General features: G+C 43.2%; 49 protein-coding genes and 1 tRNA gene (2 of these 50 cut by a window edge). 25 read left to right on the top strand and 25 right to left on the bottom strand.

The features are described 5' to 3' along the window. On the bottom strand, positions 1–1878 hold the 5' portion of the coding sequence (locus tag FLA_RS30695) for a mechanosensitive ion channel family protein (protein ID WP_076379649.1). 492 nt of this gene lie to the left of the window's left edge; 1878 of the gene's 2370 nt are visible here — the first part of the coding sequence; it begins with the start codon at positions 1876–1878; its stop codon lies off the left edge, out of view. A 147-nt stretch (positions 1879–2025) separates the two neighbouring features. Beyond that, entirely contained in the window at positions 2026–3231 is a 1206-nt protein-coding gene (locus tag FLA_RS30690; protein WP_197705842.1) for a PepSY-associated TM helix domain-containing protein, read from the bottom strand. 287 nt (positions 3232–3518) lie between these two features. On the opposite strand from FLA_RS30690, the gene FLA_RS30685 reads away from it, so the two are divergent. The 5 genes from FLA_RS30685 (at position 3519) to yiaA (ending at position 7697) form a co-directional block, all read left to right on the top strand. Then, a complete protein-coding gene (locus tag FLA_RS30685; RefSeq protein ID WP_076379651.1) occupies positions 3519–4208 on the top strand; it encodes a TIGR02117 family protein in 690 nt (229 codons plus the stop codon). Positions 4209–4237: 29 nt separating this feature from the next. After that, entirely contained in the window at positions 4238–4552 is a 315-nt protein-coding gene (locus FLA_RS30680; protein WP_076379652.1) for a hypothetical protein, read from the top strand. Between the two features lie 321 nt (positions 4553–4873). Beyond that, entirely contained in the window at positions 4874–6544 is a 1671-nt protein-coding gene (locus FLA_RS30675; protein WP_076379653.1) for a hypothetical protein, read from the top strand. 30 nt (positions 6545–6574) lie between these two features. Continuing rightward, the gene (locus FLA_RS30670) at positions 6575–7138 is read left to right on the top strand and encodes a Crp/Fnr family transcriptional regulator (protein ID WP_076379654.1); all 564 of its coding nucleotides are present in this window, start codon (positions 6575–6577) and stop codon (positions 7136–7138) included. Positions 7139–7220: 82 nt separating this feature from the next. Beyond that, a complete protein-coding gene (yiaA, locus tag FLA_RS30665) occupies positions 7221–7697 on the top strand; it encodes an inner membrane protein YiaA (protein ID WP_076379655.1) in 477 nt (158 codons plus the stop codon). A gap of 171 nt (positions 7698–7868) precedes the next feature. Here the strand turns inward: yiaA and FLA_RS30660 are convergent. The 6 genes from FLA_RS30660 to FLA_RS30635 form a co-directional block, all read right to left on the bottom strand. Further along, a tRNA-Ser gene (locus FLA_RS30660) sits at positions 7869–7955 on the bottom strand. A 38-nt stretch (positions 7956–7993) separates the two neighbouring features. Further along, positions 7994–8761, bottom strand: a complete 768-nt coding sequence (locus tag FLA_RS30655; RefSeq protein WP_076379656.1) for a TatD family hydrolase — start codon at positions 8759–8761, stop codon at positions 7994–7996. 175 nt (positions 8762–8936) lie between these two features. After that, complete coding sequence (gene rimM, locus FLA_RS30650; protein WP_076379657.1) at positions 8937–9449, bottom strand: ribosome maturation factor RimM; 513 nt, start codon at positions 9447–9449, stop codon at positions 8937–8939. Between the two features lie 99 nt (positions 9450–9548). After that, entirely contained in the window at positions 9549–9995 is a 447-nt protein-coding gene (gene rpsP / locus FLA_RS32000; protein WP_317043526.1) for a 30S ribosomal protein S16, read from the bottom strand. Positions 9996–10156: 161 nt separating this feature from the next. Further along, entirely contained in the window at positions 10157–11482 is a 1326-nt protein-coding gene (gene ffh / locus FLA_RS30640; protein WP_076379659.1) for a signal recognition particle protein, read from the bottom strand. 62 nt (positions 11483–11544) lie between these two features. Continuing rightward, positions 11545–12417, bottom strand: a complete 873-nt coding sequence (locus FLA_RS30635; protein ID WP_231940368.1) for a sigma-70 family RNA polymerase sigma factor — start codon at positions 12415–12417, stop codon at positions 11545–11547. Positions 12418–12630: 213 nt separating this feature from the next. Here FLA_RS30635 and FLA_RS30630 point away from each other — a divergent pair, with 213 nt between their 5' ends. The 8 genes from FLA_RS30630 (at position 12631) to ade (ending at position 21012) form a co-directional block, all read left to right on the top strand. Continuing rightward, entirely contained in the window at positions 12631–13014 is a 384-nt protein-coding gene (locus FLA_RS30630; RefSeq protein WP_076379660.1) for an START-like domain-containing protein, read from the top strand. Between the two features lie 65 nt (positions 13015–13079). Further along, on the top strand, positions 13080–14522 hold the full coding sequence (locus tag FLA_RS30625) for an LptF/LptG family permease (RefSeq protein WP_084206267.1): 1443 nt from the start codon (positions 13080–13082) through the stop codon (positions 14520–14522). A gap of 48 nt (positions 14523–14570) precedes the next feature. Further along, complete coding sequence (locus tag FLA_RS30620; protein ID WP_076379661.1) at positions 14571–15584, top strand: cation diffusion facilitator family transporter; 1014 nt, start codon at positions 14571–14573, stop codon at positions 15582–15584. Between the two features lie 48 nt (positions 15585–15632). Then, positions 15633–17003, top strand: coding sequence for a dipeptidase (locus FLA_RS30615; RefSeq protein ID WP_076379662.1), 1371 nt, complete (start codon positions 15633–15635; stop codon positions 17001–17003). 106 nt (positions 17004–17109) lie between these two features. After that, a complete protein-coding gene (locus FLA_RS30610) occupies positions 17110–17532 on the top strand; it encodes an RNA-binding S4 domain-containing protein (protein ID WP_076379663.1) in 423 nt (140 codons plus the stop codon). A gap of 31 nt (positions 17533–17563) precedes the next feature. Next, complete coding sequence (locus FLA_RS30605) at positions 17564–18229, top strand: porin family protein (protein WP_076379664.1); 666 nt, start codon at positions 17564–17566, stop codon at positions 18227–18229. 21 nt (positions 18230–18250) lie between these two features. Further along, positions 18251–18931, top strand: coding sequence for a tRNA (guanosine(37)-N1)-methyltransferase TrmD (gene trmD, locus FLA_RS30600; RefSeq protein WP_076379665.1), 681 nt, complete (start codon positions 18251–18253; stop codon positions 18929–18931). A 443-nt stretch (positions 18932–19374) separates the two neighbouring features. Continuing rightward, positions 19375–21012, top strand: coding sequence for an adenine deaminase (gene ade, locus FLA_RS30595; protein WP_076379666.1), 1638 nt, complete (start codon positions 19375–19377; stop codon positions 21010–21012). Here ade and FLA_RS30590 read toward each other — a convergent pair. After that, positions 21009–22106, bottom strand: coding sequence for an anhydro-N-acetylmuramic acid kinase (locus FLA_RS30590; protein ID WP_076379667.1), 1098 nt, complete (start codon positions 22104–22106; stop codon positions 21009–21011). The genes ade and FLA_RS30590 overlap by 4 nt on opposite strands. A 52-nt stretch (positions 22107–22158) precedes the next feature. Between FLA_RS30590 and upp the strand changes: the two genes are divergently transcribed. Then, the gene (upp, locus tag FLA_RS30585; RefSeq protein ID WP_076379668.1) at positions 22159–22812 is read left to right on the top strand and encodes a uracil phosphoribosyltransferase; all 654 of its coding nucleotides are present in this window, start codon (positions 22159–22161) and stop codon (positions 22810–22812) included. A gap of 89 nt (positions 22813–22901) precedes the next feature. Next, on the top strand, positions 22902–23921 hold the full coding sequence (locus tag FLA_RS30580; protein WP_076379669.1) for a PorP/SprF family type IX secretion system membrane protein: 1020 nt from the start codon (positions 22902–22904) through the stop codon (positions 23919–23921). Positions 23922–23927: 6 nt separating this feature from the next. Here FLA_RS30580 and FLA_RS30575 read toward each other — a convergent pair whose 3' ends face one another. Continuing rightward, positions 23928–24584 (bottom strand): DNA-3-methyladenine glycosylase, encoded by a 657-nt coding sequence (locus tag FLA_RS30575; protein WP_231940367.1) that lies wholly within the window; start codon positions 24582–24584, stop codon positions 23928–23930. Between the two features lie 33 nt (positions 24585–24617). Between FLA_RS30575 and FLA_RS30570 the strand changes: the two genes are divergently transcribed. The 3 genes from FLA_RS30570 to bshA all read left to right on the top strand — a co-directional run bounded on the left by FLA_RS30570 (position 24618) and on the right by bshA (position 27384). After that, positions 24618–25400 (top strand): EI24 domain-containing protein, encoded by a 783-nt coding sequence (locus FLA_RS30570; RefSeq protein ID WP_076379670.1) that lies wholly within the window; start codon positions 24618–24620, stop codon positions 25398–25400. Between the two features lie 3 nt (positions 25401–25403). Then, complete coding sequence (locus tag FLA_RS30565) at positions 25404–26111, top strand: SAM-dependent methyltransferase (protein ID WP_076379671.1); 708 nt, start codon at positions 25404–25406, stop codon at positions 26109–26111. A 136-nt stretch (positions 26112–26247) separates the two neighbouring features. Continuing rightward, the gene (bshA, locus tag FLA_RS30560) at positions 26248–27384 is read left to right on the top strand and encodes an N-acetyl-alpha-D-glucosaminyl L-malate synthase BshA (RefSeq protein ID WP_076379672.1); all 1137 of its coding nucleotides are present in this window, start codon (positions 26248–26250) and stop codon (positions 27382–27384) included. Between the two features lie 9 nt (positions 27385–27393). On the opposite strand, the gene FLA_RS30555 is transcribed toward bshA, so the two are convergent. From FLA_RS30555 to porV, 5 genes are all read right to left on the bottom strand, one after another. Continuing rightward, on the bottom strand, positions 27394–28857 hold the full coding sequence (locus FLA_RS30555; protein ID WP_076379673.1) for a peptidoglycan DD-metalloendopeptidase family protein: 1464 nt from the start codon (positions 28855–28857) through the stop codon (positions 27394–27396). Positions 28858–28923: 66 nt separating this feature from the next. Continuing rightward, positions 28924–29745 carry a DUF4292 domain-containing protein gene (locus FLA_RS30550; RefSeq protein ID WP_076379674.1) on the bottom strand — a complete coding sequence of 274 codons (822 nt, stop codon included), beginning with the start codon at positions 29743–29745 and terminating at the stop codon, positions 28924–28926. Positions 29746–29755: 10 nt separating this feature from the next. Next, on the bottom strand, positions 29756–30199 hold the full coding sequence (gene dut / locus FLA_RS30545; protein WP_076379675.1) for a dUTP diphosphatase: 444 nt from the start codon (positions 30197–30199) through the stop codon (positions 29756–29758). Positions 30200–30229: 30 nt separating this feature from the next. Next, the gene (gene ispF / locus FLA_RS30540) at positions 30230–30715 is read right to left on the bottom strand and encodes a 2-C-methyl-D-erythritol 2,4-cyclodiphosphate synthase (RefSeq protein ID WP_076379839.1); all 486 of its coding nucleotides are present in this window, start codon (positions 30713–30715) and stop codon (positions 30230–30232) included. Positions 30716–30796: 81 nt separating this feature from the next. Further along, positions 30797–31930: a type IX secretion system outer membrane channel protein PorV gene (gene porV / locus FLA_RS30535; RefSeq protein WP_084206270.1), complete on the bottom strand. Its 1134-nt coding sequence runs from the start codon at positions 31928–31930 to the stop codon at positions 30797–30799. Between the two features lie 325 nt (positions 31931–32255). Here porV and FLA_RS30530 point away from each other — a divergent pair, with 325 nt between their 5' ends. The 3 genes from FLA_RS30530 (at position 32256) to FLA_RS30520 (ending at position 35698) form a co-directional block, all read left to right on the top strand. Further along, a complete protein-coding gene (locus tag FLA_RS30530; protein ID WP_076379676.1) occupies positions 32256–33797 on the top strand; it encodes an SUMF1/EgtB/PvdO family nonheme iron enzyme in 1542 nt (513 codons plus the stop codon). A 97-nt stretch (positions 33798–33894) separates the two neighbouring features. Further along, complete coding sequence (locus FLA_RS30525) at positions 33895–35178, top strand: UDP-N-acetylmuramoyl-tripeptide--D-alanyl-D-alanine ligase (protein ID WP_076379841.1); 1284 nt, start codon at positions 33895–33897, stop codon at positions 35176–35178. Positions 35179–35365: 187 nt separating this feature from the next. Continuing rightward, positions 35366–35698, top strand: coding sequence for a DUF983 domain-containing protein (locus FLA_RS30520; protein WP_317043527.1), 333 nt, complete (start codon positions 35366–35368; stop codon positions 35696–35698). A gap of 73 nt (positions 35699–35771) precedes the next feature. Here the strand turns inward: FLA_RS30520 and FLA_RS30515 are convergent, their stop codons facing one another. The 5 genes from FLA_RS30515 to FLA_RS30495 all read right to left on the bottom strand — a co-directional run bounded on the left by FLA_RS30515 (position 35772) and on the right by FLA_RS30495 (position 47072). Further along, complete coding sequence (locus FLA_RS30515) at positions 35772–37502, bottom strand: DUF885 family protein (RefSeq protein WP_076379677.1); 1731 nt, start codon at positions 37500–37502, stop codon at positions 35772–35774. Between the two features lie 9 nt (positions 37503–37511). Then, on the bottom strand, positions 37512–40073 hold the full coding sequence (locus FLA_RS30510; RefSeq protein ID WP_076379678.1) for an alpha-L-arabinofuranosidase C-terminal domain-containing protein: 2562 nt from the start codon (positions 40071–40073) through the stop codon (positions 37512–37514). Between the two features lie 11 nt (positions 40074–40084). Further along, positions 40085–42499, bottom strand: a complete 2415-nt coding sequence (locus FLA_RS30505) for a glycoside hydrolase family 127 protein (protein ID WP_076379679.1) — start codon at positions 42497–42499, stop codon at positions 40085–40087. Positions 42500–42516: 17 nt separating this feature from the next. Then, positions 42517–44490 (bottom strand): glycoside hydrolase family 97 protein, encoded by a 1974-nt coding sequence (locus tag FLA_RS30500; RefSeq protein ID WP_076379680.1) that lies wholly within the window; start codon positions 44488–44490, stop codon positions 42517–42519. Positions 44491–44684: 194 nt separating this feature from the next. Next, on the bottom strand, positions 44685–47072 hold the full coding sequence (locus FLA_RS30495) for a TonB-dependent receptor (RefSeq protein WP_076379681.1): 2388 nt from the start codon (positions 47070–47072) through the stop codon (positions 44685–44687). Between the two features lie 150 nt (positions 47073–47222). On the opposite strand from FLA_RS30495, the gene FLA_RS30490 reads away from it, so the two are divergent. From FLA_RS30490 to uvrC, 4 genes are read left to right on the top strand one after another with little or no spacing between them, the layout of a single operon-like run. After that, the gene (locus FLA_RS30490; protein ID WP_076379682.1) at positions 47223–47807 is read left to right on the top strand and encodes an RNA polymerase sigma factor; all 585 of its coding nucleotides are present in this window, start codon (positions 47223–47225) and stop codon (positions 47805–47807) included. Between the two features lie 27 nt (positions 47808–47834). Continuing rightward, positions 47835–49208 carry an outer membrane beta-barrel protein gene (locus tag FLA_RS30485; protein ID WP_076379683.1) on the top strand — a complete coding sequence of 458 codons (1374 nt, stop codon included), beginning with the start codon at positions 47835–47837 and terminating at the stop codon, positions 49206–49208. Positions 49209–49254: 46 nt separating this feature from the next. Further along, positions 49255–49851 carry a hypothetical protein gene (locus FLA_RS30480; protein ID WP_076379684.1) on the top strand — a complete coding sequence of 199 codons (597 nt, stop codon included), beginning with the start codon at positions 49255–49257 and terminating at the stop codon, positions 49849–49851. A gap of 15 nt (positions 49852–49866) precedes the next feature. Next, positions 49867–51705 carry an excinuclease ABC subunit UvrC gene (uvrC, locus tag FLA_RS30475; RefSeq protein WP_076379685.1) on the top strand — a complete coding sequence of 613 codons (1839 nt, stop codon included), beginning with the start codon at positions 49867–49869 and terminating at the stop codon, positions 51703–51705. A gap of 215 nt (positions 51706–51920) precedes the next feature. Here the strand turns inward: uvrC and porN are convergent, their stop codons facing one another. The 5 genes from porN to FLA_RS30450 form a co-directional block, all read right to left on the bottom strand. Continuing rightward, complete coding sequence (gene porN, locus FLA_RS30470; RefSeq protein WP_076379686.1) at positions 51921–53024, bottom strand: type IX secretion system ring subunit PorN/GldN; 1104 nt, start codon at positions 53022–53024, stop codon at positions 51921–51923. A gap of 19 nt (positions 53025–53043) precedes the next feature. After that, on the bottom strand, positions 53044–54582 hold the full coding sequence (gene porM / locus FLA_RS30465; RefSeq protein WP_076379687.1) for a type IX secretion system motor protein PorM/GldM: 1539 nt from the start codon (positions 54580–54582) through the stop codon (positions 53044–53046). 61 nt (positions 54583–54643) lie between these two features. Next, entirely contained in the window at positions 54644–55402 is a 759-nt protein-coding gene (gene porL, locus FLA_RS30460) for a type IX secretion system motor protein PorL/GldL (RefSeq protein WP_076379688.1), read from the bottom strand. Between the two features lie 156 nt (positions 55403–55558). Further along, a complete protein-coding gene (gene porK, locus FLA_RS30455) occupies positions 55559–56788 on the bottom strand; it encodes a T9SS ring complex lipoprotein PorK/GldK (protein ID WP_455423355.1) in 1230 nt (409 codons plus the stop codon). A gap of 401 nt (positions 56789–57189) precedes the next feature. Beyond that, positions 57190–57671: the 3' end of a thioredoxin domain-containing protein gene (locus FLA_RS30450; RefSeq protein ID WP_076379690.1), read on the bottom strand. The gene runs 1561 nt beyond the window's last position; 482 of the gene's 2043 nt are visible here — the last part of the coding sequence; its start codon lies off the right edge, out of view; its stop codon occupies positions 57190–57192.

The raw sequence follows: 57671 nt of genomic DNA, 5'->3' as shown, positions 1-57671 counted from the left end.
ACCAATACCTACACCTAACGCACCCAGCACAATAGTAATTTTATCTACCGGTAAACCAGATGCTGCCACCGCCAGCAGGTAACCTGCTGTAATCAATATCAGCTTGGTCATTAACAGACGTGAACGTTGCCCCTTAGCACCTTCTTCCTCTTCATCATCCACAGCGCCCATAAAATACCCTATATAACGCTGTAACATGTGCGCCAGCATAATAATCAGGAAAAACAAGGCTACACTACCAAAAGTGAAAGAGATACTGCCTATGCTGCGTGGAATGCTCAGGAAACCGGATATGCCTTTGGCCAGGGGACCATACATGTTTAAATTGGTGGTAAGCTCTACCAGCCAGATAAACAACAACACGGCAAAAAGTGGTTTGCGGAAACCTTCTGTTACCACTTTTACTTCAAAGCTTTTTTGTATGCCCTGACGCACGCGGCTGGCATGCACCTGCAACAGAATAGCCTCGGTAAATATTTTGTAACAAACCGATAAGCCCATTACACTGGTGAACGAGAAAATGGCCGTGGTAGCAAACTGATGTGATAAAGAGATACGACCAAAAGCGTTGTGCAAAATAGCTGCTACGTTCAACACGAAGTTAAAGTAGATCACCACCTTGATAAAACGCTTTAAAGCAATCTCTTCCGGCAGCCTGCGCAGGAAAGTAACCCAGGCAACAATAGAAGCTATGTTTAAGATAATAAAAGTATAACGGCGCAGTAAAGTGGGTGTAGTAGTATGTTCTACCCAGGTAAACAGTAAAAACAAAGCAATTACACTCAACCAGTTATAAAACAGCTGACGGGGCCATTGCTTGTAAAATAAAAAGGTGAGCGCTATTAACAGGAAAAACTGCATGCTTTCTACATACACCGCAGGCGCATTCATGTCAAATAAAGGCGCAATACTAAACATCAGTGCAAAAGCACTTGCCCAGGGCTGCATAGCCAGTAATTGAATATGGTAGTGCTTAAACGTATGCGCCATACCTGCCTTGCGGATGACTTTGATATTTACGATAATCCACCATAAAAACACAGCACCAAACAACAACAGCAGCAAACGCTTAGGTCCTGCATCTTTCAGGTAATAGTTCAATGCCTTTTTTTCGTCATTCAAAGCACCGGCATTTTCTTTCGCTATAGCAGCCGCTGCTTTTTTGGCCTTACCGGACTCCCACAGGTAAGGCATTTCCTTACCAAAAGCCTTAAAGCCGGATATCCTTAATTTTTCATTGACCTTGCTGGTTAATTCTGAGGATAAAATGGAGATAGAAGAAGCACGTATTTTCAGCTGGCTTACCATGGCAATGCCGTTTCTTAATAAACTGTCGGCCATTCTTCTTTTAGCGCGGATGCTTTTCAGCTGATCCATAAAAGGCCTTCTGGCCATAGAATCCCTTACCAGCTGGCGTAAGGTGGTATCCCGCACCATTAAGCGCATTTCTTCTTTTAAACTCTGCAGTAAATTATCAGCAGTGTCTATTTCACTCTCATACGATGCCACATCGCTCTGCACATTTTGCAGCAGCACGTTAAACATTTGCAGGTTGCGTACATTGGTGGCGTTGCCTTCTACCGATACTACGCGGTTCACTACCTGTAATGCACTGTCGCATTCTGCCAGTTTACCTGCCAGGTCTTTCACTTCTCTGCGTAAATGAGCACTGCTGTTAATATGGCTCAGTATCTGGTATACTTCCTGTATACGTTCTGTGTAATCAGATGCCGTTAATTTTCCGGAATCGGCAAATAACGACTCTGCTGAAAATCCAGGCCTTCTGAAATGAGAGGTGTCCTGTTGCGCCCATACAGAAGCGCCAGTCAGCAATACACATACTAATAGCAGGAGAAAACGGGGAATGGGGGATGTCATAGAATGTCTATAATATGTTTCAGCGAATATATTTACACTATCCGTGAAATAGACGGCCGGCCCGTTTTAATATTATCGCGTTACGATAATTCAACCACAGTAAGCACCGGCCATACAGCCGGTAAACTTATTGCAGCTCACTAAATATTACACCATTTCTAAAGCTTTTTCCTGATGAACAGCTTCTTTTTTTCGACCAGCCGGCTTTTTCTTCTTTTTCTTTTTACCCCACCAGATAATAAAACCGGTAACAGGTAAAGTGGCACAGGTAAGGCTGGCAAAAAAAGCAATGATTTTTCCCGTAAGGCCCGCAATGGCTCCCACGTGAATATCGTAGTTCATACGGTATATCTTATCCGCTACAGTGGCTTTTGCATAAGGCATGGCATAAATGCCTTTGCCTTTGATCTCTTCCAGGGTGGCAGGATGAAAAGACCGGAATTCTCTTTTATAATAGGTTTTAGCCTGAGGGTTATAGCCAATATTGAGGGTGCTGCCCTTTTTAGCAGCAAACTGCACCTGCAACGAACCCTGGTTGTTAGGATATTGTGCCATCATGCGCTGCCACAACACATCTTCCGGATGTGTAAACAGCACTTTTGTGAGCGAAGCGCTGTCCAGTTTAGGCTTATTGTTACGGCCTACATTCAGGGTTTTACCTCCCGAAAGAGTCCAGTAATACGATTTACTGAACCACTCAAAGCTCCACACCAGGCCCGTAACGGCAATGGCAAAAGCCACCAGCAACACATAAAAGCCCATCACATTATGCAAATCGTAGTTTACCCGTTTAAAACTGGCACCCCATTTTATTTTAAAACTCTTATCAACATTCGCCTTTTTCAGGTTTTTAGGCCACCACATAATTAAACCGGTAATCAGCAGCAACAGAAAAATGAAAATAGCCCAGCCTACCACCACATGACCCACTTCGTGTGGCAACCACAGGTAGTAATGCCCCATCAGCACCGTTCTGAAAAAGTCCGTTTCCAGGCGTTTTTCTTTTAATACCTCGCCCGTGTAGGGGTTTTGATAAATGATGCAGTATCCTTTGGCCTTGGTAGAGTAGTTGCTCATGACAGCATAACCAGGCGCGTTATAGGTAACGCCGTTAATTTTTCTTTCCAGCGTATCGGTTTTACCACCAAAGGCAAACAGCTCCGCTTTCTGCTTTAAAACAGAAGGCGGCAGTAAAGGCTTGTTTTCGGCTTTTACATATTGAAAAGGCTCGGTAACTGTGCGTATTTCACGCTCAAACACATAAATACAACCAGTAATACTTACTATTACCACCACAATACCACTCGCCAGCCCCAGCCACAAGTGCAGCCAGTCATTGATGCGCCTGAACAAAGATTTCCCTTTGGGTTTGTGCGTTTTTTGTTTTTTATCTATACCCATCACCGTAAAACCATCAGAATATGTGAAAAATGCAGTGTATTCAAAGATTGTGCAACGTTCCTGGCTGCAAAAATGCACCCCGGCAACGGCAATTGATTACCTATTCGGGAAAAACGGTTACGGTATCAGGAAACTTATTAGCTTTTATTCGTATAAACAAGGGGGCGGTTTGCTGCTTAAAATTCATCATATTTGAAGCATTTTAATCCGGTAACACAACTTTGTTGACCATCCACTGTATGATAATCATTGTAAAGAAGATATTGAGCATAATAGGATATACTGTAATAACGCTGGTAGTACTGATTTTGATTTACCTGCTTGCCGCCTATACCCTTTCGCGGATGAGTACGGAAAAAGAAAAAGACACCGTGGCCGAAGTGCCCGTATACATTCTTACCAATGGAGTGCATACCGACCTGGTAGTGCCTGTAAAAACAGAAATAGCCGACTGGAGCCGGGCAATTCCATTTGGCAACACGCCACACACCGATACCACTGCCCAATGGTTGGCCTTTGGCTGGGGCGATCGTGGTTTTTACCTGGAAACCCCCACCTGGGGCGATTTAAAATTCAGCACTGCGTTTAAAGCAGCTTTTAGCCTGAGCACATCGGCTATACACGCCACCTACTACACTGCCATGCACGAAGGGGCGCAATGCCGTAAGCTGGAAATAAGCAAAGCACAATACAAACGACTGGTAGACTATATTAACAACACACTTGTTATGAAAGAAGGACAACCGGTAGTGATTAAAACCAGCGCCAACTATGGCAAGCACGATGCTTTTTATGAAGCAAAAGGCAGTTATCATTTATTTCATACCTGTAACACCTGGGCCAATAACGGTTTAAAAAGCTGTGGGCAAAAAGCCTGTAAATGGACCATCTTTGATACAGGGATCTTTTATCAGTATCCAAACAAATAAAAATACTTCACCCCTCATCCCCTGTTCTCATGAAAAACTTTTCACTGTGGTTAGAATTTCAGGTGTTTAATCCCTGCAACTGGCATATAGAAAACGGGTTTTGTAATATTCATGTAGACCTTCCGGATGGAAAATATTATGGCTTACAGGTAGGCACTTACCAATACCTGGACAATGCCATGCACCAGCACGAAACACCCGCACAGGCACGCACCTCCCGCATTCCCGATCTGTTTGTAAAAGAACTCACCCGGCAGTGTATAGAAGATGCTATACGCGATTTACTAAGCATAGGCAAACTGGAAGATCTGCTGAATCCTTTCCGGCTGGATCATCTTTGCTAAAGTATACATCTATAGCCCTATCAGACCAAACATCGCATCTGCACCTGTCTCATGTGCTGATACCGTTACTTTATTAACTATAATTTTATATTATATATAATACTAAGACAGCTATACAACAGCGACACTTGCTGTGTCCCCAACCCCTACTACATGCGTCTGTAATGCCCGGTGCGTTTGCATCACAAGCCTCCTGCCCCACCCCAACAATTGAAGACAACAAGTGTTGATGATTAGAACAATCAACCTTAACCACTAAACACAACTTCTACAGACATCCTCTTACCAACACTATTTCGTCAACACCCATAAGCTGCTACAATGACAAGAATTTTATGTGCCTGTTTGCTACTGGCAAACATATGCTATGCCCAGTCGGACAACCTATACCTGCACGCCAAAGGCTATCAGCTTCTGGACAGGCTGGACATTATGCTTACCAACGACACCATACTGGGCTTTACTACTGTAAAACCTTATAACAGAAAAGATATTACTGAACGCATTGAATACCTGGACAGCCTGCAACAAGCCAACCCACACGCATTATCTCTTTCGGCTATTGACAGGTATAATATGAAGCGTATGTTACTGGACAATTCGGAATGGACCAGGCATTATACAGATTCGTTTTTACGCAAGCCTTTACTGAAACATTTTTACCAATCGCCCGCACATATGTATATGGTAAACACTCCTGTATTCACTTTACGGGTAGAACCTTTGTTATATCTGCAATATGGCAAAGCCAATGATGGTACTCCCAACTTATACCAAAACTCACGTGGATTGCTTTTGAGGGGTAATATTGGAAAAAGAATTTCATTTTACCAGTATGTTACTGACACCCAGGAGCGCGACCCGCAATTTGTGCAAGACTGGATTACTAAACACGATGCAGTACCAGGTGCGGGCTTTTACAAACCTTATAAAAATGGCGGTTACGATTATTTTGATATGAAAGGCGGCTTTTCTTTTAAAGCTGCACGCTACTTTGACATACAGTTTGCCTACGACAAGCTTTTCATCGGCAACGGTTACAGAAGCCTTTATATAAGCGATTTCAGCAACAACTATTTATTCATGCGCCTGCGCACACGGATATGGAAACTTGACTATGAAATGATTATTGCACAAACCATACAATCTGTACCACAAAAAGGCCGTGAAATGAAACCAGTGAATTACATGGCCATACACCATTTAAGTATACAGCTGGCCAAATGGTTAAACCTGGGTATTTATGAGAACATTATGGAAGATGGGAAATATGGCCTGCAGTTAAGTTATTTGAACCCCGTTATTTTTTACCGTGCTGCCGAAAGTAACCTGGGCGCAGCCGGTAAATGCAATATAGGCATAGATTTAAAATCGAATATCGGGCGCAAAGTGCAGTTATATGGGCAGTTGCTGATTAACGAATTTCAGATTAAAGATGTAATGCATTATAGTAGTGGAGCTTACGCCAACAAGCATGCGTTTCAACTAGGTGGCAAGTATATCAATGCACTGGGCATTCGCAACCTGGACATACAGGTAGAAGCTAACCTGATTCGCCCTTTTACTTACACCAACTTCGACAGCGTTACTAATCTTACCCATTACCATCAGCCACTGGCCCACCCACTGGGTGCCAGTGTGCGTGAATACATTGCCTTATTACACTATCAGCCACTAAAAAGATTATACCTGTCGGCCAAGCTCGCCTGGTTTAAACAGGGCCTTGATTCTGCAGGTGTAAATATGGGCGGAGATATATTCAGAAGCTATCTGTCGCGCACCCGCTCCAATGGGTATTTTATTGGCTCCGGCATTCCCGTTACCAGCCTTACCGCTAATGCCAGTGCTTCATGGGAGTTGTTTGAAAATATGTTCTTCGACTTTTCAGTTACCCACCGCAATTATAATGTACAGGCTATGCCCCGAAGTGCCGTATTCTTTTATATGGCAGGGTTACGAATAAATATGGCAAAGCGTACCTTCGACTTTTAACCCCCCAATACCCTAAACCACGATTAACACATGGACCTATTACTGAATCATGTAAACAAATATTATCCCATTAGCCAGGAAGCACAGCATGCCCTGCGCGACAACTTTGAAGAAATTGTGTTACCTAAAAACGAGTTGTTGCTTCAGGAAGGTAAAGTGTGCAGACACATGTATTTTGTGCAGCAAGGGTGTCTTCGCAGTTTTTACAACCTCAACGGTAAAGAAATTACCCATTGGTTTGGTTTTGAAGATGACTTTGTAACCTCTTTTCACAGCTTTATTACCCAAAAACCTGCTATTGAAAGTCTTCAGGTGATGGAAGGCAGCGTGCTATGGGCTATTTCCAAGGACAAACTAACAGCACTGTTTAACCAACATCACGAAATAGAACGACTGGTACGTATTGTATATGAACAGTACTATATACGACTGGAAGAACGCTATGTAAACGCACAGTTTAAAACAGCACAGGAGCTGTATGAGAACCTGCTTACCCAAAACCCACATATTTTAGAAAGAGTTCCGCTGGGCTATATTGCTTCGTTCCTGGGCATGTCGCAGGAAACCTTAAGCCGGGTACGTAACCGCCTTTAACAAATACCATTTTCGTTTTTGACTATTGTCAAAAGAAAGCTGGAAGCTGGCCGCTAGTTTTGATGTTATAAATGAATGATTTATGGAACAGAAACTCAGCCAACAACAACAACCTTCTAATGCTTTTATCGCTGCTTCCTGGATTTGCTTAATAGCAGGTATGGTCGCTTACAATATTGGATTATGGAATGCAGAAATGCAGCTAAACGAAAAGGGGTATTATTTTACAGTATTACTATTCGGCCTTTTTTCCGCTATTTCGGTACAAAAATCAGTTCGTGACCAGCTGGAAGGTATTCCGGTAACTAACCTTTATTATGGTTTGGCCTGGTTTACCACCCTACTGTCTGTTCTGTTGCTTACCATTGGCCTATGGAACGCTGCTATGTCTAAAAGCGAAAAAGGCTTTTACGCCATGTCGTACACCTTAAGTTTGTTTGCAGCCATTGCGGTTCAAAAAAACACCCGCGATATGAAAAGCGCACAACAGCAACAATCAACAAACACTACTGATAACAGCCAGCGTACAGAACCAACAGAACGTTTCAAAAATTTTTAAACTAGTTGTTAAGCTGGGGATTTAAAAAAGCCTCTGATCTTTATTGATCAAGAGGCTTTTCCCTTTATAAATACCAGTTTCACCGGCACTACCTGTGAATTATTTTTATTTCAGAAAGTAATCAAAATGAAAAAAGCCTGCAAATATTTGATTTACAGGCTTTCTTTTCTGCGGAAACGGCGAGATTCGAACTCGCGATACAGTTTCCCGTATACACACTTTCCAGGCGTGCTCCTTCAACCACTCGGACACGTTTCCAATTTCCGACAGGGCGGCAAAAATACAATTTCCTTTCATTAATCGCGGAAAATTTTCAAAGCATTTTCAGAAGTAATTTTTGCCACTGTTTCTATGCTTACCTGTTTGGTATCTGCCAGTTTCTCAGCTACATGCACCATATAGGCACTTTCGTTTCTTTTACCCCTGAAAGGTACCGGCGTAAGGTAAGGTGCATCAGTTTCCAGCACCATATGCGCCAGGTCTATTTTTTCCAGTACAGCAGGCAAGCCGGCATTTTTATAGGTAATTACGCCCCCTATCCCTAAATAAAAGCCCATGTTAATAATTTGCACAGCACTTTCATAGCTACCACTAAAACAATGAAATATACCCGTTAATCCTTTTGCGGCAAACGGCTTTACAGCATCTATAGTAGGCTGCATGGCATTGCGGGTATGAATAATAATAGGCAGATTTTTATCTAAAGCCCATTGCATTTGTAAGTTGAACGCTTCCAGTTGCTGATCGGCAAAAGTAGTGTCCCAGTAAAAATCCATTCCAATTTCACCAATAGCCGTAAAAGGTCTTTTATCCAGCCAGTCTTTTACTATCTGTAATTCCTCTTTATAGTTTTCTTTTACATAACACGGATGCAATCCCATCATAGGAATACACACTCCCGGATATTGCTGTTCCAACAATAACATATCATCAATGCAGGTACTATCTATACCGGGCATATATAACCGGCTGATACCCGCGTCCAGCGCTCTTTGAATCATTTCCTTCCTGTCACCCGAAAAATCATCACTATATAAATGTGTATGAGTATCTATTAGACGCATATTTTTTCTATTTAACTATACTTTATGACCCTTTAGAAAAAATGTTAATAATTTTTTTTTGGAGAGATACTAACAAGCGTTACATTTGGTCAAGTTTTCATAGGGTACGGATTAAAAACGGGCTGAGGTCTTTACCTCGGCCTTCTTTTTTTAATAACGTCTTGTTATACTAAGGTTATTCATAAATTTCCAGTAACCCTTCCGGTAACACCACATGCAATTCCTGTTTGTCCCTATCTACCTTCAGTAAAGTTTCATCATGTAAAGGAATCAGTGCTTCATTGCCTTTATAAGTAATGCGCAATAACACCTGGTGTGGCTGTTCAATTACTTCTTCTATCGGGCCTAAAGCTTCTTCTTCATGAATTAACTGGTAGCCCAGGTAACTTACCGGAGATTTAGCACCTGCCAGCCTTCTGAAATCGGCATCCAGCAGCCATGCCTTCTTTTGTATCAGCTTACTGGCGGCTTCTTTTGTATCCACCCCTTCTACTTTGATATAAGCTTCTGTGTGAGATTTTGCTTTGGCACTTTCTAAAAAATAAGGCAGCCAGCTACCTGCCCGCTCTTCTATAAACACAGCTTCCACGCCTTTTAAAGTGCTTCTTTTATTTAAGGCATGTAATAACACCAATTCGCCTTTTACGCCAAACGTGGCCACTATTTTTCCAATATGAATGTATTCCATAAATACTACGCGGCTATATAACCCTGGAAAGTGCATAAAAAAATAAAAGTCCCAAGCAGTCGTTGCCCGGGACTTTTACAGGGAATTTCATTGATCCGATTATGCTTCAGCAGCACCATCAGCAGGCTGATCATTCCTTTGTGCAACCCTTCTTACAGGAGCACTACCTGGACGTTTTGCGCGTTGAGTTCTTTTGTTCTCTTCGCTACGCTGCTTCAGTTTTGCTTCATGTTCTTCGTGCCACTTAGCAAATTTAGTCATTGCTGTAGCTTCATCAAACAATCCCAATTTCACACCTCTTAACAAGTGTTTCAGGTACAATACGCCTTTGAATGAAAGGATTCTACGAACTGTATCGGTAGGTTGAGCACCTTTGTGCAACCATTCCAACGCTTTCTGACGGTCTAAACTGATAGAAGCGGGTACAGTAAGTGGATTGTACGTACCAATCTTTTGGATGAATTTACCATCCCTAGGGGCCCGGGCATCTGCAACTACAATAAAGTAGAATGGTCTTTTTTTGCTCCCGTGGCGCTGTAATCTCATTTTTACGGCCATGTTAAATAGACATTTAAAGGCTAAACAATTAGGTTAACTTTTTAATGGAGGGCAAAAGTACTCTTTCGGAAAATAAATTCCAAAATTCCTTTCTCCCAAATTCGTACTTCGGACAAGACTTAACATTTCAATGAAGAATGTTACCCCATCTATCTTCTGCCCATCATACCAGGCATACGGCCCATGGGCATTTTATTCATCATTTTCATCATTTGACGCATCTGGTCAAACTGCTTCATAAATGCATTTACCTCGCTCAACTCCTTACCAGCGCCCTTGGCAATGCGCACACGGCGGGAAGGCGTAATGTCGTCAGGATTAGAACGTTCGTGCGGAGTCATTGAGTTGATCATTGCTTCTATGCCTTTAAAAGCATCATCGCTGATATCCACATCTTTAATGGCCTTACCTACGCCGGGGATCATTCCCATCAGGTCTTTCAGGTTACCCATTTTCTTAATCTGCTGCAACTGATCCAGAAAATCCTGAAAATCGAACTGGTTTTTGCGGATTTTCTTTTCCAGCTTACGGGCCTGCTCTTCGTCATATTGCTCCTGCGCCTTCTCAACTAAGGACGCAATATCACCCATGCCCAGGATACGCTGTGCCATCCTCTCAGGATAAAACACATCCAGCGTTTCCATTTTTTCGCCACTACTTACAAACTTAATGGGCTTGTTAACAGTGTATTGGATAGAAAGCGCCGCACCACCGCGGGTATCGCCATCTAACTTGGTAAGCACCACACCACTAAAGTCCAGCCTGTCGTTAAAGGCTTTGGCGGTGTTTACGGCATCCTGACCAGTCATAGAGTCTACCACGAACAGGATTTCGGTAGGATTTACGGCAGCCTTGATATTAGCCACCTCGGTCATCATCACCTCATCTACCGCTAAACGGCCGGCAGTATCGATGATGACTACATTCTTATTTTTAGCTTTCGCTTCTTTAATCGCGTTTTGTACAATGGCTACTGCATCGGTATTTTCCCGCTCGGCATAAATATCTACCCCAATTTGCTCGGCCAGTACGGTCAGCTGGTCAATCGCCGCCGGACGGTAAATATCTGCTGCCACCACCAATGGCGATTTGCCTTTTTTGGTTTTGAGATAGTTAGCCAGCTTACCGGTAAAAGTGGTTTTACCACTACCCTGTAAACCTGCAATAAGGATAACAGCCGGATTGCCGGTAATGGAAAAATCCGCTTCCTTACCTCCCATTAACTCCGCCAGTTCGTCCTGCACAATTTTCACCATCAACTGGCCGGGACTAATAGCGTTTAACACTTTTTCGCCCAAGGCTTTTTCTTTTACTTTATCAGTAAACTCCTTGGCAATCTTATAGTTAACGTCGGCATCAATTAATGCACGGCGAATATCCTTTACGGTATTGGCAATATTCAATTCTGAAATGCGGGCTTCGCCTTTCAGGTTCTTAAATGCACTTTCTAACCTCTCAGACAGGTTCTGGAACATAGCAATTCTGGGCTTTTAGAACCGCAAATATAGGTTAGAGTTTGCAGTAGTAAGTAGGTTAATTAGCCCAGGTACACTCTTAAATGGCTACAGGTTTTGGTTTTAAGCTTGCTGATAGCCTTGTCTTTTATCTGGCGAACCCGTTCGCGGGTTAAATTAAAGCGCTCTCCTATATCTTCCAGGCTCAGTGGATGATCTACTCCTATTCCAAAAAAATAACACACCACATCTTTTTGCCGGCCGGTAAGCGAAAGCAACGACCGCGCTATATCCTGCCGTAACGATTCGTAGTGGTCCAGCTGCCTGTCAGTGCTGTCGGCATTCGCATTTACCATCACATCCATCAGGGTAATAGCGTCTTCTGCATCAGACATAGGTGAATCCATGCTCACATGCCGGGAGTTGATATTCATGCTGGCCGCCACCTCTTCCAGGCTAATTTCCAGCAGGTCAGACACTTCTTCGGGCGTAGGCTCCCGCTCAAACTCCTGCTCCAGCTGCTGGCAGGCTTTGGTAATACGGTTGTTGAGTCCTACTTTGTTCAGCGGCAAACGCACCAGCCTGCTTTGCTCGGCCAGCGATTGCATAATACTTTGCCTGATCCACCACACAGCGTAGGAAATAAATTTAAACCCCTTGGTTTCGTCGAACCGGATGGCAGCTTTTATAAGCCCCAGGTTGCCCTCATTAATCAAATCGGGCAGCGAAAGGCCCTGATTCTGATACTGTTTGGCAACAGAAACCACAAAGCGCAGGTTGGCTTTTACCAACTTTTCCAGCGATAGCTGGTTACCTTTTTTAATTTCAGCAGCAAGTTTTACCTCGTCTTCAATCGTTACCATTCCCACTTTGCCAATCTCCTGAAGGTATTTTTCTAAACTTTGTGATTCACGGTTAGTGATCGATTTGGTGATTTTTAATTGGCGCATGCTCATATGCAGGTGTTTAGTAGTCTAAAACAGCAAAAAACAGGTAGTCTTCTAGCAATTTAACATTTTTTATAAATATGAGCAATTTTTTTTCCATATGAAAAGCCTGAAAAACAGCCTTTTACAGGGTGCCCGTAATTTGATAGAAAAATTATTTCGGGGCTATTAATTATTTAATATTATTGCAGCCCTTGATTGTTGATGATTAAACGATGTGTAATGAGTAAAAAACAGATATATACGCTGGAATACCCTGTAAGATGTTCACCGGCCATTTTGTACGAATTTCTGTCTACCCCGGCTGGCTTACAGGAGTGGTTTGCAGATAAAGTGGATGAGAGGGATAATGTATTCAGCTTTTCCTGGAACGGAGGAACCCCCGATAAAGCAGAACTGATTGAAAAAGAATTAGATAAATATGTTCGTTACCGTTGGTTACACCTGGCTAAAGAAGAATATTTTGAATTCAGGATTGAAAAAACAGAGATCACCAATCAAACCATCCTGGTAATAAAAGATTTTGCAGAGAAAGGTGAAATTAAAGACCAAAGCCAACTTTGGGAATACCAGGTAAAAGATCTGTTTCATCGTTTGGGAAACTAGTGCGTTTTTAGTTATATAGTGGAATTACCGGCATCGCAGAAGCTAAAATGTAAGGAGATAAAGAAGTGATAAAAAGACTTGATAAACTCATTATAAGGGCCTTTGTAGGGCCTTTTTTTGCTACTTTTCTTATCTCCCTGTTTGTGTTGGTGATGCAGTTTTTCTGGCTGTACATTGATGACCTGGTAGGTAAAGGGCTTGACCTGTTTACCATCTTAAAGCTGATTGGATATGTAGCCGCCTTTAACGTTCCTATGGCGTTGCCCCTGGCACTATTGCTATCTTCTATTATGACCTTTGGGAACCTTGGCGAAACCTTTGAACTGGTGGCCATTAAATCTGCCGGCATTCCACTGGTACGCTTTATGCGCCCGCTGTTGCTGGTAACTATTGGCTTAAGTGGTATTGCCTTTTTGTTTGCCAACAACGTTATTCCGGTTGTAAACCTGAAACTGAATGCCCTCAAATACGACATCATTGTAACCAAGCCCGCCTTTGATATTAAGGAAGGTGTATTTTACGATAAAATTGATGGCTTCGTAATTAAGATAGGTAAGAAAGAAAAAGATGACAGCACTATCCGCAATGTGATCATTTACGAAAAAGCCTACAATTTACAGGACAGGATGCTGGTATCGGAAAGCGGTATCATGCGCGTTACACCTGATAAAAAATTCCTGGAATTTGTGTTGCAAAATGGCTGGCGGTATGAAGAAAATGGCCCACACAACTCACTAAGTACAGAATTTATCCGCTTAGGCTTTAAAGAGTATAAAAAGGTAATGGACCTGAGCAGTTTTAAGATCAACAAAACAGAAGACTCCCTGTTTAAGTACGATCCTAAAATGCTGAGCGTTCGGCAATTGACCATCTCTATCGACTCGTTAAACAAAGGCTTTAATATCTTCTACGACCGGGCCAAACGGGAAACCAGCGCCTACCTCACTTTTGCCCGTTTTGGCGACAGTAGCTGGAAAAGATTCAAATTCCCAGTTGTTAAAAAAGCAAAAAGCTTTGACGCCTTTGTGGCTGACAGTATCAGTAGCCAGGTTACAGAAAGAGCTGTTTCGCAAATAAACATGATCACCAGTAACATTAACCAGATAGCAGTTGACTACTCTACCAAACGCCAGGTATTGCGTAAGCACTGGATTGAATGGAACAGGAAGTTTACCTTATCAGTAGGTTGCCTGGTGTTGTTTATGATAGGTGCCCCCTTAGGCTCTATCATCCGGAAAGGCGGTTTGGGTATGCCTTTGATCTTTGCTATCATATTCTTCGTTGTTTTCTACATATTAAACACCATGGGTGAAAAGTTTGCCAAAGAAGGCGTTACCTCACCAGGTGTAGGCATGTGGCTTTCCACCTTTGTGTTAATACCGATAGGTTTGTTCCTTACTGTAAAAGCCATGCGCGATTCACAACTGTTCAACAAGGAAGCTTACTTCCGCATATTTAAGAAATTAAAAAAGCTGGCTAAAAAAACGAAGGAAGAAAAGTTAGGATAGCCGCAAACCGGCTGTAGCCGGGGCTTTTTACTACTTTTGCACAAATTAGTGCTTTTGACCACAGCCAGACAAAACCTGAAAGTGCAGCAATGGATCACCGTGCTGTCAATAGCTTTATTCGTTACTAAAATAGCCGCCTGGTATTTAACGCATTCACTGGCTATATTAACTGATGCACTGGAAAGCATTGTGAACATTATGGCTGGTGTAATAGGCTTATATAGCCTGTATGTGGCTGCTAAACCACGCGATACCGATCACCCATACGGACATGGCAAGGCCGAGTTTGTATCCGCAGCCGCGGAAGGCACCCTGGTAATTTGCGCTGGTGTAATGGTGATTTATGAAACCATCCTCAATTTTATTGAGCAGCAACCTATTCAGCAACTGGATAGCGGGCTTATATTAATAGCAATTACAGCCATCATTAATTACATAGCCGGCGCCTACTGCATCAGCACCGGCAAACGCAATCAATCTATTGCCCTGCAAAGCGCCGGGAAGCATTTGCAACTGGACACATACTCTACCGGTGGAATTGTACTGGGGCTATTAGTTATTCTTGTTACACACTTATACTGGCTGGATAAAGCCATAGCCCTGGCTATGGGCGTATTTATTATTTTCAACGGGTATAAAATACTCCGCCGCTCGCTGGCTGGCATTATGGATGAAGCAGATATGGAACTGCTGGAACGCCTGGTAGCCATACTCAATCAAAACCGCCGGCATAACTGGGTAGATATGCACAACCTGCGCGTAATTAAATACGGAAGTCTGCTGCATGTAGACTGCCACCTTACTGTTCCCTGGTACCTGAACGTACACGAAGCACATGTGGAAGTGGATGCCCTGCACAAATTGATAAGAGACGAATTTGGAGATGCCTTTGAAATGTTTGTTCACACCGACGGCTGTTTACCTTTTGGCTGCCCTATTTGTATAAAGGAAGATTGCACAAAAAGGGAACATCCTTTTACACACCGGATGGAATGGACATTGAAAAACCTTATTTCCAATGTTAAACACAATAACGAAGCGGGCAAGTTGCAGGGTATTTAGCCATTCAACTTATCTTCGCTGCTTAAATTCAAAAAAACAATTACATATATGCAAGCGTGGAAAGATTACCAGCAACAACATAAAGACAGGTTTTTAAATGAACTGCTTGACTTGTTGCGTATACCCAGCGTAAGTGCCAGAAGTGAGCATAAAAACGATATGATCAGCTGCGCAGAAGCCGTAAAGCAACGTTTGCTGGAAGCTGGCGCTGACAAAGTAGACATTTACCCTACTCCCGGCCACCCGGTAGTATACGGTGAGAAATTTTTAGATGCCTCTAAACCCACCGTACTGGTATACGGCCACTACGATGTACAGCCGGCCGATCCATTGGAACTGTGGAACAGCGGACCATTTGAACCCGTTATTAAAGACGGTAAGATCTATGCCCGTGGTGCGTGCGACGACAAAGGCCAGTTTTACATGCACATTAAGGCTTTTGAAACCATGACGCAAACTAACAGCCTGCCTGTAAACATCAAGTTTTTAATTGAAGGGGAGGAAGAAATTGGTTCGCGCAACCTGCAGGACTTTGTAGAAGCACACAAAGAGCTGCTGAAAGCCGATGTAATATTAATCAGCGACACCGCTATGTTAAGCCTGGAAAACCCAAGCATTGATGTAGGTGTACGTGGTCTTACTTATATTGAAGTAGAGGTAACCGGCCCTAACCGCGATTTACACAGTGGTGTATATGGTGGTGCAGTAGCCAACCCTATCACTATTCTGGCTAAAATGATAGCCAGCATGCACGACGAAAACAACCATATTACCATACCTGGCTTTTATGATGATGTGCTGGAAGTGCCTGCTGCTGAAAGAGCAGAACTGGCTAAAGCCCCTTATGATGAAGCAGAATACAAACAAGACCTGGGTGTAAATGCTTTATGGGGTGAGAAAGGCTTTACCACCAACGAACGTACCGGCATACGTCCTACCCTGGAAGTAAACGGCATTTGGGGTGGCTATACAGGGGAAGGCGCTAAAACTGTATTGCCTTCTAAAGCTTTTGCCAAAATAAGCTGTCGTCTGGTGCCTAATCAAATGAGCGAAAAAATGACTAAAGTGGTAATTGACCACCTGCTTAGCATTGCTCCTGAGTATGTGCAGGTAAAAGCAACTCCACACCACGGTGGCGATCCTTATATGACTCCTGTTAATTCGGATGAGTACAGGGCAGCTTCCAAAGCCATTGAAACCACTTTTGGCAAAACGCCTATCCCGGTAAGAGGTGGTGGAAGCATTCCTATCACAGCCTTATTCGAAAGCATTTTGCAGTGTAAAACCGTTTTCCTGGGCTTTGGATTAGACAGCGATAACCTGCACAGCCCTAACGAAAAATACGATGTAGCTAATTTTTATAAAGGCATAGAAACCATTCCTTATTTCCACCAGTATTATGCGGAAATGAAGAAGTAACAGCCAATGAGGTTTGCTAACGGGAAACAGGATATCGCATCTATTGTGAATGGCCTGTTTCCCGTTTACTTTCCCCTCCTGCTACTATGCTTTCTAATTTTGAGATATGAATACAGCAGCTCCGAAAGAGAAATTACGAATTGATAAATACCTCTGGGCTATCCGGTTATTTAAAACACGCAGCCAGGCAGCTGATGCGTGCGATAAAGGCAAGGTGAAACTGCAGGGCAGCTCTGTGAAAGCCTCCCGAACAGTGAACCTGGGAGATGAATATGACGTGAAAACAGAAGCCCGCAAATGGGTGATTAAAGTCACCGGCCTGCTGGACCGCCGTGTACAATATTCAGAAGCCATACTCCATTATACCGACCTTACCCCACCTGAAGAACTGGATAAGGTAAAATCGGATGCATCCAGTTTCCATACCGGTAAGCGCCTAAGCAAAATAGGACGGCCTACCAAAAAAGACCGGCGCGAGCTGGACGGTTTTATGGGCGACGACGAAGAAGAAGCGCCTGTAGAAGAATAATACAAACAGCATATCCCTAAACCAATATCCAATGAAAAAAGTAGTGTTCACAGCAGCATTGCTGATGATCATATGTGTTTCTTTTGCCCAACGCTTTACCTACGGGCTAAAAGCCGGCGTGAATATCACCGGCGCTATCAGCTATAACAAAGCGGCAAATGCCACACTGGCGGCCATGGGCTATCCCGTTAAAGACATGATATTCAGCAGCAGGCTTTGCGCTGCCTTTCATGGCGGAGCCTTTGTAAACCTGGCCCTGGGCAAAAAGTGGTATCTGCAACCCGAAGTGCTATACTCATCACAACAGTATAAATTACGCTCGCACTATAGTTATTATGATTTATCAGGCGTAGCTAGTCTTGACTTTGATCTTACCTGTATTAACGTTCCGATAATGATGCAGTACCGGATAAAACCTCGCCTGTACCTGGAAGCCGGCCCGCAAATAGGGTTTCTTACCAAAATAAACGTAAAGGGTACCAGCACGCATTTTGGCGGACAAACCCGTGATATGCTATCACAGTCCAACACGGTAGAATGCTCACTGGCATTGGGCCTGGGTTACCAGCTACAGAAAATACCCTTAGGCTTTTACACACGTGCTACATTAGGATTAACCAATGTACTCACTACCAAAGAAGCTTCGTACCGTAACTATATAGGCCAGGCAGGCATTTTCTATCAATTTGGAAAGTAAGCCTTTATATATCTTTGCCCTATGAAAATAGATATCATCACCGTATTGCCCGAGTTACTGGAAAGCCCGCTTTCGCATAGCATTATGAAGCGTGCGCAGGAAAAAGGACTACTGGAAGTGAAGGTGCATTTGCTGAGGAAATGGGCTGTAAACCAATACGGACAGGTAGATGATTATCAATATGGTGGCGGGGCAGGAATGGTAATGATGTGTGAGCCCTTAGCCAATGCCATTGAAGAATTGCAACAGGAAGGCGCTTACGATGCCATTATCTATATGACGCCTGATGGCAAAACGTTTAACCAGCGTACTGCCAACATGCTTTCGTTAAAAGAAAGACTGCTGATTATTTGCGGACACTATAAAGGCATAGATCAACGCATTCGTGATAAGTATGTAACCATGGAAATATCCATTGGTGATTTTGTATTAAGTGGTGGCGAATTAGCAGCCGCTGTGGTTATTGACGCTATTGGCCGTTTGCTGCCTGGCGTATTAAATGACGAAACTTCTGCCTTAACCGACTCTTTCCAGGATAATCTGCTGGCACCGCCGGTATATACCCGCCCTGCCGATTTTATGGGCATGAAAATTCCGGAAATACTCCTGTCCGGTGATCCTAAAAAGATTGAAGACTGGCGTTATGATCAATCAGTGGAAAGAACCCGCCAAAGACGTCCTGATTTGTTTGACGAACAATGAGTTGTAACTAATTAAGCATCCTTTTACGATGATAATGTGGCGACATTAATGCCCCAATAAGGCATTTTATGTCCGATACGGTTATTTCAATAACGGAAAAACCGAGGAAATCATATTACAAGTAATTAGTTTTGATTCAAGCTTCGAAAGAGCTCCCCGTTTTCCAATCCAATATCAGAAAGACCTTGTTAGCCCATATCTGAATAACAACATTCAGAGCAGCTTTCAAAGGCGTAAAGTTGCTTTGGCGTACAAAAATCCTATCAGACAACTTTTTATCGGATAGGGTTTTTGTACCATAGCACTCTCTTCATCCATTTACCCGTCTGTTTTGTTGATAAGGCCGTTTGCTAACTTAGTTCTCCTGCACTCCTCCATCTGTTGCCCTGCTTTTAGGGTATTTCTGTACTTTTATTGCTATTGCAGTTAAAACTATATACACTATGCCTGATTTTACTATTACGGGGCAATTAGCAGATGTTTGGAAAAAAGAGATTTATCCCGCAGAAATAAAAGTAGAGAACGGCAAAATAGCAGCTATTTTACCACTACCAGCTACCACCTCTACCCTTTCACTTCCCTTTATAATGCCTGGGTTCACAGATAGTCATGTACACATTGAAAGCAGCATGCTGGTGCCTTCAGAGTTTGCACGCCTGGCAGTAGTGCATGGCACAGTAGCCACCGTAAGCGACCCACACGAAATAGCCAACGTGTGTGGCATGGAAGGCGTGCTTTTTATGATTGCAAACGGTAAGCAAACGCCTTTCAAGTTCAACTTTGGCGCCCCCAGTTGTGTACCTGCCACCACTTTTGAAACAGCAGGCGCCACCTTACATACACAGGATGTGGCCGATTTACTGGCCATGCCTGAGATTAAATACCTGAGCGAAATGATGAACTTCCCGGGAGTATTGCACAAAGACACGGAAGTAATGGATAAGATAGCAGCTGCACATGCAGCCGGCAAACCGGTAGATGGTCATGCCCCCGGTTTACGTGGCGAGCAGGCCAGGCAATATATTGCTGCCGGTATTTCTACCGATCACGAATGCTTTACAGCCGAAGAAGCACTGGATAAGCTACAATACGGTATGAAAATATTGATCAGGGAAGGCAGTGCTGCCAAAAACTTCAATGCCCTGGTAGATTTGTTGCATGAGCATTCTGACAATATGATGTTTTGCAGCGACGACAAACATCCCGACAGCCTGGTAGAAGGGCATATCAACCAACTATGCGCACGCGCAGTGGCCAAAGGAGTATCACTGTTTAAAGTATTGCAAACCGCCTGTGTAAACCCGGTACTACACTATAAGCTGGACGTAGGTTTGCTACGTGTGGGAGATCCTGCTGATTTTATTGTGGTGCAAAACGTTACTTCCTTTGCAGTAGATCAAACCTATATTAATGGCGAACTGGTAGCAGACAAAGGCGTAAGCAAATTATCCAGTCACACAGTCAAACCCATTAACCAGTTTAATTGCACCGCTATTAACAGTGCAGGCCTGCAAGCGCCTTTTGTAAACCAGGAAACCATACCGGTGATTGAAGCGCTGGATGGACAGCTTATTACCAATAAAGGCTTGTATGCCCCCCTGGCAAAAGATGGCTACGTAATAAGTGACACCAGCCGTGATATTCTGAAAATAGTAGTAGTAAACCGTTATCACAAAGCCCCGGCTGCTATTGCCTGGGTAAAGAATTTTGGCTTACAACATGGTGCTATAGCATCCAGCGTAGCACACGACAGTCATAATATTATTGCTGTAGGCACAGATGACGATAGCCTGGCTAACGCCATTAACCTGGTGATTGAACAACAGGGCGGCATTAGCTGCACTGGTATTCATGGACAGGAGCTGGTAATAGGATTGCCGGTTGCCGGCCTTATGAGCCAGGAAGATGGTTATGCGGTAGCAGAAAAATATACCGCTATAGATAAACTGGCCAAAGCCTCAGGTGCCACATTGGCTTCTCCGTTTATGACGTTAAGCTTCATGGCATTGCTGGTAATACCGCATTTAAAACTGAGCGACCTTGGCCTGTTTGATGGAGATAGTTTCTCTTTTGTTCATTAAAACTCCTGGCCAATCCACACTGCACCACCTATACTGCTGCGGCGGGCTCCGGTAACACTGTTTAACACCGTGTTCTCCTCCCTCCAACGCAGTATACCCAGCAGGGCCATAATTAATGCTTCTTTATATTGTACCAGCTGCTCTTCCGGTACTTCAACAGTAATTCCCAAAGGCTGTAAAGCATTGGTTAACTGTTTCACCAGGAAGGTGTTTAAAGCACCACCGCCGGTTACCAGCATGGTTCCTCCATCCTGTGCCACCTGTGCTTTTACCGCATTTACGGCATAAGCCACCTGTTGGGCAATATGCTGGATATAGGTAGCCAGTGCATCTGCTACCGGAAGCTGGAAAGAAGCTATTAAAGGGTATACTTCATCTGTACCAAACTGGTTGGCCAACGATTTAGGCGCTGGTTGCTGATAATAAGGTAATGCGTTTAGCTGTGTAAGCAGCCCGGTGTGTACTGTACCGGTTGCCGCCAGCTGACCACCTTCGTCAAAGCTTTTACCCGCCTGTTGCGCTAATAGGTTTAACACCCGGTTAGCAGCGCACACATCAAATGCTTTATAATCCGATGCATTGTTTAAAGAGATATTGGCAATGCCACCGATATTTAAAAACCAGTTGTATCCTGATAATAACAGTTTTTCGCCCATAGGCACAATAGGTGCGCCTTGTCCGCCAAGTGCCACATCCAGCGCACGCAAATCACTCACTACGTTAATACCGGTTGTTGCCGCAATAGTAGCTCCGTCACCCAGCTGCGAAGTCGTGCCCAACTGTGGTGCATGAAACACCGTATGTCCATGAGAAGCAATCAACTGCACCTGGTGGTGCAGCTGGTAAGTATCTATAAATTCATTTACTTTTTCTCCACAGAATTTACCAAATTCACTGTGCAACAGCAGGTATTCATAAGCCGGCAGCGAAGCTGCAGTACCAAGCCGTTGCGCAAATTCAGTATCATAAGCATAATTATGTGATGCTTTTATAATATAAGACCATTTACCACGACTTTCATCCAGTTCGGCTAATACTATATCCAAACCATCCAGCGAAGACCCGCTCATTAAACCTATTACCCTGTATATCATACCGGCAAAAGTAAAAAATCAATTTCTACTTTCGAATTTCTACTTTTGCTGCATGGTAATCAATTTAAGCGACCAACACAGCCTGGTAACCAACTGGGTAAGCGAATTAAGAAATGTAGAGGTACAAAATGACCGTATGCGTTTTCGCCGCAACCTGGAACGTATTGGCGAGATAGCCGCTTATGAAATCAGCAAAGAATTACCCTGGGAAACTGTAGACGTACAAACTCCTATGGGCATCCATAGCAGTAAATTACTGGCTCAGCAACCGGTGTTAATCACCATTCTGCGCGCCGGACTTCCGTTGCACCAGGGCATGCTCAATTACCTTGACAAGGCCGACAATGGCTTTGTAAGCGCCTACCGTAAACACAACCGGGATGGTTCATTTGAAATAAGCCTGGATTATGTAAGCTGTCCTCCACTGGACAGTCGCATTGTTATTATCAGCGATCCTATGCTGGCTACCGGCGCTTCACTGGTAAAAACCATTGCCGGCTTAAAAGCAGAAGGCACACCTGCTGCCATTCACGTAGTAGCAGCCATTGCCTGCACCACAGGTATTGAACTGGTAAAAGCACAGGCAGGAGAAGACATTAAAATCTGGTGCGGCGATATTGATGATGAATTAACTGCCAAAGGTTACATTGTACCGGGATTGGGCGACGCGGGCGACCTGGCTTTTGGTACCAAAATGCAATCATAATCCTAAATATTAAATTTTTACATATTTATTAAGCCGGGCATCATTAAAACAGATAAGTTTATCTTACTTTTAATGAGCAATCCCTTCTGATGAGAAAATACATACTGCTGTTTATAGCAATATGGGGCATAACAGAAAATGCAACCTCACAAGACCCGCATTTTTCGCAGTTTTTTGCCTCACCCTTAACCCTCAACCCCGCCTTTACGGGTAAGTTTGATGGCAATATCCGTATTGCCGGAAACTACCGCAATCAATGGCCCACAATTAACAGAGCCTATCAAACAGCTACCGCATCTGTTGATTTTCCCATATTACGCAGCAGCATTCCCAGCACTGACACCTGGGGCCTGGGTTTCATGGGCTTTACCGACAAAAGCGCCAACGGTGCAGTAAAGTTCAATTACTTTACTATGAGTACTGCCTACCATAAAGGTTTGGACGAAGAAGGCTACCACCAGATTGGATTAGGCTTTCAAACTACGTATAGTAACATGATGATTAATACCGGTGAACTGAAATTTGAAGATCAGCTTACCAGTTCGGGCTTTACCGGCGCCACTTCGGAAGCATTTGGCGGCAGCACTTTAAAGAACAACTACTTTGATGTAAATGCCGGTGTTTTATATACGGGCAGCACCACCGATAGAAATAATTTTTACGCAGGTTTTAGCATTTATCATATCAACAGGCCCAAACAAAGTTTTAACCCCGGGCCCAACGAATTAATTTATCTGTTAAATCCCCGGGTTACTTTTCATGCAGGCGGCTACACTCCTATAGGTGAAAGAACCACTTTACACCTGAGCTTATTAACCAGCTCACAGGCTAAAGCAACTGAAACAGTAGCAGGTGGCGCTATACAGTTTATGACGGGTGATCCCGATTATAACCCCGTAAGTGTATACACCGGAGCCTGGATGCGCTTAAACGATGCCATCATTCCTTACCTGGGACTTGAATTCAGCTCTATGCGTTTGGGAGTTAGTTATGATGTAAACACATCACAATTGAAAACAGCATCTTCCAGCCGTGGGGGTATAGAGATATCTCTTATTTATATTAACAAGCCTGCCGAATCAAAAGGCCTGCCTTGTCCTAAGTTCTAACACAGGTTATTTCTTTTTTCCACTTACATACTTATTGCCTTTTACTATAAAACGGTAAGGCCACAAAGCATGTTCACCGGCATAGTCTACCCCTATACGGGCAGTAGCTACCACCTGTTCATCGGAATAAACAGTGCCATCATCCGCAATCCAGATGACATTGCCCAGCAGGTTTTCGCCGGTATGCTTTACCGAAATGCCTAACGCTTTTGCCACATTTCCCGGTCCACGGGTAAGCGTAAAATCGGCCTTTGGCTTGCCTGTTCGCTGTAGCATTGTTTCTATGCCTGTTACAGGTTCTACCGCCCTTATTAAAATAGCATGAGGTGTATCCTTTACATTGGTTACCACATTAAACATCTGATGCATTCCATAGCACAAAAACACATAAGCAGTGCCGCCTGCTGCATACATCACTTCTGTACGGTTGGTTCTGCGGCCACCATACGCATGGCTTGCTTTGTCTATTACTCCTTCATACGCTTCTGTTTCCACTATACGGCCGGCAGTGATCACCCCATCAAAAACAGTTATCAGCATTTTACCCAGCAGTTCCCGGGCAATTGTTACAACATTCTTGCGTAAATAAAACGACTGGTCCAGTTTTTGCCCATAGCCAAAAACTTCCTCTGATTGATTAATATGGTTTGATTTACGTGGCAATAACCTAAATTTAACCGCAAAATAAACCCCCAGGTGCTAAAAGAGATAATAATAGCCATCCAATCATACCGACAGGCGCATTTTTTTATTCAAAAACACAAACTATGGAAATGGATTATCATTCCAGGTGTGGTATATGCCGTTCTGTTTTGCTTGTGCCTGTATTTCTTTGGTAGAACTTCCAGTGAATTTATCGAATGGTTAAGCCTTAAAACTGGCTTGCCCAACTGGATAGCTAAAAAAGAAAGTGGTTTACTGGGGTTTTTATTTACACTATCCGGTCTGTTTTTTCTGCTCATGCAAATGGCGCTGTACATTTCGCTGTTTAAATACCTGATCTTAATTATCGGCTCTCCTGTTTTTGCCTACCTGAGCGAAAAAACCGATGCCATATCGGAAGGACAGGAATTACGCTTTCAGTTTTCTGAAGTAAAAAGTGATATTACCCGTGGTATAAAAGTGGCGTTGCGCAATGCAGGCTGGCAAATTTTATATAGTTGTTTTTTATTGTTATTGTCTATTATACCTATAGTGGGCTGGGCAACGCCTGTAATGGCTATTACCAATGAATGTTTTTACTATGGGTTTTCTATGATAGATTATAGCTTTGCCCGCAAGCACAAAGGCACTGCTTCCAGTAATTATTTTATTACCCATAACAGGGGGCTGGCAGTAGGCAACGGAGTTATCTTTTTTTTAATGCACCTGGTACCTGTGCTGGGATGGGTGCTGGCTCCTGCCTATGCTATTATAGCCGCTACCTTTAGCATGCGTAGAGTGAGAGAGAAACCGGGAATTTTGGATAACAAAAAGTAAAGTATGGCGTTGGGAACTGTTTATTTAATACCTACTGTTTTACACGACGAAGAGCAGGCCCTGCAGGTGCTGCCCGCTTATATTACCGATGCTGTAAAAAGCTGTGATACCTTTTTTGTTGAAAATGAAAAAACAGCACGCCGCTTTTTAAAAAAGATATGGCGTGAAATGGTGATAGATAACTATACCTGGTTTGCCATTCACAAAGCCGAAGACGCCGTAAAAAATGCTTTTACCGATCAGTTACAGCAAGGTAAAAATATTGGTATTATCAGCGAAGCAGGTTGCCCTGGCGTAGCCGATCCGGGTCAGATACTGGTAGCTGCTGCCCAAAAAAACGGTGCGGTAGTAAAACCTCTGGTAGGCCCCAGCTCTATTCTACTGGCATTAATGGCCAGCGGTATGAATGGTCAGGGTTTCCGGTTTCATGGTTACCTGCCTATAGATGCCACCGCCCGCAAAAAAGCTATTAAAGACCTGGAAGCCGATTCGTTAAAACAAAACTGCACCCAGCTGTTTATAGAAACACCTTACCGTAATAACCAGCTGATTAACGATGTATTGCAAAGCTGCCGCCCCGAAACACGGTTTTGCATTGCCGCCGATATTACGGCATCTACCGAAAACATACGTACCCGCACTATTAAAGAATGGAAACAACAGGTGCCCGACGAACACAAAAAGCCTGTTATCTTTCTATTACATGCCTGATACTCAATTGCTATAATAAGCACATTATCAATTCATTATCCTATTGTTTCCGTAGGCTTACCGGTTAACTATTCCTGCTATCGAAACAACCAAATAGAGAAATGATTGTTACTTTGCAGTAATTAAACCATTGTGCATGCGTATAGGAATTGTATGCTACCCCACCTTTGGGGGTAGTGGCGTATTGGCTACAGAGTTAGGGAAAGCATTAGCAGATAAAGGACACTCAGTACATTTTATCACATACCAGCAACCGGTTCGGTTAAACGTTTTTAATACCAACATTTATTACCATGAGGTAAGGGTACCTACCTATCCCTTGTTCGATTATCCACCCTACGAGGTGGCACTGGCAAGTACCATGGTAGATGTTATCCGTAACCACGATCTGGATCTGCTGCATGTGCATTATGCCATACCACACGCTTCTGCTGCGTATATGGCTAAACAAATACTGGCTAAGCAAGGCCGGGAAATTCCTTTTATTACCACATTACATGGCACCGATATTACCCTGGTAGGCCGCGATAAAACCTACGAACCGGTAGTTACTTTCTCTATCAACGAAAGCGATGCCATTACCGCGGTATCGGACAACCTGAAAGAAGAAACCTATCGCTCATTCCAGATTACCAAGGATATAGATGTGATTCACAACTTTGTGGATGTAAAACGCTTCAATAAAAAGCCCATCGACGCGTTTAGAAAAGTAATTGCCCCCAACGATGAAAAAATTCTGGTGCATGCTTCTAACTTCCGTAAGATAAAAAGAGTGCAGGATGTGATTAAAATACTGGCCAGTGCTATTGACAAAGTACCGGCAAAGCTTTTAATGGTGGGTGATGGCCCTGAACGTCCTATGGCAGAAGAACTGGCCAGAGAATTAGGTGTAGATGAGCATGTGCGCTTTTTGGGGAAGCAGGAGCAAATGGAAGAGATTATGGCAGTATCTGATGTGTTTATTCTGCCGTCTGAATATGAAAGCTTTGGTTTGGCTGCGCTGGAAGCAATGGCTGCCCGCATGCCAGTGATCAGTTCCAATGCCGGTGGCTTACCTGAAGTGAATATAGAAGGTGTTACCGGTTATTTAACCAAAGTAGGGGATGTAGCCGCTATGAGCGAAAAAGTAGTGGAGCTATTAACCAACGAAGACAAACTGAATATATTTAAAGAGCAGGCCTATGAGCAAGCCTGCCGCTTTGATATTCATAATATTATTCCTAAGTACGAGAAGCTGTATAGCCGCTTCTGCCGTATGGAGCCTTGTTTTTAAGGCTCCCCTCTATTTTCTTTTTAACCATTGTTCGGGATTCAGCAGGTTACCTTTATCGTTTGTAACCATAAAGGTAAGCTGCCCTTCTCCATCGTCTCCCGCAGCTACTTTACCTAATAAAGTACCCGCCTTCACTTTATCCCCTTTACTCACACTTACCGAGCCCAGGTTACTATAAGTAGTAAAGTATTTACCGTGTATTACAATTACAGCCTGTCCATCACCAAAATCGGCGATAGTAGACACCTCGCCATCTGCAACAGCTTTTACACTGGCGCCTTTTGACATGGTAATTACAATACCATCACTTACACCATGCAAAGGAGTGTTAGGAATGGTATAAGGACCAAAGTGGGTAGATACATAGCCCGCATCGGCCGGCCACGGCAAATGCCCTTTATTATGTTCAAAGTTCAATGATCTTTCCAGGCCTTCCGGTGTAGTTTCAAAAATGCTCACTTCCCGGTTTTTATTTCCAATTCCTACCATACCTGTTGCAGGCTCATCCTTTTTAGGCGGAGTGGTAGTGGAGCTTGGAGTTGGTGCAGGATTGGTGCGTGGCGGCTGTGCAGCAGCTGTTGCATTCTCCTTTTCTTTTTCTTTATTCACATTCGCAGCGGCAACAGCCGCTTTTCGGTCCTGCTCTTCTTTGGCAGCAAGTGCCGCTTTACGTTTACGGTCTTCTTCGGCTGCTTTTTCTCTGGCTATTTTGGCCTGCTCTTCTCTTTTCTTGGCTTCACGAATCAACGCTTCTCTTTCACGACGTATAGCCTGATCCAGTGCTTTCTTTAACCGCTGGCGCGAAACCTCACGTTCCTTTATCTGGGCAGAAATTTCCGATTCCCTTCCTTTCAGTTCCTGTACTACCTGGTCTTTCTCTTTTTTCTCCTCTTCCAGTCCTATCATTTGAGCGCCCTGTTCTTTCAGCGCACTGTTTTTGTTTGTTTTACTGGAACTCAGATAACTGGATTTTTCCTGTAATACCTGCTGGGTTTTTACAATATTATCTACCTGGGTAGCCCTGAACTGGCGGTAGCTTCTTAAATACTCTACCCTTTTAACGGCATCGTTAAAGCTGGTAGCAGAGAATATAAAGTTGAGATAATCGTAGTTACTGCGGTTTTTATAAGCAAAAACCAGGCTTTGCGCATAGTTCTGCTTTAAAGTATCTAACTCACGCCGCATGCGGTTCATTTCCAGCGTGGTTAAATAAATATCATCATCAATACGGCGTAAATCTTTGTTCAGTGTAGAAATCAACTCTTCCCGGGCACGTATTTTACGTTGCACCACCGCCAGCTGACCTAACGAAATCTTTTTATTCTGCTTGATTTCGTTATAGGTTTTGTTTAAATCGGCAAGCTCCTGTTGCAAGTCCTGCTGTTTTTTCTGGATCTCATCTTTCGTCTGGGCACTACCCGACAGGGTTACCAACAGTACAACAAGGGATAAAAACAGCTTTTTAGTGGTCATGCAAATCTGGCTTTATAATGGGTTCAAGTATACACTTACAAAGTAAACGTTGACAGTCAAATAAAATTACTTCTTCTTAAAGTTTTTCGGAATATTGAACGGAAAACTTACCGGGTCGGTAAAGCTATACTTTTTAAATTCTAATGAAACATCCAGCCTGGAATGTTCTGCTACAGATATCTTGCGATAGGTAGAAAAGCTGATGTCGTTATTGGTTTCATACTTATCAAAAGTAATGTCACAGGTTCTGTTTCTCACCGAATCCACATCATCCAGTTTGCTGTGCAGTACCCTTTGGTTAGGTACATCAATGGTAACCAGGTGCTTAAATAACTTGCCCAGTATTAACACCTGCAAGCCATTGTCTGAATTTTTGTAGGAATGAACTTTCCCATCAATAAATACCGGGTTGCCTATAATAAGGTCCTGTAGCGTATAAAAATCAAAAGGTATTTGTGTAAGCTCCTGTAAATATTCAATACTTCTGAACTGTACCGTTTTTTTGATTTTGTTCATCAGGCGCACGCTGTCTTTGGTAACCAGCAGGCGAAAACCTTCAATATTGAACGGGCCTGTAAGGGAGATCCAGATAGCACTGTCTTTTTGCATCTGTATATTGGCGTTGGCCTGGTTGCCACCGTCTTTATCTTCATATTCCACTCTTACCTTGCCACTAAAGGTGGTAAAGGGAATTTTATGATTATGCAGTTTTTTTACTTCGGTTTGCACCAGCGACATAGAATCCACTACATCTTCAGGCTTCACCACCACCTTCGCTACGGTGTCTTTTTTAGAAATGGCATTTTCAATACGCTGCACTTTTTTTGCAGGCCGGCATGCTACTGCCAGTACTAAACAGGCTGTTGCACTATAAACAAGAAACTTCATCTGTTACTATTTAAATTTTCCCTGTGTGACCAAATCCTCCGCTACCTCTTTCTGTGGCATCCAGATCGGCAACCACTTCCCATTCTATCTGTGAAACCTGCTGAATCACCATCTGCGCAATGCGGTCGCCCGGCTGAATGGTTTGTTCTTCATTGGAAAGGTTAATCAGAATCACTTTTATTTCCCCCCGGTAATCTGCATCAATCGTGCCAGGGGTATTCAGGCAGGTAAGCCCCTGTTTGATAGCCAAACCACTACGGGGCCTTATCTGGGCTTCAAAACCCTCAGGCAGTGCTATAAACAAACCGGTTGGTACTAAGGTCCGTTGCAGCGGTTGCAATATAATAGGTTCGGTTAAATGCGCACGAATGTCCATTCCGGCCGAACCTGTAGTAGCATAAGCGGGGAGTGAAAACCCCGACTGATTGATTATTTTAACGCTTAATTTTTCCACGGTGGCAAAACTAAGCAATTGCCTGAATACTTAACAGCCTTCCAGCAATGCGGTGGCATAAGCAACCACACCTTCTTCCCTGCCTACAAAACCCAGCTCTTCGGTGGTAGTAGCCTTGATAGAAACCTCTTTTACCGAAACCCCAAGTATATCAGCAATGGTTTGCTGCATCACCGGCACATAAGGTTTTATTTTAGGCGCCTGTAAACACAGGGTACTATCTACGTTTACCACCTGGTAACCCTCTTTTTTAATCAGCTCCATTACCCGGGCCAGTAATATTTTGCTGTCAATATTTTTAAACTCGTTAGAAGTATCCGGAAAATGCAGGCCAATATCACCCAGGCCCAATGCGCCCAGTAAAGCATCGCAGATAGCATGCAACAACACATCTGCATCACTGTGCCCCAAAGCTCCCTTTATGTGAGGAACTTTAACGCCACCCAACCAGAAATCCCTGCCTTCTACCAGCTGGTGAAAATCAACCCCTGATCCTACTCTTAACTTTGTTGCCATATATATCAATTAAAAAAGCCAAAAGTAAAAGGCAAAACTGTCCTTTTTACTTTTGGCTTCCTTTTATTTTCAGTTTACGAACTAATCCTTACTTCCAGAGAGGTCGAAAGAAAGTCCAAAACGTAAAGTATTAGATAATGGGTTACGTGTTACTCCTGAGCCGGAAGGTATTAAATAAGAGAAGTTAGCGCCTACAATGTTGTAGCGGAAACCTACACCCATGGTGATGTACTTACGTCCTCCCTGCGATTTATCTTCAAAGAAGTAACCAGCGCGGGCAAAAAACTGGTTCATATAAGCAAACTCAGCACCGGTAGACACCTGAACAGTTTTTAAACCGCCATTAGCACCACCAAACGATTTAAACCAGCTTTCAAACACGTTGCGATTGTAATATTCTTTTTGCTCATCTGTGCTGGCTCCCACTGGCATTGCTGGTACTAACAGCTTATTCAGGTCGGCACCGAATGTTAATTTGCTGTCTTCGTCCAAAGCAAAAGTGTATGCACCACCTACGCCCATATTGGCAGGGATATAATCTTTATTAGCCGCGTTATCTGTATAGCTGATGCGGGTACCCAGGTTAGATAAAGTAACACCCCAGGTAAAACCCTGGCCTTTATCATCCAGTCCATTATGGAACACAGATAAATCCGCAGCAAAAGCGTTACCCGGTTTGTAGTTAACATTACCCACAGGGCCTGTAACCAGTTTAGAATTGATATACCGTAGCTGCACGCCTACTGATAACTTGCTGGTAAGCTTGCGGGTATAACCCAGGTCAAAAGCCAGCTCGCGTGGGGTAGATTGCCCTAACGGCTCGTTATTGATATTGGTAAACTGGATATTACCCATGTTAAAATAACGCAGAGAAGCAGTGATAGCCTGTTCCTCATCCAGCTGGTGGTAACCAGCCAGGGTAGCCAGGTAAACATCGCTGGTAATATCACTTAACCAGGGGGTATAAGTAACACCTATTGCTGATTTTTGAGTAGCAAAGGGAATTTTTGCCTGGTTCCAGAAAGAGGAATTGGCGTCGGGTAGGGTAGCTATACCCACATCGCCCATGCCCCCGGCCCGTGCATCGGGTGATATGCGTAAAAAGGGCACCGCACTTGTTACTACGTTAATACTTTGTGCGCTTGCTACCAGTATACTGCCTGATAGGACCATTATTAATAATAATGATTTAGCCCCGAAAGCAATCAGTTTCATTTAGAGTTTTTTGGTGATTCAAAATCATGAACATAAGATACACCATTCTGGTAATACGCTTACTATCATGCCATTCTTGTTAAAAAAATAGGTGTAAATGTAGAATCAATAACGAATGGTTTATTTGGTTAGGGCCAACAGTAGATTTGAGTTACGATGCAAATATGTTAATTTTTTCAGGAAACCGCGAAGTTTTTTACTTTTTTTTAATTAAATCCTGTTACATTATATTTGATACCGAAAACATATATATTCGCAATTCTACGTGCGCTTGCAATATTTCGAAAAACCAAACGTTAAATAATCAGTTAAAACTGGTCTATAAATGCAACAAAGACTTAGGAATTGTACGTTGCTGCTCGCAACCCTTGGCAGTTTTGCTGCCTGTAAACCCAAACAAGCCAAGTCGGACGTAACCGGCTGGAACTACAATGATGGTAAAAAATCAAGTGGTTTCTACGTGGCAAAAGCAAAAGACATTAAAACCGGCCCCGGTCTTGTTTTTGTACAGGGTGGTACTTTCACCATGGGTGCAACGCAGGAAGATGTGATGGGAGATTGGAACAACGTTCCCCGCCGTGTTACCATCAACTCGTTTTTTATGGATAAAACGGAAGTGGCTAACGTTCACTACCGTGAATATTTATTCTGGCTGGAAAACGTGTTTCAGGATCCTCAGTATGAAGCAGTGGTAAAAGGTGCCAAGCCAGATACCCTGGTATGGCGTAGCGAGTTAAGCTATAACGAACCATTAGTGGAATATTACTTCCGTCACCCATCTTACAACTATTATCCGGTAGTAGGTGTAACCTGGAAACAGGCTTATGACTTCTGTATCTGGCGTACCGACAGGGTAAACGAAAAAGAATTAATTGACAAAGGTTACCAAAGCCAAAATGTGCTGAAGCAGGAATTAAACGGTGGTGGCCAGGAAAACTTCAACACCAAATCTTACCTGATGGGTGAGTACCAAGGTGTACCTGGTAAACCTAAAAAGAATCCGCTGAAAGATGCACAAGGCCGTCCTCGTAATACTGTTAAGTTTGAAGATGGTATCTTATTACCTGACTACCGCCTGCCTACAGAAGCAGAGTGGGAATATGCTGCTTTAGGTTTAATTACCGAAAACCCACAACAACGTAAAAGCGAAAAGCAACGTGGTGAGGAGTTAATCAGTAACAAACAAATTTATAGCTGGAAAAACGATGGATACGATAACCTGCGCGCTACCCGTAAAGGTAACTGGCAAGGTGCTTTCCTCGCTAACTTCAAACGTGGTAATGGTGACTACATGGGTACTCCCGGTGGTTTGAATGACCGTTCTGCTTACCCTTCTGAAGTAACTGCTTTCTTCCCTAACGGTTTCGGCTTATACAACATGAGCGGTAACGTAAACGAATGGGTTGCTGACGTATACCGTCCAACAACTGGTGTTGATATGGATGACGTGAGCCCATTCAGGGGTAACGAATTTAAAAAGATAGATGTTAGCGGTGGTGAAGGTAACCTGCGCGACAGCCTGGGTAGAATCAAATACATTCCTGAAAGTGATTCTGTACTGCGTGAGCGTCGTAACTATCAGAAATCATATGCTATCAACTACCTGGATGGTGACTCTTTAAGTACTTCTTCTTACGGTTACGGTGTTACTACCTTAATCAGCGATAAGTCAAGAGTAATTAAAGGTGGTAGCTGGAACGATATGGCTTACTGGTTAAGCCCCGGCACACGCCGCTTCCTGGAAGAAGATCAAAGCAGCAGCACGGTAGGTTTCCGTTGTGCAATGACACACTATGGTTCTCCTGAAGGCCCTGCTACCAAATTCAAAAATGGTAACTTCTTCCCTACCAGAAGACAGAAAAGATAAGGAAAGGTAAATACAATAAAAAGCCATCCGCATTCATTGCCGGGTGGCTTTTTTGTTTTTAGACGAATCCGTTAACTTGCTTAAAATTTATAGAATAGTGCTTATCTCCGAATTATATTCCCTGTTTAAACAATACCCGTCTGTTCAAACAGATACCAGGAAACTACAAAAGGGCGATTTGTTTTTTGCGTTAAAAGGCCCCAGCTTCAATGGTAACGAATTTGCGTTGCAGGCTCTGGAAGCCGGTGCCGCTTATGCTATTATTGACGAAGCCCCGGCCGTGCCCGATAGCAGGTTGATACTGGTAGAAGATGCGTTAACCACCCTGCAACAGCTGGCAGGTTATCACAGAGATCAGTTCACTATTCCTTTTATAGCTATTACCGGCAGTAATGGCAAAACCACCACCAAAGAGCTTGTGAATGCCGCTTTAAGCGCCCACTATATCACCTATACCACACAGGGCAATCTCAACAACCACATAGGCATACCGCTTACCCTGTTGCGCGTAAAGGAAGATGCACAAATGGCTGTTATTGAAATGGGTGCCAACCACCAGAAAGAGATTGAAGGTTATTGCCAATATACCAAACCCACCCACGGCATTATCACCAACTGCGGCAAAGCCCATTTAGAAGGCTTTGGCGGCATCGAAGGAGTAAGAAAGGGGAAAGGGGAACTGTACGACTATTTACGCGCCAATAAGGGCACTGTATTCGCATTTGACGATTATGATTACCTGCACGATATGAGCAAGGGGATAGAACATATTGTATGGTATGGCACCGGCAAAGGCACCATCACCGGCCAGGTAAAGGCCAGCGAACCTTTCCTGGATGTTACCGTAACCGGCGGCGTAGCTTTCCACACTTTACAAACCCAACTGGTAGGTGACTACAACCTGCCTAATGTATTATGCGCTATTACTGCCGGGCACTATTTTCAGGTGCCGGATGCTGCTATACAACAAGCCATAGAAGCATACAAACCCAGCAACAGCCGGTCGCAACTGATAGAAAAAGGCACTAATTCCATTATACTGGACGCCTATAATGCCAACCCTACCAGCATGCGTGCCGCTATTCAAAACTTTGCGGCCTTACATGCACCTGCCAAAGTGTTATTACTGGGTGCCATGATGGAACTGGGACAGGAAAGCAAACAAGAACATCAGGCACTGGTAACCTTGTTACAACAATACCAATGGAACCAGGTAGTGCTGGTAGGTGGCGATTTTAAAGGAATAGCCGGCCCTTACCTGTACTTTGAAAATGCACTGGATGCTAAGGCATGGTTACAACAACAACATTTTGAACATACACATATACTGGTAAAAGGGTCGCGCAGCACTGGCATGGAACGTGTTTTAGCAGAAGGATAGCAGAATTAATGGTACCTTTGCAAAATTCTTTCAGTTTTAATTTATGGCATCTATGCAACGCCCCCACTCACAACGTAAACCTTTATATATCTGGAGTGTATTCACCAATAAATGCCCTCGTTGCCGACAAGGGAAATTGTTTGTCTCGGATAATGCCTATGCTTTAAAGGGCAGCAAGTACATTAAAATGCATACTAATTGCCCTACCTGTGGTCAGCAAACAGAAATTGAAGTAGGCTTTTACTACGGCACCAGCTATGTAAGCTATGCTTTGGGAGTAGCATTTTCTGTAGCTATGTTTGTTGCCTGGTGGGTTTTACTGGGTATCTCTATTTACGATAACAGCCTGTTCTGGTACCTGGGCGTGAACAGTGTATTACTATTATTATTACAACCCGTTTTAATGCGCTTAAGCCGCACGTTGTGGCTAAGCTGGTTTGTAAAGTACGATCCTAACTGGGAAACAAAAGAAGCCGCCAAACCAGAACGTATTGTGCCCGAACAAATGGGCAACTGGTAAAATATAAAAAATGAAAAGCCGGAAAGACTTCCGGCTTTTTTATTTGACTTTCCAAATACTAACTGAACGCAGTTTACTTGTAGAACCGCCAGCTGGTAACAAAGTCCTTTTTCGGTGGCTGGTTGGTAAGAATAGCCCTTACCATTTCTACAGGCATCATATTTTCTTTGATAATGGCGTCATGAAATTGTTTATAAGTCATCTTGCCACCATCTACCAGTTCTTTTCTCAATGCTTCAAACTGCAAACCTCCCATCATATAGGCAATCTGATATAATGGATCATACCCACCAACAAACGAGCGGCGCACCTCTCCTTCAGCATTGGCTTTTTCGTGTCCCACACGCTCTACCAGGAAGTTAATACACTGCTGTGGAGTCCATTTACCTGTATGATAATTGATGGAGAAGATAATACGCGCACAACGGTGCATGCGCCAGAACAACATACCAATCCTGTCTTCCGGTGATTGCGGAAATTTCAGGTCCCACAACAAACGCTCCCAGTATAATGCCCATCCTTCAATCCAGAAAGGTGTTTCAAAATGACGGTACGATTTATACCTGCTTTGCATAAACTCCTGCAAGGCGTGTCCGGCCAGTAGCTCGTGATGCACCGTGGCTCTTGAAAAATGCGGGTTATTACCACGCATGCTCATCAGCTTATCATCATGACTCATGGTGTTAGTGGGATAAGAAATAATAAACTCTTCTCCACCCAGGAAAAACGGATTTACCAATTGTCTTTCCGGCGACATCATGCTCATACGCCAGGTTTCCTCTGCCAGTGGCGGTAACGTAATTAAATCGTGTTGTTTAATAAAGTCAACCGATTCGTTATACAGTTGTAACATGGCAGTAGGCTGGTTACCGGGTGTCACATAGCTGTTCTTTACTTTTTCCATGGCAGCATGCCAGTCGTTACCAAAACCCATTTCGTTAGAGGCCTTCAACATTTCTTTATCGCACCAGGCAAATTCCTTATCAGCAATAGACAGCAGTTCTTCCGGAGTGTAAGGGATCATTTCCAGCTTTAGCTTACGTACCAGAGCTTCCCGGCCTATAGGATTTCCTACTATGCCGCTACCATCTTTTTCCTGTGTAGAAACCTTGCTTTTGTATTCCTTGAAAAAAGCGATCTCCTCCTGCAATAATGCCTGTAGCTTTTCATAAGGCTGGGGCATCCACCAGGTAAACAACGGATCATATCCATTGTAAAACTCATACACACTTTTTACGGCCTGGCTCAGGCCGGTAATGATATGAATTGCCGCAATACATTGCTGTGCCGAAGCAGGCCCTTTTTGTGCTAAAGCTTTTTGTTGTAACACAATATCCTTAGCTATATTATTCCATTCGCCTGCCATCTTTGCCGCATCAGGCAACGCCCCTCTGCTACGCAATGCTACAGCGCTATACAACTGAGTGGCATAAGGGAACCATTGTTTCACTGCTTCATACTGTGCCGCTTCCTCTTTCAGTTGAAACAGGGTTTCTTCCAGATCGCGCTTAAACAATACATAATCCACTTTAGCTCCCGTATTCAACTGGTCAAAAGGCAACCGGGCTACCCTTTGCACATAGCCTTCTGTCATCTGTTGCAAACGTTGCCTTCTTTCAGGCAAAAACTCTATATGGTAAAAGCGTTCCAGGCTTCCTCTATCAGCCTGGTATTGCACCATCAGATTGTTTACTTCACTTGTTTGCTCATACACATTCATGTCCGCAACCTGCGCACTACTTCTGTTGATCATCATTAATTCTGATGCTGTTAAAAAAGCGAGATATACCCAATAAGCACGCATATATTCAATTTATTTTCTTTTAAACCTCAGTACGGTTATAGATAATGGCTTGCAGGTCCAGGGATGCTTCAACTCCATACTGCTTACTACACTGGCAACAGGTACAAAAGCTTGTGGGCGTTGATAAGAATTTTCATCTGTGGTTTTATTAGCAGACAATTGCAGCACTGCCACCTCTTCTGTTGCAGTAAATCCATCATCAAAATTCAATTGAATGCTCGCAGGCGTTTCATACGCATTTACCACCTTTACAATCACATCTCCGTTAGTAGTATCCTTCCCGGCCAATGCAAAAAGCTTTTCAGGTTCACGATAAGTCATTAACAACTTATCATCCAGGTAACACTTTACGTCTTCCTTACCTACCTCCAGCTTTACATTATACCACTTATTGTTCTCCAGTTTACCGGCTAAAGGAAACTGGTTGGTTAAACCTGCCACATCGTATCCGTTTGTTACCGATTCAAACACACAATGACTGTTATACCACGAGCCAATGTGCGCCCGTAAATAGGTATTGCTGTCTTTTACAGCAAAGGGGATAAGAAAAGCGTTGATGCCACCTGTTCGGCGCGCCTGTAAAGTAATAGTATAATTGTCAAAGCTTTTACCCGCTAACAATGCCAGCAACTGCTCGCCCATTGCCGTTTGAGCCAACGCTCCACTATCGGTATAGTTCCAGTTTCCCCGAATGGGCTTCCATTCTCCGGGACGGGCCGCAAAGTCGCTGCTATATACCACAGCGCCATTTTGCGTAATCTTTACATTAGCAAACTCTGTTTGTGTGTCCCAGGTACCCAAACCTACACCACCTGCAAAAGCAGCTGTTTCTTTTGACTTAGGCTGTATGGTTACCTTAGCGGGAATATTGATGTCGGCTTTGTTTTCAGCCAGCAGGTTAATAGCGTAATAAGAGATGCGTGCAAAACTTTGAGAAGCCGTATAGTGGATAAGATTTACAGGCCAGTCTACATCATTCTCATTCACCAGCAAGGGCGCATAGCTCGACATTTTTACCAGGTCGGCATTCCGCTCCATACTCATCACATAAATAGCATCGCTTAAAGCTGCCTGCATATTACCCGCTCCTACACCCGCATTGGTGGCATATTCCCCTACATACATATCCCAGTTACCCCGTTTGTACCTATCAAAATGATCTGTATTGCGGAATATCCAGTTAGCATCTTTATAGGCATGTTCATCTGCTATCTGTACCTGCTTCATGCTATCCAGTGTATGCCGGTTTACATCTCCAATGCCCATGCTAGCAATAGTAACAATGTTTGGATATTTAGCACGTATGGCATCATAAAACAAGTTATAACGGCGTGCATATTTAGGCCCATGCTGTTCGTTCCCTATTTCTACATATTTCAGCGGAAAAGGTTTAGGGTGCCCATTCTTTGCCCGTAAGCGCCCCCAGGTAGAAGTTACCGGTCCAATAGCATACTCTATTGCATCCAGGGCGTTTTGTATATAAGGCTGCAATTCACTTTCCGGCACATACGTTCCACTTCTGTACTCGCACGAAACACCCACATTAAACACATACAAAGCATCTGCATGCACATCTTCACAAAACTGCAAATACTCGTGGTAGCCCAAACCATCGCTACTCCAATATCCCCAGGGACTAAAAGTTCCTGGCCGTTCTTCTACCGGGCCTATCGTTTTTTTCCAGTCCGGTGCGCTTTCAATAGTAATGCCTTCTACAAAACAACCGCCGGGCCATCGGATGAAGGAAGGCTTCATTCCTGCTATCAGCCCGGCAATATCTTTGCGTAATCCGTTGGGTCTGTTATTAAATGTGTTGTCAGGAAACAGTGATACAAAATCCAGCCATACTTTGCCTGCACTTTCAAACGACATTGCAAACTGTGCTTCTCCATCATCGGCAGTAGCCAGCAGGTCGCAGGTGTATTTCCTCCACTCCTTCCCTTTTACATTGCTAAAATGATAGCTGGCCAGTACGGCTCCTTTTTTAGACTGTAGCGTTACAGTAAGGCCCCCTTTGTAATCGGCGCTGGTGTGTGCGTAAAAAGATAAATGATATTTATGATCTTTTACGGTATTGATGCCCCAGAACCCTTCATTCACTACACTGGCTTTACCAGTTGCATCATAAGCCTGCATCCATACGCATAGATTATTAGGAGTAGCTTTGTTAAGTGGCTGACTTTGTGTAAGCGACAGGCTCATTTTATTATTACCTGTGCTTTGCATGCTCCATGCCGGCCAATCGCTTTTTAAAGGCCATTCCAGTTTCCAGTCTGTTTTTGCCGGTTCCAGCATAAAATGCGGCCGGGTAGTGTCTGGCACCAGAAATCCGTTTTGCAAAGTGGTTCCTGCCGGAATACGACATTCTTCAAATCCCCTGTTCTGAATCAGCTCTGCATAAAGCCCGCCCTCTCCCGCATGGCTTATTTCTTCAAAGAAGACACCATGTAGCGTGGGGGATACCTTATTGGCAGTAGTAGCTGTGTTTACATGAATAGTGGCTGTTACCTGCCCATACCCTGTTGCGCACAGATGTATGGCACCTGCCAGCAAACAAAATAGTTTTTTCATCAAACAGGTTTTTATTTAACAATCCACTCATGAATACCGGAGGCATACTCATCAGGCAGCTTCAGTTCCAGCTTCAATGCAGAAGTAATCACTGGCTTAAACTGCACTTTATTGTAAGCGTCTTTGCTAATGGTGTAAGCACTTGTATTTTCTACAGGCACCCAATCGTTGCCTTTTTTGTAATAAACAATGTACGACACAGGTAAACGGCAACCACCCCAGGGCGCATCGTCATACCAGTATACTTCTGATTCAGAAACTGTTTGTGTACTGTCAAAGGTGTACTGCACCCATTCTGTAGTGCCCTTCTTAGGCCACCAATGGAGGTAGGAAGCACTGGCATCCCTGGAATCCTGCGGCTGATACTGATCGTTCAACGCGCGATACATTCTGACATTAGTGATAGATGCAGTGACCTTGCTGCGTGATGCCACAGTAGGAGCAGGTTTAGGACGTGCTGCCGAGTCGTTATAAGGGATCCATACTTCCATTTCGCCCGGCCCTCTGTTAGCCCATGCATAATAAGGAATAGCTGTTACCTGTTGTGTGGAGCGCACTAATACATCCGATCCGATTTGTCTTTTAGTAGAAGCGCCTTCCATTTGCAGCACAGTAACGCCCTTTAATAAATCCGGTTTGTAAGCCACCTGTACAGCAGCATCTTTCGACACCACAATATTTTGCACTGTAGAATCTTTATTATCCGGCCCTTCCAGGCAATATACCATTGGGCCCCTTTCCAATGCAAAGCGATGAATATCTGCTTTTACTTTTTCATTGGCTATAACACGTTGCACTTCCATAGGAAACAGCACTTCCAGCTTGTCTCCTTTTTTCCAGGCACGGTTAATCACTGCATATCCTTTTTCCATCACATACTCCACCGGCTGGCCATTCAATGAAATCTTTACCGGCTTTTTATCAGCAGATAACTCGCCATATAAATCGCCAGGCACGGCCTCGTTTTTAGTCCAACCCGGAATACGGACATGTATAGCAACCGGTGTTTTAATGGCTGTGTTTACAGTAATAACATCACTACCTTCCCAGGGATAATTGGTTTGCTGAATCAGTGAAATATTACCAGCGGTCAGTTTAATAGAAGCCGTATCGCCTACAAAAAGGTTTACATACAAATGATTATCCTTTTGTGCGTAAATATATCCCGGCATAGAAGGCAGAAAACGTGTCATGTTAGAAATACAACAGGCACATCCAAACCACGCACTCCGCTGGTGCTGGCCCAGGGAAGCTAAAGGATTAGGATAGAAAAAGCGATCGCCACTTAACGAAACGCCCGATAACAAGCCATTGTATAAAGTACGTTCTAATACATCAATGTATTTAGAATCGCCATGCAATAAAAACATACGGTTGTTCCAATACACATTGGCAATAGCTGCACAGGTTTCGGCATAAGCGCTCATATTGGGCAAATCATACGCATCACCAAAAGCTTCTCCATTACCGGTAGCTCCAATACCTCCAGTGATATATAGTTTTTTATCCACCACATCATGCCAGATATCATCAATGGCAGAAAGATATTGCTGGTTACCGGTTAAGGCGGCCACATCGGCCATAGCAGTGTACATATAAGCAGCTCTTACCGCATGCCCTACTGCTTCGTGCTGGTCGGTTACCTTTTTGTGCGACTGACTATATTCAGAACTGTATTGTTTGCCCGGGCCACGAACATCCAGGAAAAACTTAGCCAGATCCAGGTATTCTTTCTTACCAGTTACCCGGTACATTTTGGTAAGGCCTGTTTCTACAATCTGGTGGCCGGGAAATCTTTCTTCCTTGCCATAACCAAATGTTTTTACCAGCAGATCGGCATTTTTAATAGCAATATTTAAAAAGGTTTTCTTTCCGGTAGCCTGGTAATGCGCCACAGCTGCTTCAAACAAATGGCCGGAATTATATAATTCATGACTCAGGTCTTCTTCTTTCACCCATCTTTTACTACCTATCCATTCATGCGGCTTTGCAGCCTTCATAGTGCGAAAAGTATACAAATAGCCATCAGCTTCCTGTGCCGCACCTATAATAGCAATCAGGGTATCCAGATACCTGGCCAGCGCAGGATTGTTTTTAACCTGCAAACTATACGAAGCACCTTCAATCACTTTGTATAAATCGGTATCGTCGAATGTAAATTCCGTATAACTATCCGCCGGCATTTTACCGGCAGCCTTTAAAAAGTTATTGATCCTGCCTGTTTTTTTGCATTGTTCTAACGTGTACGGAATAGACACTTCTGCATTCACCCTTATTTTGGGTTCCCAAAAAAGATCGTTCAGTTTTACATGCGTAAACGCAACAGGTTGAATAGGATAATCAGCCTTCTTTTGCGCAGTTGCCTTACCAGCAAACAATGTAATGCCCGCCAGCAGCAGTCCTTTGGTGTATATCGAATTTGCCATTGTAATATATTATTTGCTTATAAAGTCTTTTTAGTAAGTACAGCACTCCATCCGCCCCCACTGCTTAGTTCTATTGTAATAGAAGCGCCGACAGTAACAGTTGCATTTTCTATTGTATAATCAGCAGCATGATTATTGGCATTCACGCCATCTTTCAACGCCTGCATTTGCCATTGACCATTTTCTAAAAAAGTAAGCGGTATAGTTAAGGAGCGTGCAGTCCAGTTAGTCATAGCACCAATATACCAATTATCCCCGTGTTTTCTGGCTACTGCTACATATTCACCGGCTTTACCATGCAGGGCAATAGTAGTGTCCCAGGTAACCGGCATTTGTGCTATAAACCGGGTGCAGGCACTGTCACGTAAATAGTTAGAAGGATTATCAGCCAGCATTTGCAGCGGGCTTTCATATACCACATACATAGCTACCTGGTGCGCACGTGTGCCCTGGCTCATAGGCTCCGTAAAAGAAATATGGAAATTGCGTTTATTGCTATTGATCATAGCTCCGGGCGTAAAGTCCATAGGCCCTGCCACCATACGCGTAAAAGGCAGCGTTACATCATGCTTAGGCGTAATTTCATCACTCCATTTATCATTTTCCAACCCACGTACTCCTTCATAGGATAGTACGTTGGGATATTTTCTGTTTAACCCTACAGGTTTGTAAGCACCATGCAAGTCAACCAACAGCTTACGGTCTGCTGCTGCTTTAGCCACCCTTTCGTAGTAGTTTACCATATACTGATCGGCACGGGCCATAAAGTCCACCTTAATGCCTTTTACGCCCCAGGCCGCAAAGGTATCCAGGGTTTCGTGCAGTGCAGAGTCTAAGGGGTTCCAGAGTGTCCATAAAATAATGCCTACGTTTTTAGTAGTAGCATAGCGTATTAACTCATGAATATCCAGCTGTGCATTGCTATGCAGTACATCTACCGTGGTGCGCGACCAGCCTTCATCCAGTATTACATATTCCAGGTGATAAGCTGATGCAAAATCTACATAGTATTTATAAGTTTCGGTGTTAATGCCCGATGCAAAAGGCACCCCATATATATTGTTCGCATTCCACCAGTCCCATGCCACCTTCCCGGGTTTTATCCAGCTGGCATCTTTAATAACGCTTGGTGAAGACAACTGGTAAGTAAGGTTACTTTCCAGTAAAGCTTTATCATTATCCGCTATGGTAAGCAATCGCCAGGGATAGGTACGTGTAGCTTTCGTTTTTGCTATATAAGGCGCCAGCTGGGTAATCTGGTAACGCCTGTCAGCAACACGCCGTTGCTGCTGTATTACCCTGGGAAAGCCGGCTGTTAACCGATTTGTACCTGTTCCAAATAAAAACAGGTTAGGATAATCATATAAATCCGATTCACTCACAATCATGCTTACGCCGGAAGAAGATTGGGTATAAAAAGGCAAAGCCGCATGTTTATCACTACCATAGGCAGCCACCATGCTATCTATGTACAGCGACTCAAAATGCGATTGAAAGCCGGTATCTTTTTCATCAGACCATAGTACGCGGTTATTCCCTGTAAACACAAAATCGGCATCCTCTTTAGCCACTTCTACCTCCCCTTCACCAAAAGCAGTTTCAAAGCGGTAGGCCACCCCATTATCATAAGCCCTGAAAACAATGGCATATTTTTTATCAAACAACAGCTTTACTTCATTATACTGGTTGGCAATCCACCTGCTTTTAACAGGTACTGCCGCTTCTATCACCTCATTAACACTATGCCGCTGTTCTTTCAACACCTTGCCATTCACCCCACACTGCATACCATTGGTAAAAGCAAGGGCAATAACAGACGGCGCCAGCACAGCCTGCTGGTGATAACTGACCGACCAGGTTAACTGTGTGTTTGACTGTATTTTAACTTCAATTTGTTTGTCCGGGGAATACAGCAGATAATCACTTCCATAAGCAACAGATCCGGCAAGCATCAGTATTCCAGTAATCAGGCTTTTTGTGCAACTTCTCATAACATCATAAAATTACCCGTCACACCAGCATTATCCTTCCTAAATTTTACACTGTTTTGATCCTATATTAACCGGATACACATTTTTATTACACCGCCTTTAACAATTTATTAGAGGACGCAAAAAAGGGGTATTCTGTTCGAATACCCCCTGGACAACCAAAACCTACTGCTATAAAGAAAAACGTGAAATAGTTATATTTTAAAGCTCAGGGGAACATTAATTTTTACACTAAAGTTTCTGCCCATATTAAATACGCCCATTCTGCCTGTTGCCAGGTTTTCAGGATTGTATTTTAACCTGCTTAAATGATTCTGATAAGCCACATCGGCCAGGTTTAAGCCATTGATGCTGATGCTGAATATCTTTTTACCCCTGCTAACGATATCAGTACCAATGCCTGCGTTGATAAGCCAATAGCTACCGGTAGCAGTTTCTGTATTAAAACCGGTGAAGGCATGATTTTGCGCGAAATTGTAATCACTTTCCACACTGGCATAAACATTACGCAAGCCTTTGCCTTTAGGTAAAAAGTTACCTTTTAACTCCGACACCAGGCGCCCTGCAGGAATAAAAGGAATGTTTTTAGTTCCCCCTATTTCACTGGTAAACTGAGCACGCGTATAAGAGAAAATATTTTCAAAATGCAACCAGTCCAATGGATGCGGATGAATGTCCACACTAATTTCACCACCATACAAATTAGCATTATGCTGGTCAAACTGATATACAAATAAGTCACCTGACGGATCTGCTATCACAGAGTCTGCCCCTGCCCCATTCACCATTTTTTCGTAAAAGATAAAATTGCGGATATTATTATAATACAGGGAAGCAGCTACAGATACGTGTTCGGTATTTACTTCCACACCGGCATCTACCTGAAAACTGGTTTCCGATTTCAAATTGGTATTACCCACTTCGTAACGGTTGGTGCCTTCATGCGCCCCGTTGCTGGCCAGCTCGGCCATGTTAGGCGCTCTGAAGCCACGGGAGATGTTTACTTTAAAAGTGGTTTGTTTAGAAGCAGCATAGCTGGCACCGATACTACCAGAAATGTTAGAAAAGTTTTTAGTGAAGGAAGCAAATTTTAAATCAGTTTCATCAAAAGTAGCCAGGCTGTTAATATGGCGATTATCATAACGTACACCACCACTTACTGTAAGCTTATCTTTCGTGTATTGTGTAAATACGAAACCACCAATATCAAACAGGTCATAATCAGGAATCAAACGCTCTTCGGCTTTGTTACGGTTGGTTTGATACATGCCGGTTACTCCCACACTAGTTTTCCAGTTATTACGTTCGGCCAGTTGCAGTTTCAGCGAATAGTTGATCGTTTTTAAATCAAAGTAAGCGCTGGGCACAGTTTCACTTTCTCCAAACTCGCGGCGCTGGTTATGCTGGTAAGCCACAATAGCGTCTAATCTTTCTGCCCCTAAACGAATACTGTTATCCCAAACTGTTTTAAAATGCTGAATATGCTGGAAAGGGATCTGCGGCTTTATTTTATTAAAATCGGCATTAGTAGCAATTTCGCCATCGGCCTTTACAAAAGCCCCTGTAGCATCATCCCGCTCTCCTTCCACCATGCCGATATGCTGATCGAAATTTGAAGCACTAATGCGGCTATACCCCCATTTACCCGTGTAGCCCAGCAAACCTCCAAAGTTTTTATTATAGAACTTAGAGTTATAAACTCGGCCATCATATTTATTCTGATAGTCAGCGGCTCCTTTGTAAGTACCATATGCATTCCAGTCAATACCATTTTTAGTTCCGTTTACATTGGCATACACACCACGTAACCTGTTGTTGGTTTGATATTCACTTAACACATTCACTCCCATAGTGCCTTCCGGTGCCGGTGTATAAGATTGTATGTTCACTACACCGCCCATAGCATCGCTACCATACATTAAAGAAGCCGGTCCTTTCAACACTTCTACACGCTGTACACTATAATCGTCTATTTCAATACCATGCTCATCGCCCCATTGCTGGCCTTCCTGACGCATACCATCATTCACTACTACTACCCTGTTGTAGCCTAAGCCCCTGATAACAGGTTTGCTGATGGCCGGGCCGGTAGCAATATTGGTGACACCAGGCACAGCTTTGCTCAGTGCATCTATCAGGTTGGTGGAAGTGGTTTTTATCAGGTCGTCACGCTTTACAATCACTACTGGTTGTGGCGACAGTTTTGTTTTTGTCGCTGATGTAACACCGGTTACCGTTACGCCTTCCTGTTCTACAATACTTTCTTTTAAAGCAAAATTCTCCTGGGTAGCCTGTTGCAGGTTAATGGTTTCAATAACAGAACCATATCCCTGGTAGGATACTTCTACCAGGTATTTTCCAGGCCTGAGTTTAGGACTGGTATAAGAACCATCATTTTGAGAGATCACTCCTGTTTTCAGTTCATGTATAAATATCGTTGCACCAGGTAGTGCATTACCGGAAGTAGCATCGGTTACTTTGCCGGATAAAACAGCTACTGTCTTGCCCGAAGTTGCGTTTTGCGCATACAGGCCTGGTACACATAGTATTACAAGCCCTAATAGATAAAGGATTCTTTTCATTGTTGTTTTTGTTACGCCGTTGCAAATATAAACAAGCAAGCGTCATATTTACAACATTGTTACAAAAAAATATTTATTCAGCTATTACCCCCTTATTGAAGTAGTTTGGTATTAAAAATTTCTTAATTTTAAGGCAGAACCTTTAAGCTCATGACGGAGGAAGCCCTCATACTAGGCTGCTTACAAAATGATCCGGTTTCCCAACGGGAACTGTACAACCGCTATAGCCCACGAATGCTCTCTGTATGCTATCGCTTTTCACAAAGCAGGCAAGACGCAGAAGACATGCTGCAGGAGGGGTTTATCAAAGTATTTACACAAATGGGAGGTTTTGAAAACCGCGGATCATTTGAAGGCTGGATACGTCGTATTATTGTGCACACCTGTATTAACCAGCTCAAAAAAGACAAGAAATTTTCGGATAACGTAGAATTGATTCATGCAGAGCAATATATGCAGGTAAGGGAGGAATCCATTTCTGCCATTATGCAGGTAAAACAGGTGGTAGAGTGCATTCGCTTACTGCCTATTGGTTATAAAACCGTATTAAATCTTTATGCAATAGAAGGCTATTCACACAAAGAAATCGCCGATATGCTGGAAATAGGCGAAAGTACCAGCAGAAGCCAGTACACCCGCGCCCGGGTAATGCTGGAAGACTTGCTTATCAGGAAAAAAATAATAGAAAAACCTGGTGGCGATGCAGCGTTGATGCCTAATTTAGGCACTACTTAATTAGACCATTTATTTTGAGTTAGACCAATGCATGATCCCTTGTATAAAGATGAAATGGAGCAGTTCCTGGAAAACCGGGCTAACCAGCACCGCCTTTATCCGTCCGACCATGTTTGGCGAAAGATACAGCAGCAGCTGCATGAAGATGTACGCTGGCCCGCTTTGCCATTTATACTCCTTTTTATTATAGCCGCATTAGTGGTAGGCACCTTACTGGTAAAACCAGAAGAACATTTCTTTTACCGCAGCCATTTACTGGCCAGCAAAATTCCCGTTACTGCCAAAGACAGTGCTTCCAACATACAATCACTGGAAGAAAGCCTGGCTACCGGTGCTATTACCCAAAAGACAATAGCCTATGCCACAGAGCGCTTAAACATGTATGCCACAGATGCCAGTGTAATTTCTTCTAAAGACAGTTTACAGAATATTTCCACCACTGCCACTGTTGAACTACTGAACCAGCCGGTTTCTTCTATATTACCTGAAGCTGTATTTCAGGCAATGCCGCCTGCCAGCCTTGAAAACATATCTATTGTTGCGGATAGCTATATAGACAGTATGGTAATAGCGCACAACACAGTTGCTGAACACTCCGTTGCCCCAGTGGAAAAAAGCGTAAAAGCTGCCCAAAACCACACGGCTATGGCCGCCCCTGTAATAAACCAGGCAGCCAGCAACGACCGTTGGAGCTTTCAGCTGTATGTAACGCCTTCACAAACCTATCGCAGACTGGTATCGGGAAAAAACACCAAATCTGCACCTGGTTTAGACAATGCCCCCATAGCACCTCCCGCTACAGATGATGTCAATAGCGTGGTAAAGCATACACCAGCCAATGGCTTTGAAATAGGATTTGCCATCGGTTACCAGTTGAACAAGCAATTTACTATCAAGGCTGGCTTACAATATAACAGCCGTAAATACAATATAGAAGCTTCTACCTTTAACTACGAAAGGGCTAATGTAGCATTAAGTGGTATGGACACGCTTACTACCTATACTCCCTACCGTAACCTCAAAGGCAGTTATCCGGTAACCTTACAGAACGTATACCGCGAGTTAGCCATACCTGTAAGTATCAGCTGGAAAGGCTGGGAACGGAAAAAATTATCCTGGCACGTAAGCGCATCTATTCAACCTACTTACATTTTACAAAACCAGGCTTATATTATCAGCACGGATTACAAAAACTATGTAGGCGGCACTTCCCTGGCACGCCGGTGGAATATTAATACCAGCTTTGAAACATTTATCAGCTACAGAACCGGCGAAATAACCTGGCAAATTGGTCCGCAGTTCCGTTATCAGCAGTTATCTACTTTCAAAAACCAATACCCAGTCAGGGAGTTTTTACTGGATTATGGTATAAAACTAGGCTTCTCTACTCCCATCAAATAGGCATGTTACCAGCTGCAATACACCGGCAGCGTTGTAACTTAGCAGCATGAAATGTTTACGTTTTTCTTACTTAGCAGCGGGCCTATTATTTTCTATACTAGCAGTATCGTGTAAAGACAAACCTAAAGAAGCCCCGGAGAATTTAACCAACGACAATGATTCATTAGAGTTTTATCCTGTACACAGCTTTTTCCAGCAACAGATAAAAGATGTAAGCACTACGCCCTACTTCATTTATAAAATTACCACACAAGCACAACAACGCGATTCGGCTGTGTTAACGGTAGCGGAATTTATGCATACAGTAAATCTGTTCACCCAATACTCCATAGAAGATACTACGGTAAAAAAATACTACCGGGAAGATGCTTTTAATGATGAAAGCACACATAGTATTACTATGAGCTACTCCACCCGTAATAAAGAGTTACCTGTTCAACAGGTAGATATAATGCTGAATCAGGAAACCAAAATGGTAAAACGGATATTTATGAGCATTATGCAACAGGCAGCTGATACCACCTTTATTTATAAACTGGGTTGGAAGGCAAATAGCAGTTGCAGCATTGCTAAAACTATCATATTGAATGGCAAGGATGAACATACCAGTCAAACCACTGTTGTATGGAATGAGAATAAATAACAGGAGGCTTTTACTATGACGGCCGAACAGTTTCAACAAATTGCAGGTACCATTCCTTTACAACCGGGTATTTATAAATATTTTGATACCGAAGGTGTTTTATTATATGTAGGCAAGGCCAAAAGCCTTAGAAAAAGGGTTAGTTCTTATTTCAATAAAACGTTTGTCAGCTATAAAACGCACGAGCTTGTTCAGCGTATTCAGCGTATTGAATTTACGATTGTAGATTCGGAACAGGATGCTTTTCTGCTGGAGAATGCACTGATTAAACAGTTTCAGCCACGGTTTAATATCAACCTGAAGGATGATAAAACCTATCCTTATATTGTTATCAAAAAAGAACCCTTCCCGCGTATTTTTCTTACCCGCAGAAAAATTAATGATGGCAGTGAATACCTGGGGCCTTTTACCTCGGCAGGTAAGGTTAGGGAGCTGATCGATTTTATCAGGCAGTACATTCCCCTCCGTACCTGTAAGCTTAACTTAACCCGTAACAATATCAATAAAGGTAAATTCAAAGTTTGCCTGGAGTACCATTTAGGTAACTGCAAAGGGCCTTGCGAAAACCTGCAACAGGATGAGGATTACGCCAGCGGCCTGCAACAGATACGGCAAATGCTGAAAGGCAACCTGGCACCGGTTATTCAGCATTTTCAGCAGGAGATGAAAGATTTTGCCATGAACCTGCAGTTTGAAAAGGCAGAAATGGTGCGTAAAAAACTGGAGCATCTTGAAAACTACCAGGCACGTTCTGTTATTGTAAGCAGGCATTTGGGTAACCTGGATGTGTTTACCATTTTAAAGGAGCATGAAACTGCCTATGTTAACTACCTGATGGTACAAAACGGCACTATTGTGCAAACCCACACGGTAGAACTGGAAACCAAACTGGAAGAACCGGATGAAGAAGTACTGGCATTTGCTATTGTAAACCTGCGTGAAACCTTTAACAGCATAGCAGATGAAATAGTGGCGCCTTTTACGGTGGAGTTAGCCGATACAGCGCTGTCCCTTACTATTCCCAAAGGAGGGGATAAGAAAAAGCTGCTGGACCTTTCCTACAAAAATGTAAACTACTTTAAGGAAGAGCTGCGTAAACGCAAAATACTGCAACTGGAAGGCCATACTGATATGGAACGTAAGCAGGTATTGTACAATGTGCAGCAAGATTTGCAATTGCCCGTTTTACCGGTTCATATTGAATGTTTTGATAACTCTAACTTTCAGGGGAGCTACCCGGTATCGGCAATGGTATGCTTTAAAGAGGGGGTGCCCAGCAAACAGGATTACCGGCATTTTAATGTAAAAACGGTGCAAGGCATCAACGACTTTGCCACCATGAAGGAAGCGGTTTACAGACGTTATAAGCGCCTTAGCACCGAAAATGCGCCCCTACCCCAACTGGTAATTATTGATGGCGGTAAAGGACAACTGGGTGCCGCTATGGAAAGCATTCACGAATTGAACCTGACAGGCCAGATGACATTGGTTGGTTTAGCTAAAAATGAAGAAGAATTATTTTTCCCGGGAGATAGCGAATCTTTAAAGCTTTCCTGGGACAGTGAAAGTTTAAAACTCATCCGCCGTATCAGGGACGAAGTACACCGTTTTGGCATTACTTTCCACCGTAATCAGCGTAGTAAAGGCACCTTCAAAAATGAACTGGAAGGTATAAAAGGCATTGGTGATAGTACTGCTACCCAGTTATTAAAAACTTTCCGTTCTGTAACTAAAGTAAAAGAAGCTTCTATAGAGGAATTGACAACAGAAATAGGAAATGCAAAAGCTAAATTGGTCTGGAATTATTTTCATCATTTCGATGAAACAGAGATAGATAAAGAAGAAAGTGAGTGAAGAAAAAGGGAGGGGCCTGGATTGAAATCCTACCCCGTTTTAAAATCCAATATCCTATGAAAAACCGTAACAAATATAACGAATGTTAGTAACCCACCAAGTTTTAGGGATAGTTTTTTTGAAAAAAAATCACAACAGGCGGGAATAAACAAGAAATAAAAAAGGGATACATTTTCACGTATCCCTTTTTTATTGGTTGGTTTAAATATCTTTTACTAGTAAGCCCAAAGAGACTGTTCGTAGTTGAATATTTTTTCTTTAATGTTTTCACCTTCCAGCAAGCGGAAAAGAGGATCTTTTATATACTCTTTCAGCTCTCTGTCGAATGGATTGTCTAAGGTAGACTTTACAATGCGGCTGGCGAACATTCTGTTTTCGAACAGTTCTTCCCAGCTCATTCTGCCACCATAGTTTTTACCATTAAACACTTCGTGTGTAGCCAAAGAAGCTCTTAAATCAGGATAATATACCCAGAAAAGAATTCTGTCTTCGCCCAAATCAACACCGGTGCTGGTGTACATGTGCATCATTGGCGCAATGCCTAAGATACGTACAATCAAACGGGAAGATTCTTTATCGAAGATCCACTCTTCTTTTACTTTAAACTGATAGATAGAGTCAACAGGAACTTGTTTAGAACGTACTTCTCTTTTAATAACGTTACCGTTAAGGTCAGTTACGTCTACAGTATCCATAGCGGCACCACCGGTTAAAGCCTGTGTTACCTGCTCTTTGGTTAAAGGAATAGTGAAACGGTCGTCGTCGCCGTTAAATGCGGTAACGCTATCCGGACCTGTTATTGCATCATACAAAATAGATATGAAGCGCTGGTTACCGTTGTCTTCATTAGCTGAATAACGGAAAGGCAGGTTTACTTTTTCTCTTGCGTCAATAATACGCCATACACGCTGACGATACACCGCATCATCTTCACGAATATGGTCATACACCAGAGGTATCCTTTCTTTTACCAGGTTTCTCTCAATAGCGTTGTCGTTACGAAGAGAAGGTTTGATAGTGTCACCTAATCCACCACCCGCACCAGGAATTACCTCAATAGGTACATTACCTGCAGGAGCAGCAGCTGGTTGTTGACCGGCAGGAGTGCCATAAGCACCTAAACCATTGTCATTATTATTAGTAGCAGGCTGCTGAGTCGGAGTGCCGTAACCACTAGGCGTAGTTCCATAACCACTTTGATCCGTTGTATCACGCTTCTTTTTAGTTCTCTTTTTCTGTGCAGACGCATCTACAGAGACAGCAGCCAAAGCAACCATCAGCGTTAAACAACCTGCTATTTTTAATATACTGCGTTTCATAATCTCTCTGTATTAATGATTAATAACAGTTAAATACCAATGGTGGTAATTTTCTGGTAGTACCACCTGGGCCTACTGCTTTAATTTCATCGATCACTAAAGTAGAACCTGGTTGCAGTTTGCTCAGAATTCTTTTAGAATCAGCGTTGAAATAAGCGCTACCCTGGTTAGGAGCAATGCCTGGGTTAGAGAAACCAGCACCCGTTGCATATACTACATAACCTGTTACATCAAACTGTACGCCTTCGAATACGAAGTTTTCTAATTCAGCACGTACACCTTGTTGTGCTTTAATCTGGTTCACCGGTACACGTCCACCTTTTTCTTTACCAATCATGGCAACCGGATCGGGTACAGTTTTCACTCTGAATTCGAATGAAGTAGGTTTGCCGTCAGCGGTTACAGTTACAGTGGCTTTACCTACAGAAGCAGGCTTAGCTACGTATTTACCTGGACCAGTTTTGGGCAGTGAACCATTATTGATAGAAGCAGTAACTTTTTCGTCACCTACGCTACCACCACTCACTGATAGGTCGTTATCTAAACCGATGTACAATACTTTCACTTTATCAGCACTTACAGAAGCGCCGGTTGGTGAACCTACTGTGTAAGCAATGTCTTTGCTTAACTGAGCAGAAGTACCATCAGGTTTTGTATAAGTGATCACCATTTTCTTGGTATAACCACCTGGACCACCTACAGTAGTTTTATATTCTGCAACACCATCAGCATTTAAAGGAACAGTTTGACCATCGATAGTTACAGTAGGTTTTGCAGCATCGCTGAAAGCACCTACACCACCAGTCAGTGTTAATTCCTGACCTGGCATCAGGTAAGCCGAGCTTTGGCTGGCAATAGCCTGAAACTTGTTGAAGATCACTTTTACTTCACCTACTCTTTTGTGCAGGTTATCTAACACCATTGCTTCACTGTTTCTTACGTCGTTCTGAAATTTGCTCAGAATAGTAATAGAAGCGATAACCGGCGTCATATGAAAATAAGCGTAGTCCCACTCTTTGTTGTTCTCAGAACCATGGGTATGAGGAACTTCTAAATCCAGTGGTAAGCTTTTTTCCAGATCTTTTTTAACTTCCGGATCCAGACCTAATAACTGGGCTTTAAAATCTTCCAGTTTTTTCAGTAATTCCGGACCTTTCTTTTTAGGAGCCTCCAGGAATAATTTGGTTGGAACATCCATGTTGTCTTCCTTGAAATGCTCTTCGCCATTTTCCATTACTAATCCTGCATCTACTTTCAGCTCTTGTTTTAAGCTTTCCAGGTATTTGTAAGTTTCGTCAGAAAGGCTTTGTGCTTTTTCTGCTAAAGGTTCCCATTTAGCAGCTTGTTCACGGGTTTGAGCATCTTTCAATTTGTCTTTGAAAGAAGACATAACCATATTATTCTTCTGGTCTACTATTTCATTCGCGTGTATCAAACTGTTGTTCACAGTTTTGAATGCGTTCAATATTTCAGATGATACGTTCAGTGCCAGCAGTGCGGTAAGCACCAGGTACATCATGTTAATCATCTTTTGCCGCGGTTCCGCAGGAAGTCCCATATCGCGTTTATAATTTAATTACTATTTACAAAATTGTTTAGGATTTAGCAAACGCGATGGATTAACGACCCTGCATAGCAGTTAACATGTTACCATACACCTGGTTCAGTCTGGTCAGGTTGTTTGCCAGAGAAGCGATCTGATGTTGCGCTCTGATAGCGTCATCAGCACTACCCTGCATAGCAGTAGAAGCTTCGTTCAACTTACCGTAGAATGAGTTCAACGCTTTCAGGTGGTTGTTGCTTTCCTGTAATTCTAATTCGTAAATGGTATTTAAAGAAGTTAAGTTCTTAGTCAGTACCTGAACCTGCTCGTGGAAAGTTCTGGTAGAATCAGAAGCCTGATTGAAAGAAGATAAAGCGCCTGCAGTTTGAACGTAAGCGTCTTTAACAGAAGCCAATGCGTGGGTAGCCTCTCTTGTTTTTTGAGTATAATCGCCAGTTGCAGCTACAACGTCGCTGATTTCACCCATTTTATCAACGGTAGTACCCAGTTTCTTGAAGCCGTCGCTTAATTTAGACAGGTTGGTTGGAGTGATGTCTGCTTCCTGCAACATTTTTTCCATGCTCTTTAAAGCTGGATTGCCTTTTTCTACTTTAGGAGCAGCGGCAGCAGCTGGAGCGTGACCAGTTTCTGGTGGTGGCAGGTATGCATACACCAGGAATATTAACGCCTCTGTTGTCAAACCAATCTTCAACGCCCAGTCTGCCCAGGATAGGTGAAGAATTTTAGCCATTGCGCCGAAGATAACTACTGCAGCGCCCACACAAACAAAAATGTTTACAAGCCTGTTAACCCTTGGGGAAACTCCTGATGCCATAACTTAGATGTTTTTTAAAATTTCGGTTTTGATTGAAAAACTATTCAAAGGGATACACACTTAATCAAACGCTTCTCCCAAAAGAACGCTTTGTTGTCTGTTTTATTGAATAAAGACGGATTAAATTTTAACTTATACCCTTTCTTTCCCCCGGTATTATCGTCTTCTCAGTTGAGCTGGTAAGTCGATAACACAACGGAAACCAATATAAGATTTAGCTGTATCCTGGTATTCGTAGTTACGTGCGCTTGTTTGCAGGTAGTAAGCTACGTCTTTCCAGCTACCGCCACGAACCACTTTCCTTTTCATACGGGGAGGATCAGTTTCCTTAGCATCCCAGCGAATATCAGGGTTCATATCATGTTGGAAGTTGTAAGCACCTTCGTAGTAGTAAGAAGAAGTCCATTCAGCTACGTTGCCGGCCATATTATATAAGCCAAAATCGTTAGGCCAGTAAGCATCAGCTCTTACAGTATAGAAGCCACCATCTTCCGGATAGTTACCTCTGCCTGGTTTAAAGTTAGCTAACAAACAACCTTTTTTGTTCCTGGCGTAAGGGTTACCCCAAGGATACATAGATTGTGTACGGCCACCTCTTGCAGCATATTCCCATTCTGCTTCTGTAGGCAAACGGAAATCGCTCTCCGTAGCTTTTTTAGTACGTTCCAGGAAGCTGTTCAGGTACATAGTACGCCATTGACAAAATGCTACAGCTTGCTTCCAGTTAACACCTACAACAGGGTAGTTGCCAAAAGAAGGGTGAGCGTAATAACGTTTAGCCATTGGCTCATTATAAGAGTAAGAGAAATCACGCATCCAAACTAAGGTATCCGGATACACTTTCTGATTGTAACGGTAAATGAACCTGCTGCGGTTACCAGCGTTTTCGCGTCTGGCAGCTTCTTTCAGGTTAAAGCCCTGTACATTGTATTCCAGTTTGTCTGGATCAATTTCAATTTTGTTGTACAGCCTGTTGTCAGGAGCCAGCACCATAGCATTCAGTTTTTCCAGGGTGCCTTTGTCGCTATACTTGATAGTTCTGGCTTTAGCCCAGTCTACCGCAGTATCACCTGTAGTTCCTGTTTTGAAATAGCCTAACTGTACCGCGGCCAGAGAATCTCTCACCCAGTTTACAAACTGACGGTACTCGTTGTTGGTAATTTCGGTAGCGTCCATCCAGAATCCATTGATAGACACCTGCCTGTTACGGGCTGTGTAACTGTAGTTTACGTCTTCGTCGCTGGGTCCCATGTGAAAGGTTCCTGGTGGCACATACACCATTCCAATGGGTCGTCCCATACTAGCTCGTGTAGAGGGAGCTACTCCGTGTAGCTGACCATCATTAGGCGCTCCGCCTCCTTTTCCACTCGGTTTGCAACCGCCCATCACCAAGATGGCGGTTAAGGCAGTTAGTGCGCTTATTGCAAATAATTGGCTTCTCATTTTTGTCAATAAAGGTTATTGAAGGGTATTGGCAAATTTTACTACTCTATTACTACTTGGCAATTTGCATTTTAAAGCAACTTGCACAACTAAATCTGAAAAATATTTGTTTTCCATATATGAATTAAACTTTTATTTGTCAGATGATGTAAATATAGGAGGAAAAGCCAAACCAACACTTCATTTCAGGTATTAATTAATGTTTATTCTATGGGATTGTTAAATTTCCAATTTTTCTCTATCTTACTTTTTTTCACCCACTTGCCCTGCCCACCTTTGCCTTTTCTTAACGTTTTCTTACCGTTTCTTATTATGCTAACAATCACATTTATATACAAAAACCATTACAAGAGATCTAAAAGCTCCTCTACTGAAGTAACAGGGGCCTCACAAGCGTAGTTTTTACAGAGAAAAATCAACGTTTCATCGTTTTTTCCATGCCTATTATCTAATAGTGGAAAAAATTGATCCGATCCCCTATTGCTTTGAATAATTTTTATGGGTATATAATGTGTTATTATTTTTTTAACTATCTCCGGTGCTTTTTCTCCTACCACCACTATTTCGTGAACCCCTTGCACAATAGCCTGTAACAGCATGGCCCAAACCCCAAAAGAAGTGGGATATCTTACAATGGCCTGCCCCAATGCCTGAATCATTTTCTCTGCCTGCTGTTGCCACTCCTGGTTATTAAATATGACAGACAAATAATAAAGATTGCTGGCCATTACCGCATTTCCGGAAGGCGTGGCCCCGTCGTACACTTCTTTTTTACGCACTACCACATCTGTTTGATTGCGATGGGTAAAATAGAAATAGCCCGACT

Source organism: Filimonas lacunae, from assembly GCF_002355595.1.
GTDB classification, from domain to species: domain Bacteria; phylum Bacteroidota; class Bacteroidia; order Chitinophagales; family Chitinophagaceae; genus Filimonas; species Filimonas lacunae.
This window is presented reverse-complemented; position numbering and strand designations above follow the sequence as displayed.

Coding starts and splice junctions, on each gene's coding strand:
- FLA_RS30685 (WP_076379651.1), top strand. CDS start 3,519: ATGATAATCATTGTAAAGAAGATATTGAGCATAATAGGATATACTGTA.
- FLA_RS30680 (WP_076379652.1), top strand. CDS start 4,238: ATGAAAAACTTTTCACTGTGGTTAGAATTTCAGGTGTTTAATCCCTGC.
- FLA_RS30675 (WP_076379653.1), top strand. CDS start 4,874: ATGACAAGAATTTTATGTGCCTGTTTGCTACTGGCAAACATATGCTAT.
- FLA_RS30670 (WP_076379654.1), top strand. CDS start 6,575: ATGGACCTATTACTGAATCATGTAAACAAATATTATCCCATTAGCCAG.
- yiaA (WP_076379655.1), top strand. CDS start 7,221: ATGGAACAGAAACTCAGCCAACAACAACAACCTTCTAATGCTTTTATC.
- FLA_RS30655 (WP_076379656.1), bottom strand. CDS start 8,761: ATGCGTCTAATAGATACTCATACACATTTATATAGTGATGATTTTTCG.
- rimM (WP_076379657.1), bottom strand. CDS start 9,449: ATGGAATACATTCATATTGGAAAAATAGTGGCCACGTTTGGCGTAAAA.
- rpsP (WP_317043526.1), bottom strand. CDS start 9,995: ATGAGATTACAGCGCCACGGGAGCAAAAAAAGACCATTCTACTTTATT.
- ffh (WP_076379659.1), bottom strand. CDS start 11,482: ATGTTCCAGAACCTGTCTGAGAGGTTAGAAAGTGCATTTAAGAACCTG.
- FLA_RS30635 (WP_231940368.1), bottom strand. CDS start 12,417: ATGAGCATGCGCCAATTAAAAATCACCAAATCGATCACTAACCGTGAA.
- FLA_RS30630 (WP_076379660.1), top strand. CDS start 12,631: ATGAGTAAAAAACAGATATATACGCTGGAATACCCTGTAAGATGTTCA.
- FLA_RS30615 (WP_076379662.1), top strand. CDS start 15,633: ATGCAAGCGTGGAAAGATTACCAGCAACAACATAAAGACAGGTTTTTA.
- FLA_RS30610 (WP_076379663.1), top strand. CDS start 17,110: ATGAATACAGCAGCTCCGAAAGAGAAATTACGAATTGATAAATACCTC.
- FLA_RS30605 (WP_076379664.1), top strand. CDS start 17,564: ATGAAAAAAGTAGTGTTCACAGCAGCATTGCTGATGATCATATGTGTT.
- trmD (WP_076379665.1), top strand. CDS start 18,251: ATGAAAATAGATATCATCACCGTATTGCCCGAGTTACTGGAAAGCCCG.
- ade (WP_076379666.1), top strand. CDS start 19,375: ATGCCTGATTTTACTATTACGGGGCAATTAGCAGATGTTTGGAAAAAA.
- FLA_RS30590 (WP_076379667.1), bottom strand. CDS start 22,106: ATGATATACAGGGTAATAGGTTTAATGAGCGGGTCTTCGCTGGATGGT.
- upp (WP_076379668.1), top strand. CDS start 22,159: ATGGTAATCAATTTAAGCGACCAACACAGCCTGGTAACCAACTGGGTA.
- FLA_RS30580 (WP_076379669.1), top strand. CDS start 22,902: ATGAGAAAATACATACTGCTGTTTATAGCAATATGGGGCATAACAGAA.
- FLA_RS30565 (WP_076379671.1), top strand. CDS start 25,404: ATGGCGTTGGGAACTGTTTATTTAATACCTACTGTTTTACACGACGAA.
- bshA (WP_076379672.1), top strand. CDS start 26,248: ATGCGTATAGGAATTGTATGCTACCCCACCTTTGGGGGTAGTGGCGTA.
- FLA_RS30555 (WP_076379673.1), bottom strand. CDS start 28,857: ATGACCACTAAAAAGCTGTTTTTATCCCTTGTTGTACTGTTGGTAACC.
- FLA_RS30550 (WP_076379674.1), bottom strand. CDS start 29,745: ATGAAGTTTCTTGTTTATAGTGCAACAGCCTGTTTAGTACTGGCAGTA.
- ispF (WP_076379839.1), bottom strand. CDS start 30,715: ATGGCAACAAAGTTAAGAGTAGGATCAGGGGTTGATTTTCACCAGCTG.
- porV (WP_084206270.1), bottom strand. CDS start 31,930: ATGAAACTGATTGCTTTCGGGGCTAAATCATTATTATTAATAATGGTC.
- FLA_RS30530 (WP_076379676.1), top strand. CDS start 32,256: ATGCAACAAAGACTTAGGAATTGTACGTTGCTGCTCGCAACCCTTGGC.
- FLA_RS30520 (WP_317043527.1), top strand. CDS start 35,366: ATGCATACTAATTGCCCTACCTGTGGTCAGCAAACAGAAATTGAAGTA.
- FLA_RS30515 (WP_076379677.1), bottom strand. CDS start 37,502: ATGCGTGCTTATTGGGTATATCTCGCTTTTTTAACAGCATCAGAATTA.
- FLA_RS30510 (WP_076379678.1), bottom strand. CDS start 40,073: ATGAAAAAACTATTTTGTTTGCTGGCAGGTGCCATACATCTGTGCGCA.
- FLA_RS30505 (WP_076379679.1), bottom strand. CDS start 42,499: ATGGCAAATTCGATATACACCAAAGGACTGCTGCTGGCGGGCATTACA.
- FLA_RS30500 (WP_076379680.1), bottom strand. CDS start 44,490: ATGAGAAGTTGCACAAAAAGCCTGATTACTGGAATACTGATGCTTGCC.
- FLA_RS30495 (WP_076379681.1), bottom strand. CDS start 47,072: ATGAAAAGAATCCTTTATCTATTAGGGCTTGTAATACTATGTGTACCA.
- FLA_RS30490 (WP_076379682.1), top strand. CDS start 47,223: ATGACGGAGGAAGCCCTCATACTAGGCTGCTTACAAAATGATCCGGTT.
- FLA_RS30485 (WP_076379683.1), top strand. CDS start 47,835: ATGCATGATCCCTTGTATAAAGATGAAATGGAGCAGTTCCTGGAAAAC.
- FLA_RS30480 (WP_076379684.1), top strand. CDS start 49,255: ATGAAATGTTTACGTTTTTCTTACTTAGCAGCGGGCCTATTATTTTCT.
- uvrC (WP_076379685.1), top strand. CDS start 49,867: ATGACGGCCGAACAGTTTCAACAAATTGCAGGTACCATTCCTTTACAA.
- porN (WP_076379686.1), bottom strand. CDS start 53,024: ATGAAACGCAGTATATTAAAAATAGCAGGTTGTTTAACGCTGATGGTT.
- porM (WP_076379687.1), bottom strand. CDS start 54,582: ATGGGACTTCCTGCGGAACCGCGGCAAAAGATGATTAACATGATGTAC.
- porL (WP_076379688.1), bottom strand. CDS start 55,402: ATGGCATCAGGAGTTTCCCCAAGGGTTAACAGGCTTGTAAACATTTTT.
- porK (WP_455423355.1), bottom strand. CDS start 56,788: ATGGGCGGTTGCAAACCGAGTGGAAAAGGAGGCGGAGCGCCTAATGAT.